At 42.5% G+C, this 57,671-nt stretch carries 56 protein-coding genes and 1 tRNA gene (1 of these 57 running past the window's edge); 28 read left to right on the top strand and 29 right to left on the bottom strand.

All coding sequences use genetic code 11. The annotated features are described in order from the left end of the window. From HYN43_RS00280 to HYN43_RS00260, 4 genes are all read right to left on the bottom strand, one after another. Window positions 1-379: the beginning of a TPR end-of-group domain-containing protein gene (locus tag HYN43_RS00280; protein WP_119407546.1), read on the bottom strand. 872 nt of this gene lie to the left of the window's left edge; the window shows 379 of its 1,251 coding nt (coding positions 1-379); the start codon lies at window positions 377-379; the stop codon falls past the left edge of the window. A 500-nt stretch (window positions 380-879) separates the two neighbouring features. Beyond that, window positions 880-1,725, bottom strand: a complete 846-nt coding sequence (locus HYN43_RS00270; RefSeq protein WP_119407544.1) for a hypothetical protein — start codon at window positions 1,723-1,725, stop codon at window positions 880-882. A 35-nt stretch (window positions 1,726-1,760) separates the two neighbouring features. After that, window positions 1,761-2,357, bottom strand: a complete 597-nt coding sequence (locus HYN43_RS00265) for a hypothetical protein (protein WP_119407543.1) — start codon at window positions 2,355-2,357, stop codon at window positions 1,761-1,763. Window positions 2,358-2,418: 61 nt separating this feature from the next. Beyond that, window positions 2,419-3,351, bottom strand: coding sequence for a hypothetical protein (locus HYN43_RS00260; protein ID WP_162996234.1), 933 nt, complete (start codon window positions 3,349-3,351; stop codon window positions 2,419-2,421). Between the two features lie 549 nt (window positions 3,352-3,900). Here HYN43_RS00260 and HYN43_RS00255 point away from each other — a divergent pair. Both HYN43_RS00255 and HYN43_RS00250 read left to right on the top strand, forming a co-directional pair. Continuing rightward, a complete protein-coding gene (locus HYN43_RS00255) occupies window positions 3,901-6,825 on the top strand; it encodes a sensor histidine kinase (RefSeq protein ID WP_119407541.1) in 2,925 nt (974 codons plus the stop codon). 56 nt (window positions 6,826-6,881) lie between these two features. Further along, the gene (locus HYN43_RS00250; protein ID WP_119407540.1) at window positions 6,882-7,517 is read left to right on the top strand and encodes a response regulator; all 636 of its coding nucleotides are present in this window, start codon (window positions 6,882-6,884) and stop codon (window positions 7,515-7,517) included. 108 nt (window positions 7,518-7,625) lie between these two features. On the opposite strand, the gene HYN43_RS00245 is transcribed toward HYN43_RS00250, so the two are convergent. From HYN43_RS00245 to HYN43_RS00240, 3 genes are all read right to left on the bottom strand, one after another. Continuing rightward, window positions 7,626-8,210 (bottom strand): CAP domain-containing protein, encoded by a 585-nt coding sequence (locus HYN43_RS00245; RefSeq protein ID WP_162996233.1) that lies wholly within the window; start codon window positions 8,208-8,210, stop codon window positions 7,626-7,628. Between the two features lie 254 nt (window positions 8,211-8,464). Next, the gene (locus HYN43_RS30075) at window positions 8,465-8,632 is read right to left on the bottom strand and encodes a hypothetical protein (RefSeq protein WP_162996232.1); all 168 of its coding nucleotides are present in this window, start codon (window positions 8,630-8,632) and stop codon (window positions 8,465-8,467) included. Between the two features lie 268 nt (window positions 8,633-8,900). Further along, window positions 8,901-8,974, bottom strand: a tRNA-Asn gene (locus HYN43_RS00240). Between the two features lie 316 nt (window positions 8,975-9,290). Between HYN43_RS00240 and HYN43_RS00235 the strand changes: the two genes are divergently transcribed. After that, window positions 9,291-10,205, top strand: coding sequence for a PfkB family carbohydrate kinase (locus tag HYN43_RS00235; RefSeq protein ID WP_119407538.1), 915 nt, complete (start codon window positions 9,291-9,293; stop codon window positions 10,203-10,205). Window positions 10,206-10,265: 60 nt separating this feature from the next. Here HYN43_RS00235 and HYN43_RS00230 read toward each other — a convergent pair whose 3' ends face one another. From HYN43_RS00230 to HYN43_RS00215, 4 genes are read right to left on the bottom strand one after another with little or no spacing between them, the layout of a single operon-like run. Further along, window positions 10,266-10,511, bottom strand: coding sequence for a cytochrome b5 domain-containing protein (locus HYN43_RS00230; protein ID WP_119407537.1), 246 nt, complete (start codon window positions 10,509-10,511; stop codon window positions 10,266-10,268). Beyond that, window positions 10,508-11,188, bottom strand: coding sequence for a lycopene cyclase domain-containing protein (locus HYN43_RS00225; protein ID WP_119407536.1), 681 nt, complete (start codon window positions 11,186-11,188; stop codon window positions 10,508-10,510). The genes HYN43_RS00230 and HYN43_RS00225 overlap by 4 nt, the downstream gene beginning before the upstream one ends. Continuing rightward, window positions 11,185-11,730: a hypothetical protein gene (locus HYN43_RS00220; RefSeq protein WP_119407535.1), complete on the bottom strand. Its 546-nt coding sequence runs from the start codon at window positions 11,728-11,730 to the stop codon at window positions 11,185-11,187. The genes HYN43_RS00225 and HYN43_RS00220 overlap by 4 nt, the downstream gene beginning before the upstream one ends. Further along, on the bottom strand, window positions 11,730-12,581 hold the full coding sequence (locus HYN43_RS00215; protein ID WP_245447097.1) for a phytoene/squalene synthase family protein: 852 nt from the start codon (window positions 12,579-12,581) through the stop codon (window positions 11,730-11,732). Before HYN43_RS00215 ends, HYN43_RS00220 begins: the two co-directional genes overlap by 1 nt. 81 nt (window positions 12,582-12,662) lie before the next feature. On the opposite strand from HYN43_RS00215, the gene HYN43_RS00210 reads away from it, so the two are divergent. Together HYN43_RS00210 and HYN43_RS00205 are read left to right on the top strand one after the other, a co-directional pair. Beyond that, the gene (locus HYN43_RS00210; RefSeq protein ID WP_119407533.1) at window positions 12,663-14,150 is read left to right on the top strand and encodes a phytoene desaturase family protein; all 1,488 of its coding nucleotides are present in this window, start codon (window positions 12,663-12,665) and stop codon (window positions 14,148-14,150) included. A 95-nt stretch (window positions 14,151-14,245) separates the two neighbouring features. After that, window positions 14,246-14,854, top strand: a complete 609-nt coding sequence (locus HYN43_RS00205) for a helix-turn-helix domain-containing protein (protein ID WP_119407532.1) — start codon at window positions 14,246-14,248, stop codon at window positions 14,852-14,854. Between the two features lie 78 nt (window positions 14,855-14,932). Here the strand turns inward: HYN43_RS00205 and HYN43_RS00200 are convergent, their stop codons facing one another. Further along, the gene (locus HYN43_RS00200) at window positions 14,933-15,472 is read right to left on the bottom strand and encodes an RNA polymerase sigma factor (RefSeq protein ID WP_022833598.1); all 540 of its coding nucleotides are present in this window, start codon (window positions 15,470-15,472) and stop codon (window positions 14,933-14,935) included. A 252-nt stretch (window positions 15,473-15,724) separates the two neighbouring features. Next, window positions 15,725-16,744, bottom strand: a complete 1,020-nt coding sequence (gene murB, locus HYN43_RS00195) for a UDP-N-acetylmuramate dehydrogenase (protein ID WP_119407531.1) — start codon at window positions 16,742-16,744, stop codon at window positions 15,725-15,727. A gap of 434 nt (window positions 16,745-17,178) precedes the next feature. On the opposite strand from murB, the gene HYN43_RS00190 reads away from it, so the two are divergent. The 5 genes from HYN43_RS00190 to HYN43_RS00170 all read left to right on the top strand — a co-directional run bounded on the left by HYN43_RS00190 (window position 17,179) and on the right by HYN43_RS00170 (window position 22,974). Beyond that, window positions 17,179-17,556: a BlaI/MecI/CopY family transcriptional regulator gene (locus tag HYN43_RS00190; protein WP_119407530.1), complete on the top strand. Its 378-nt coding sequence runs from the start codon at window positions 17,179-17,181 to the stop codon at window positions 17,554-17,556. A 5-nt stretch (window positions 17,557-17,561) separates the two neighbouring features. Further along, window positions 17,562-19,553, top strand: a complete 1,992-nt coding sequence (locus HYN43_RS00185; protein ID WP_119407529.1) for a M56 family metallopeptidase — start codon at window positions 17,562-17,564, stop codon at window positions 19,551-19,553. 87 nt (window positions 19,554-19,640) lie between these two features. Next, a complete protein-coding gene (gene recN / locus HYN43_RS00180; RefSeq protein WP_119407528.1) occupies window positions 19,641-21,329 on the top strand; it encodes a DNA repair protein RecN in 1,689 nt (562 codons plus the stop codon). 31 nt (window positions 21,330-21,360) lie between these two features. Continuing rightward, window positions 21,361-22,125, top strand: a complete 765-nt coding sequence (locus tag HYN43_RS00175) for a TonB family protein (protein ID WP_119407527.1) — start codon at window positions 21,361-21,363, stop codon at window positions 22,123-22,125. Between the two features lie 36 nt (window positions 22,126-22,161). Continuing rightward, window positions 22,162-22,974, top strand: coding sequence for an enoyl-ACP reductase FabI (locus HYN43_RS00170; protein ID WP_119407526.1), 813 nt, complete (start codon window positions 22,162-22,164; stop codon window positions 22,972-22,974). Window positions 22,975-23,049: 75 nt separating this feature from the next. Here HYN43_RS00170 and HYN43_RS00165 read toward each other — a convergent pair whose 3' ends face one another. Beyond that, a complete protein-coding gene (locus HYN43_RS00165) occupies window positions 23,050-23,430 on the bottom strand; it encodes a hypothetical protein (protein ID WP_119407525.1) in 381 nt (126 codons plus the stop codon). Between the two features lie 135 nt (window positions 23,431-23,565). Here HYN43_RS00165 and HYN43_RS00160 point away from each other — a divergent pair, with 135 nt between their 5' ends. Further along, the gene (locus HYN43_RS00160; protein WP_119407524.1) at window positions 23,566-24,669 is read left to right on the top strand and encodes a carboxypeptidase-like regulatory domain-containing protein; all 1,104 of its coding nucleotides are present in this window, start codon (window positions 23,566-23,568) and stop codon (window positions 24,667-24,669) included. 240 nt (window positions 24,670-24,909) lie between these two features. Here the strand turns inward: HYN43_RS00160 and HYN43_RS00155 are convergent, their stop codons facing one another. Further along, the gene (locus HYN43_RS00155) at window positions 24,910-27,444 is read right to left on the bottom strand and encodes an ATP-dependent Clp protease ATP-binding subunit (protein WP_119407523.1); all 2,535 of its coding nucleotides are present in this window, start codon (window positions 27,442-27,444) and stop codon (window positions 24,910-24,912) included. 525 nt (window positions 27,445-27,969) lie between these two features. Here HYN43_RS00155 and ettA point away from each other — a divergent pair. From ettA to HYN43_RS00140, 3 genes are all read left to right on the top strand, one after another. Further along, the gene (gene ettA / locus HYN43_RS00150; protein WP_119407522.1) at window positions 27,970-29,652 is read left to right on the top strand and encodes an energy-dependent translational throttle protein EttA; all 1,683 of its coding nucleotides are present in this window, start codon (window positions 27,970-27,972) and stop codon (window positions 29,650-29,652) included. 85 nt (window positions 29,653-29,737) lie between these two features. Then, on the top strand, window positions 29,738-30,295 hold the full coding sequence (locus HYN43_RS00145; protein WP_119407521.1) for a hypothetical protein: 558 nt from the start codon (window positions 29,738-29,740) through the stop codon (window positions 30,293-30,295). Beyond that, complete coding sequence (locus HYN43_RS00140) at window positions 30,276-30,686, top strand: hypothetical protein (RefSeq protein ID WP_119407520.1); 411 nt, start codon at window positions 30,276-30,278, stop codon at window positions 30,684-30,686. The genes HYN43_RS00145 and HYN43_RS00140 overlap by 20 nt, the downstream gene beginning before the upstream one ends. A gap of 206 nt (window positions 30,687-30,892) precedes the next feature. Here the strand turns inward: HYN43_RS00140 and HYN43_RS00135 are convergent, their stop codons facing one another. The 7 genes from HYN43_RS00135 to HYN43_RS00110 all read right to left on the bottom strand — a co-directional run bounded on the left by HYN43_RS00135 (window position 30,893) and on the right by HYN43_RS00110 (window position 39,403). Then, window positions 30,893-31,702, bottom strand: a complete 810-nt coding sequence (locus HYN43_RS00135) for an SDR family oxidoreductase (RefSeq protein ID WP_119407519.1) — start codon at window positions 31,700-31,702, stop codon at window positions 30,893-30,895. 272 nt (window positions 31,703-31,974) lie between these two features. Next, window positions 31,975-33,294 carry an MFS transporter gene (locus tag HYN43_RS00130; RefSeq protein ID WP_245447095.1) on the bottom strand — a complete coding sequence of 440 codons (1,320 nt, stop codon included), beginning with the start codon at window positions 33,292-33,294 and terminating at the stop codon, window positions 31,975-31,977. Window positions 33,295-33,476: 182 nt separating this feature from the next. Beyond that, entirely contained in the window at window positions 33,477-34,856 is a 1,380-nt protein-coding gene (locus tag HYN43_RS00125; protein ID WP_119407518.1) for a M20/M25/M40 family metallo-hydrolase, read from the bottom strand. Between the two features lie 174 nt (window positions 34,857-35,030). After that, window positions 35,031-37,130, bottom strand: a complete 2,100-nt coding sequence (gene recG, locus HYN43_RS00120) for an ATP-dependent DNA helicase RecG (RefSeq protein WP_119407517.1) — start codon at window positions 37,128-37,130, stop codon at window positions 35,031-35,033. 253 nt (window positions 37,131-37,383) lie between these two features. Continuing rightward, on the bottom strand, window positions 37,384-37,761 hold the full coding sequence (locus tag HYN43_RS00115) for a RidA family protein (protein WP_119407516.1): 378 nt from the start codon (window positions 37,759-37,761) through the stop codon (window positions 37,384-37,386). Then, complete coding sequence (locus HYN43_RS30070) at window positions 37,758-37,901, bottom strand: DUF6728 family protein (protein ID WP_162996230.1); 144 nt, start codon at window positions 37,899-37,901, stop codon at window positions 37,758-37,760. Before HYN43_RS30070 ends, HYN43_RS00115 begins: the two co-directional genes overlap by 4 nt. A gap of 134 nt (window positions 37,902-38,035) precedes the next feature. After that, entirely contained in the window at window positions 38,036-39,403 is a 1,368-nt protein-coding gene (locus HYN43_RS00110; RefSeq protein WP_119407515.1) for an OmpA family protein, read from the bottom strand. Between the two features lie 148 nt (window positions 39,404-39,551). Between HYN43_RS00110 and HYN43_RS00105 the strand changes: the two genes are divergently transcribed. Beyond that, window positions 39,552-40,841: an aminopeptidase P N-terminal domain-containing protein gene (locus HYN43_RS00105; RefSeq protein ID WP_119407514.1), complete on the top strand. Its 1,290-nt coding sequence runs from the start codon at window positions 39,552-39,554 to the stop codon at window positions 40,839-40,841. Window positions 40,842-40,917: 76 nt separating this feature from the next. Here HYN43_RS00105 and meaB read toward each other — a convergent pair whose 3' ends face one another. Beyond that, window positions 40,918-41,811 carry a methylmalonyl Co-A mutase-associated GTPase MeaB gene (meaB, locus tag HYN43_RS00100; RefSeq protein ID WP_119407513.1) on the bottom strand — a complete coding sequence of 298 codons (894 nt, stop codon included), beginning with the start codon at window positions 41,809-41,811 and terminating at the stop codon, window positions 40,918-40,920. 96 nt (window positions 41,812-41,907) lie between these two features. On the opposite strand from meaB, the gene HYN43_RS00095 reads away from it, so the two are divergent. The 5 genes from HYN43_RS00095 to HYN43_RS00075 all read left to right on the top strand — a co-directional run bounded on the left by HYN43_RS00095 (window position 41,908) and on the right by HYN43_RS00075 (window position 47,499). Beyond that, window positions 41,908-42,924: a glycosyltransferase family 9 protein gene (locus HYN43_RS00095; protein WP_119407512.1), complete on the top strand. Its 1,017-nt coding sequence runs from the start codon at window positions 41,908-41,910 to the stop codon at window positions 42,922-42,924. Then, window positions 42,917-43,912 carry a glycosyltransferase family 2 protein gene (locus tag HYN43_RS00090; RefSeq protein ID WP_119407511.1) on the top strand — a complete coding sequence of 332 codons (996 nt, stop codon included), beginning with the start codon at window positions 42,917-42,919 and terminating at the stop codon, window positions 43,910-43,912. Before HYN43_RS00095 ends, HYN43_RS00090 begins: the two co-directional genes overlap by 8 nt. Beyond that, complete coding sequence (locus HYN43_RS00085; protein WP_119407510.1) at window positions 43,909-44,733, top strand: hypothetical protein; 825 nt, start codon at window positions 43,909-43,911, stop codon at window positions 44,731-44,733. Before HYN43_RS00090 ends, HYN43_RS00085 begins: the two co-directional genes overlap by 4 nt. A gap of 18 nt (window positions 44,734-44,751) precedes the next feature. Further along, complete coding sequence (locus tag HYN43_RS00080; RefSeq protein ID WP_119407509.1) at window positions 44,752-45,477, top strand: glycosyltransferase family 2 protein; 726 nt, start codon at window positions 44,752-44,754, stop codon at window positions 45,475-45,477. Between the two features lie 135 nt (window positions 45,478-45,612). Further along, complete coding sequence (locus tag HYN43_RS00075; protein WP_119407508.1) at window positions 45,613-47,499, top strand: ABC transporter ATP-binding protein; 1,887 nt, start codon at window positions 45,613-45,615, stop codon at window positions 47,497-47,499. 60 nt (window positions 47,500-47,559) lie between these two features. On the opposite strand, the gene HYN43_RS00070 is transcribed toward HYN43_RS00075, so the two are convergent. The 3 genes from HYN43_RS00070 to HYN43_RS00060 are packed head-to-tail and all read right to left on the bottom strand — an operon-like array spanning window position 47,560 to window position 49,938. Continuing rightward, complete coding sequence (locus HYN43_RS00070) at window positions 47,560-47,925, bottom strand: CoA-binding protein (RefSeq protein WP_119407507.1); 366 nt, start codon at window positions 47,923-47,925, stop codon at window positions 47,560-47,562. Further along, entirely contained in the window at window positions 47,918-48,391 is a 474-nt protein-coding gene (locus tag HYN43_RS00065) for a DinB family protein (protein WP_119407506.1), read from the bottom strand. The genes HYN43_RS00070 and HYN43_RS00065 overlap by 8 nt, the downstream gene beginning before the upstream one ends. After that, complete coding sequence (locus HYN43_RS00060) at window positions 48,388-49,938, bottom strand: NAD(P)/FAD-dependent oxidoreductase (RefSeq protein WP_119407505.1); 1,551 nt, start codon at window positions 49,936-49,938, stop codon at window positions 48,388-48,390. The genes HYN43_RS00065 and HYN43_RS00060 overlap by 4 nt, the downstream gene beginning before the upstream one ends. Window positions 49,939-50,287: 349 nt before the next feature. Between HYN43_RS00060 and HYN43_RS00055 the strand changes: the two genes are divergently transcribed. The 8 genes from HYN43_RS00055 (at window position 50,288) to HYN43_RS00020 (ending at window position 54,965) form a co-directional block, all read left to right on the top strand. Further along, window positions 50,288-50,863 carry an RNA polymerase sigma factor gene (locus HYN43_RS00055; RefSeq protein WP_119407504.1) on the top strand — a complete coding sequence of 192 codons (576 nt, stop codon included), beginning with the start codon at window positions 50,288-50,290 and terminating at the stop codon, window positions 50,861-50,863. 246 nt (window positions 50,864-51,109) lie between these two features. Next, on the top strand, window positions 51,110-51,691 hold the full coding sequence (locus tag HYN43_RS00050) for a LemA family protein (protein WP_119407503.1): 582 nt from the start codon (window positions 51,110-51,112) through the stop codon (window positions 51,689-51,691). Between the two features lie 118 nt (window positions 51,692-51,809). Then, window positions 51,810-52,244 (top strand): TPM domain-containing protein, encoded by a 435-nt coding sequence (locus HYN43_RS00045; protein ID WP_119407502.1) that lies wholly within the window; start codon window positions 51,810-51,812, stop codon window positions 52,242-52,244. Window positions 52,245-52,256: 12 nt separating this feature from the next. Beyond that, the gene (locus HYN43_RS00040; RefSeq protein WP_119407501.1) at window positions 52,257-53,051 is read left to right on the top strand and encodes a TPM domain-containing protein; all 795 of its coding nucleotides are present in this window, start codon (window positions 52,257-52,259) and stop codon (window positions 53,049-53,051) included. Window positions 53,052-53,232: 181 nt separating this feature from the next. Then, a complete protein-coding gene (locus HYN43_RS00035; protein WP_119407500.1) occupies window positions 53,233-53,775 on the top strand; it encodes an NUDIX hydrolase in 543 nt (180 codons plus the stop codon). A 49-nt stretch (window positions 53,776-53,824) separates the two neighbouring features. Further along, on the top strand, window positions 53,825-54,052 hold the full coding sequence (locus HYN43_RS00030; RefSeq protein ID WP_119407499.1) for a DUF433 domain-containing protein: 228 nt from the start codon (window positions 53,825-53,827) through the stop codon (window positions 54,050-54,052). Next, complete coding sequence (locus HYN43_RS00025) at window positions 54,049-54,384, top strand: DUF5615 family PIN-like protein (RefSeq protein ID WP_119407498.1); 336 nt, start codon at window positions 54,049-54,051, stop codon at window positions 54,382-54,384. The genes HYN43_RS00030 and HYN43_RS00025 overlap by 4 nt, the downstream gene beginning before the upstream one ends. Before the next feature lie 50 nt (window positions 54,385-54,434). Continuing rightward, window positions 54,435-54,965 carry a Uma2 family endonuclease gene (locus HYN43_RS00020; protein WP_119407497.1) on the top strand — a complete coding sequence of 177 codons (531 nt, stop codon included), beginning with the start codon at window positions 54,435-54,437 and terminating at the stop codon, window positions 54,963-54,965. On the opposite strand, the gene HYN43_RS00015 is transcribed toward HYN43_RS00020, so the two are convergent. From HYN43_RS00015 to dnaA, 3 genes are all read right to left on the bottom strand, one after another. Beyond that, window positions 54,966-55,421, bottom strand: coding sequence for a nuclear transport factor 2 family protein (locus HYN43_RS00015; RefSeq protein WP_119409195.1), 456 nt, complete (start codon window positions 55,419-55,421; stop codon window positions 54,966-54,968). It lies immediately after the preceding gene. 111 nt (window positions 55,422-55,532) lie between these two features. Continuing rightward, a complete protein-coding gene (locus HYN43_RS00010) occupies window positions 55,533-55,907 on the bottom strand; it encodes a hypothetical protein (RefSeq protein WP_119407496.1) in 375 nt (124 codons plus the stop codon). A 139-nt stretch (window positions 55,908-56,046) separates the two neighbouring features. Beyond that, window positions 56,047-57,471 carry a chromosomal replication initiator protein DnaA gene (dnaA, locus tag HYN43_RS00005; protein ID WP_109606380.1) on the bottom strand — a complete coding sequence of 475 codons (1,425 nt, stop codon included), beginning with the start codon at window positions 57,469-57,471 and terminating at the stop codon, window positions 56,047-56,049. Window positions 57,472-57,671: the final 200 nt, after the last annotated feature.

The raw sequence follows: 57,671 nt of genomic DNA, 5'->3' as shown, positions 1-57,671 counted from the left end.
GGCTTTCCAGGTCGGTATCGGCAATGGTATTGGTGTAATTATTATAACCCAATTTGGCACATTTTTCAAAAGCTGTAAGGGCATCCTTTTTATTGCCCAGCAATGCATCGTAACAGGCTATATTATAATACATGCCCGATTCCCATCCTCTGAAATCATTTTTAACACTATCGGGCAAGGCGTCATAGGTACGCGTCCATTGTTTTAGCAGGGTATCGGCGCGCAAATAATCTTTTTTATCAGATGCAGCCCGGCGGTTGTCTTCAAGCTTGATGCTATAATCTTTAAAAGCTTGTGATGGTACTGATAATTTTTTTGTTTGGGCAGATAAAAATATCGTCGGCAGGCATAAAAGCATAACAGATAAAAACTTTCTCATGATAGCGTGTTTAGATTATTCATTAAATAAGATGGTTAAAACACCAAAACGTTGCACCGCTGAAACGTTTTTTTAACGCTCACCGGATTTTAAAGGGTAAGAATTGCATCACACTATCCTTTGGCTTATCCAGCGAACGCAATTCTCCGTTATTTATCAATATCTTAGTACCAAAGCGAGCAGGTCTTTTATCGTTGTGATAGGTTAAAAAAAGCGTATCCTGCTTTTTTTCGTATTCACCAACAAACCATTCATTATACCCAAACACACCCGACCATTGAAGCTGAAACTTTTTATTTTCATGAAAGGTGAAGTCAGAGATCTGACCATTGCTTTAATCGTTGTTCAATGTGGTGGTGATCCGGGACTCTTTTTTAAAACATAAAAAATGGCCGGAATTTCTTCCGACCATTCGTGCCTTTTATTGAGGCTTTTGTTTTTAATTTTAACCAACCGTAGTTTTATTAAAATAGCCTTTGCTTAGCTAAAGCATTTTACTTTTATTCGGCAAGGCTACATGTTTCGGTAATTGTTGACCGCCGTGTTGAGATGTACGGTGTACCCTTAAATGATAAATACCCGGTAGTAATATTTTTTATTTCCCTGCCTACTATTACACCTGTAGCATTATCAATGGTATAGGTTCCGGTCGATTGTGTATTCAATCCCCCATCGTTAATTGTTTTGATAAAGGCCAGAACTGTTTGCGGGCCTTCATTTTTTTCGAGCCAGTATTCGCCTATTGCGCGCCCTTTTGCAGTAACAGTAGTATCGCCCCATCGTTTACCTGTCTCCAATGTTGTTAGCGTGGCAATATCGGCAACAAAAGGAAATGTTTTACCTACAAACAACTGTTCCTGTTCAAGGCCGGCAAAACTAAAAACAGAATCGGCCGGTGAAGGGGGATAGTTTTTTATCACCGAAGTTATGGCACCCTTTTTATCAACCGCATACGAGTATACTTTCCCAACCATAGATGCCAGTGCCTGCGATAATTTACTCTGGCTATTGGCAGTTCCGGCCGAGCTAAAATAAAACTTCTGATCGCCCGACGTAATTGAATCGGTTAACCGGGTAATAGTTAATGTGGCTGTAAATGCATTATCGGGCGCGTTGTCGAATTTGCAGGTTTTACTAATCGACGATACGGAATTGATGTTAAGTTTAGCCGCGCCATTTTGCAGCATACTTTCTGAACGCACAATGGTTTGCTTAAGATAGGTTTTACCACCAACCGAAATTGCCGGAGGCGCGGTGGTTTGCTGAGCAGATGCCCGTAAGCAAAAGACAAGCAATAAAGCCGCTGCACACAGGATACTTTTATTTGTAACAATTAGCTTGTTCATGTTATTAAAATTTGTCTGTAACTTGTAATAATGCATTACTTGTTGTTTTTTGTTGTATCGGCCATATCAGGTGTACAGTTACAGCGGTACGGCAGATACCTATACTTTACCACGTAACGTGTTTTTACTTTATGAGCAGCCGCTATTTTAGGTTTTACGGCAGATTTTTTTATCGGTCGTACCAACTTTTTACGATGTGTTAACGAGGCCGATTTTAGTGTCTTTTTTCTTTTTGGTGCCGGCTTATATACCGTAGGAGTACAACAACAGCAGCATGGAGCCATTTTTGCAAGTGCTTTTTTAACAAGATTTGCTACATAATCTTCGTCGGCGTTGCTTACCTGTTTAGTTTTAGGAATCTTTTTGAGCTGATCTGTAAGAGATGGTGAGGGGGCACCTGGCGGCCCACCGTCGGGTATTGATGGCAAGCTCTCCATCATTTCCGGCTGGGATATAGTTGATGAATATGTGCGCCGCAGGCCATAGTCTCCATGCGGCGGTGGCACCCGCCAGTCAGAAAGGCTGGAAGGGACAGGTACCCGCCAGTCGGATAGGCTTTTAACCTGCGAAAAAGCAGGCTTAATGCTGAGGGCGAAAAGTATGACAAGTAGTAGATAGTTAGTTTTTTTCATATTTGTGTGCATTTATTGATCATCAAAATAGGTTGTTCAGATACATGACGTTTAGGGTAGCTTATTTTAACAATAACCTGTTTAACGATAGCGGTAAGCCTACCATAAATACCATGCTTACCCTGTCTCCCGAATAAGAAGGAATTAGATTAGATGCACCAATGCTAAATGAAAGCGGGCTTTTAAACGGACGCACGCCAGCCGAAAGCCCGAGATTAACGCCATACCATTCGGCATTTATGTTAACTTTCTTAAACAGCTCATAAGAAAGGCTGCCAAATACAGATGTACCATAACGACCTTTACCGTTTTGGACATCTGCCCGGCTCTTATCTCTAAAGCGTCCGGTACCAATGCCAATGGTATAAACCAATGCCGAGGCTCCGCCACTTTTTGAGGGTAAACTTTGCACCGCATGGCTAAATGCTGTGTAAAAAGTTGAATGCGGTGAGTCAGACAATTTTTTGTCGGCAAATAACTGTAGCCCTCCAACAGAAACGCTGCTACCGCCGGGTAAAATACGGCTAACGCCGAAGTTTCCTGAATAATTCTGGAACCGATGCACATCGGTCATGTTTAAGCTAAGTGAAATATTTACAAATTTAATGGGATTACCAAAGCTAAGCCCGCCAAAAGCTATCAGGTCAGCCTTGTTATGTCGATATAATTCTGGATAAACGCCGCCCACACCGCCATATAAATAAGTGCCACTGCCTCCAAACCCGGTAGGAATCATTAAACTGCCAGGTGCAGAGTTGTAATATAGTACACCTTTGCTTGCAGATAGTTTTTGGGTGCTAAAAAGGGAATCGAACTTTAGCGCAACCGAGCCTTCAAAATCTGTTTGGGCGTTTGCCTTAGTTACACAAAAGCACATTGTTAAAACTAATGCGGCAATCTTCGCCGTTAGTTTAAGCCGTTGTACTACCAGATGCCGTTGCTTGTTTTGCAAATGAGGGAGGTAATTGCTTTGCCTGCAGTTATTGGAGTGCATATTTATTTGTTTTTGAGTGTGATTGTTGGTTTAGATGCTTCAATAATTCATTTCATGTTTCATGAAGTTATTATTGAATTGTCCGCTCTGCTCTGGCCGGTAACAACCCGCCTCAGGGCGTGTTATCACTTTTAAGCCACCTCTCCAAATGCATCCGGATTACACAAACCGTATCATACGGTATGTTAATCAAAAGTAGTAGTATGTACCCCGGCATGATATAGCATGTTTGGGGTATTTTAGGCGGCTTTTTTTACTGCTCAAACCCTTTATCGGCGGGTACGGTGGCCCAAACCGATTATTAGTATTGCACACCGATGCAATTTTGCGGTGGGATGTTATTTAAGTAAATAAGAGGGCTAAAAACCTCGTAAAAAAGCCAGGAACTCCTTGTTTATTCCTTACAGGAATATTAGATTTGAGGATAGTGTGGTTGATACACACTTTTAAGGCTGAAAATATCTAAACATCACAACAAAAATTACCAGGGCTTGCACTACAAGTAGTGCAATTCAAACCACGCAGCATCAATATTTAAAAATCAGCTTAATGAAAAAACACTTACATAAATTTATTTGCCTGCTGTTTGTGGTATTTTTGAAACAAGTTGCTTACGCACAATTGAACTTCGGCATTCAAAAAATTGATATGCCTAAACCATTTACCAATGCATTCATTCGGAATGTATCGAGAGATAGGTTCGGGTTTATATATTTTACCACTAACCAGGGGATTTGGCGATACGACGGAACCGACGTACAGCCATTCAATATTCCGGGAATAATCTTGCCGTCATCTCCGTTAGTATCTCGTTTGTTTTGTTATGAGCAGTTCATTTTTTTAGGATTTAAAAACGACCCCGACCTTTTGTACTGCTATGATAGCGAGATACATAAGCTGTATAAATACCGAGTTACGGGGGTGTCGAAATTCGCGGTAAACCCGAAATTGCATCGGTTAATGTTGTTTACAAAAGATGGACAGGCATTTAGTTTCGACAAGGAAAACGGATTAGCAAAAAGCTTTAAGCTGGATATCACAAAAGCGCCGCCCACTTATCCCGAACCGGATGAATATTTTTTTGATCCCGACGGTAAATTATTCCTTTTGTTTAGAACAAATATTGCAACTGCAGCAAACGGCGTTACAAAATTTGGAAAAGAAACAAACAACCGGCCCGGCGCACAGCAAAATAGTGGCTTGCATTATGATTTAAATACCACATTTATTACTGATGCCTTCTCTACAAGCAAATATGTAGTGGTACGCTACGCCCGTGGCTTTGCCGTTTATGACAAAAACACCCTTGAAAAGAAAGTTGAGTATTATAACGACGATGAATTTTCTTACACCTTTCCGGTTAAAGATACTATAGTGGCTGTTTTCAGGGGGCATACCAAAGGTTTTAAACTCCCACAGTCTCCATATTTTAAATCCTGCCAAAATATCGAACCTTTTTCAGACATTAAAAGGATATGGCCCTTCAACTCAATGGCCGGGGGGTATATAGCCACAACCAATGATCATCTGTTCCTTATTTCGGGGGCCAATAATACAGTTAAAGACACGAGTTTCCGTAACAAGGCGATGCGTTTCTTTCATAATAAAAGCATCCGCGGTATATATAAAGATACTAACCGGTACTATATAGGCACTTATAGCGGCTTTTATATTTTTGATGATCATGGCCCAACGGTGTTCCCGATAATCAGTTACACAATGGAGCGCTCGGGCAATAACCAATTGCTCATCGGTGTTGAGGGCGGCGATGGATTTGCCACCTTCGATATCAATAAACAGCTTGTTAGTTTTTTGCCTAATCCGGGGCATGGTAATCTTGGAGTAACCAAATTATTGAAATACAAAACCGGTTTTATTGCCGGTATGCGCAGTTCGTTATACATTGTGAGTAAAGATGCCCGTGGGCAATGGCTGCACCACCTGTTGCTAACCGATGAGCGCATCGGTATTATAAAAGATATTGCTTACATAAACAATCATTTTTGGGTGGCTGGCGAGGGAGGCCTGTTTAGGTTAGATGGTAATAAATTTGCTAAAGTGGAGATAGCAGGCTTAACCGAAATTCCGGTATATGCACTTTTAAAGGTAGATGGTGGCGTGTTACTGGCCACATTGGGCCAGGGTGTTGTTAAAATAGATTACACCGGTAAATTTTTATGGAAAACCACCTTTACCGATGGCCTGGCAGGAGATTTTGCTTACTCTCTGCTGGAGGTTGACGGACTGCTTTTTGCCGGAACAAATGGCGGGCTTAGCGTATTGGATTTGAAATCGATGCAGTTTTTGCCCAACCCGGATGATAGTCGTTACGAGGACCTGTATACGCAGGAATTTAACCACTCGGCCATGTACTACGACAATCAAAACCGGAGGGTAATAATGGGAGGGTTACAGGGGCTTGTTTTTCTGGATGTAGATTATTACAGGTCATTACGCGGCAATTCGGCCGAGAAATTAACTTTATCCTATGTAAAAAAAAGCTCAAACATCACATCTGACCCACAAATTGATCTGTTTGCCAACTCAGAACAAATCATAACGCTTCAACCCGAAGAAAACCTGGTGGCGCTTAAATTTGCAGGTTCGTTTAAACAAAAAGATATACTGTTTAGGATAAAAGAGATGTCGGCAACATGGCGAAAGAGCAAATTGTTTAACGAAATAAGTTTTTATGCCCTATCGCCGGGTGTTTATACTTTACAGGCCCGTTTTCCTGCAAATACTGACCCCAAATACTGGCTGGTTAAAACCCTGGTTGTAGAACCGTCTTTTTATGAAACATGGCTGTTTAAAATCATCGTCTCAATAGCTATCGTACTAATTATTTGCCAGTTGTGGTTATCCCGTGTACAAAAACTGAAACGCGAAATGGAATTACGAACCAATATCGCCAGCGATTTACACGACGAAATAGGCAGCACGCTTACCAGAATATCGCTAAGCAGCGAACTTATGTATACCCGACAAACACCGGATCAGGAAATTATTCAAAAAATATCAACAGAAAGTAAAAATGCCATCGCTTCTATATCTGACATCATATGGTCTGTAGATGCACGTAACGATAACAGAGAAGACCTGATTTTCAGAATGCAGGAGCACGTACATTTTATGCTGTCTGACACCGCCGATTTTACATTCGAAACCGTAGGATTGGAAAGAGTAGGCACGCTACCTCAGCTGCTAAGACAAAACATCTACCTTATTTTTAAGGAAGCTGTTAACAACATTGTACGGCATAACCGCCATCCCCGTGTTTGGATATTGCTGAATAACGGGCCTCACGGAATGAAGATCATCATAAAAAATACGCTTGACCAAAAACCTACCGGCGCGTATTCCGGCCAGGGCTTAAAAAACATGAAAATGCGTTCCGAAAGGATAAGAGCGGTCCTTAGCATCGCTAACACCGACGAGTATTTTACAGTTACGATAAAAACACGGCGGTGGTAAATAAATACCCCAAATATGCTATACACACTGTTTTTATTTTTAACAACCTTTGATTGATGATTCGTGTTTCAATAATTGAAGATGATACCTTTATTTTGAAAAGCATTGTAAATTATTTACAAATGCAACCCGAATTGCATGTTGAAAGCGGCTTTAGCACGGTAAATGATTTTTTAAAAAATACAACCAGCCAACCCCACGTTTTACTGCTTGATATTGAATTACCCGCCATGTGTGGCTTAGAAGGAGCATTTTTAATTAAACAAAAATTTCCTGACATAAATATCTTAATGCTTACAGTTTATGAAGATAAAGAGCGGGTGTTTAAAGCTTTGCAAGCCGGAGCAACCGGATATTTATTAAAAAGCACCCCGTTAAATAAAATAAAAGCATCAATTATAGAGGCGGCCCAGGGCGGTGTGCCAATGAGTGCATCGGTAGCAAAAAAGGTTTTGTCTTTTTTCTCGGCCAACCGTTCTACAGTTTATGCAGAAACACACGAAAGTTTAACTAATCGTGAAATTCAGATATCCAACCTTCTGATAAAAGGCGACACCTATAAACAAATAGCACACGGGTTATTTATTTCGCCCGACACTGTGAGACAGCATATTAAAAACATCTATCGAAAACTGCAAATCAATAGCCGTGTACAGTTGATTAATGAATTTAATAAGAGGAAAAGGGCGTAATAAAGGATGCCGTCATCCTTTGTATTTTTAAACAACTGGTATCCTGATTTTAATTGTGATAAGGCTGCCCCTAACGGGGCAGCTTTTTAACTGGCAAATAACCAACGGCTACTTTTCCTCAATCTTAAGCTCGCCATTTTTTATCTGCTCCTGTTCGGTCCTCGAGAAGATTGTTCGGCCGCCAAATTCCATTACCCAATATCCGCCTGCCTGCGCCAACCCCAATTCCAGAAATTTGGGATTCATCAGGTTTTTACAATGTCCTTCGCTTTTAAACCAGTCGGCAATTACCTCCTTCAAACCATCCTGGCCTTCGGCAATGTTCTCTCCCACCGTAAACGTTTTAAAACCTACCTGGGTATAACCGGCCTGCCTTATACGGTCGGCTGCTTTGCGGCCATCCTTACTCGTATGGCTAAAATACCCTTGCTTTAACATATCATTTGCATGAGCAAGGGCTGCATTATATAAAGTATCATTCCATGTGAAAGGGCTTGCAGGCGGCAATTCGAAAACCCCGCAGGAACAGCCATTAGCCCTGACCTTATTTACCAGTTTTAATGTCGACTCGATAAAAGCAGCCTGATCTGTTTGCTTTAAGTGCCGGACGTTATTAACGCCAATTACCAAAACGTGAGGTGTATCGCCTTTTTTTGGTAGGAATGGCCGGTACATATCAGCTGATAAAAGCACTGATAATACAGTTATAATTGACAAAATTCTCACCGTTTGCACAATGTTATTACTATTTTATTTTTAGATGGCTTTACTTCGTGATTCCCTAACCTCGAACCAGTTATAACGCAGATACTACTTTTCAACCACCTCGCTTATTTAAATAGCCAACTGAATATTAGCATATTTTGAATCATCCGCCCCAATTTTCATTCCATTATTTTCCACTGCATTTTGGTATGCCGCTACCCAATCAAAATATAAGTAGCAGATTAATACAAACGGGCCGGAGCACCGGGCGCGCCGCCTGCTATCCCTTTATCAATTGCTGTGAGATTTAAATCGGCGGCCAATAACTCCTTAACCATGGGGATATGCTTATTGATGTAGTAATCCATATCAAAAGTTTTACCCTCTGCGGCCGGGTATAATACCGGCATCTTGATCACGCCCTTTTTTTGCTACATTATCTTGCTGAGCTATAACTTTAGTCGTCTAAAGTACCATCATCACACAGGCAAACATTAAAATCAGATTTTTCTGCATGTGATTTCTTTTAGATAATAATAGTGATAAATATCGAGGTTAAAAAATATTTATTTACCTGAAGATCAAGAAAAAAGGATAATTTAAAGGAGACGAAATTGAGCACATCATACATAATAAAAAAGCCCAACTCGGGGAAGTGGGCTTTTTCATTATTTTTTGCTCCTGAGGCTGGGCTCGAACCAGCGACCCTCTGATTAACAGTCAGATGCTCTAACCGGCTGAGCTACTCAGGAGTGTTATCCGGTTTGGAGTGTGCAAAAGTATAACTTCCACCGATATTTCACAATTTTTATTCAAAAAAAATTCAAATATTTTTAAAGCTCAATTTTACCTGCTGATTATGTGCTATTTGCGTTTTAAAGCCTATCGATATTTCATTTAATACCGATATAAGTGGCTATAATTTGTAGATGATACTTAGTGCCTGGTAAAAATCTGCCCAAAATAAGCTTTGGTAAGGTAAAAATTGGCGGTACAATTGAATAGCGATACCTATTTATCCCTTAATTTTCGCAATATTTGCGCCGGAAAAAATATAAATATCTTTACATGAGTTTGTTAGTTATTGGCACCGTGGCCTTTGATGCCATTGAAACCCCTTTTGGTAAAACCGATAAAATAGTAGGCGGCTCGGCGACTTTTGCAAGTTTGGGCGCTTCTTATTTTTACGATAAAATAAAAATTGTTGCCGTTGTTGGCGACGATTTCCCGCAGCACGAAATTGAAGATCTGCAAAAGCACAACGTTAATACCGAAGGCCTGCAAATAAAACAGGGCGAAAAATCATTTTTCTGGAGCGGTCGTTACCATAACGACATGAACAGCCGCGATACCCTTGTAACCGAGCTAAATGTACTGGAAGCATTTGACCCCATCATTCCTGACAGCTACCAGGATTGCGAATACCTGATGTTGGGCAACCTGTCGCCGCAGGTACAGCAAACCGTTATTGCCAGGCTTAAAAACCGCCCGAAACTTATTGTAATGGATACCATGAACTTTTGGATGGATATAGCTCTTGACGAGTTATTGAAAACCATTCAACTGGTAGATGTTTTGACTATTAACGATGCCGAGGCCCGCCAGTTATCAGGCGAATTTTCGCTGGTTAAAGCGGCCCGCAAGATCTTAACCATGGGCCCTAAATATCTCATCATTAAAAAGGGCGAACACGGCGCTTTATTATTCCACGAAGATAAAATTTTCAGTGCCCCTGCCCTGCCCCTTGCCGAGGTGTTTGACCCAACCGGCGCCGGCGATACTTTTGCAGGCGGCTTTATTGGTTATATGGCTAAAGTTGGCACCGTTAACTTTAACAATATGAAAAATGCTATCATTTTCGGTTCGGCGTTGGCTTCATTCTGTGTGGAGAAATTTGGTTCGGAAAGGTTGAGAAACCTAAGCGAAGAAGAAATTGCAAACCGCATCCAGGAGTTTGTAGGCCTGGCTAAGTTTGAGTTATAGGCCTCACCTAAATCCTCTCTGGAGGAGAGGACTTTAAAAGACAAGCCCCTCGTAATTTATTTACGCGGGGCTTATTAGTTTTCCTACCTTTTCAAATCGTTCAAATACGGTTTCGGTATGCGGGGCATCGGCCAGTTCGGCTGTTAAGTCCTGCCCGGCCCAGTGTTCGTAGTGTTTACCGTTGCGCCACAGGCGGCTTTCGGTAACATCATAAATATCACCTTTGTAAGCCACCCAAATTTGGGGTTTATCCTGCCCATTGCGCAGGGCCAGTTGTGATTTGGTATAAACCGGCAATTCGCTCATTTGGCTATCTCCTTCCGCCTAAAATATTCAAAAAAACCAATATTCATGAGCAATAAAGTCATCAGGTAAAAATGATCCTCGAAAGGGATGGTGCCAACCCTGTGCCCGATATTTTCGGCGTTATTGTATAATACTATAGGTATTGAAGTGAGCATACCATTTACCAAATAAAACGGGACCAGCGCTACAGCGTAAGCTATATAAAACCGGTTCAGCCATTCGGCTTTAAACAAATATTGCAGCAGCAAAACCAGTAATAGCAACAAGCCAAACGTAACGGCAGTATACAACCTGCTGTAAAAAAATATCAGCATCAACAAGCTCAGCAACACCATCATACTGCTAATGATGCCAGTAAGCCTATGAGGCATCAACCACTTTACATAGTAGTTTAAACAGGCATAAATAAAAATACAGGCAAAGGGGACAGTTAAAAAAAACAGGATCTCCTCGAGCGGAAGACCGAAAAAATTAATCCCGATAATATAAGCCGGGTTGAACGACCATACACCTTTCAGCGTAAAAAGCACATCCCAAAACAAAAAGAAAAATCCCGTAATGGCCATGCCTGGCCAGATAAATTTCCAGCTTTTATAAAACTGCACCCGCTTATCAAACGAGAGTACTACCGGGAAAAACACGGTACACAGGTTGATAAGCAGGTAACTGTACTTCACGAAAGTTCGGATAATTGTTTGTTTAAAACATCATTTTGAGCAGAGGTACAGCGTTTGGAATGGATGAGGTATTTGATAATTGCTATGGTCATATCCTTATCGGCGGTACCAAAATTCCTTTTTTCCAACTGCGCTATAATATCTTCACTATCGGCAGTAAGTTCTTTATTGAAACCCAGAAAAGAGGGTGCACTATGTTCGATAGAAAAGCGCATAAATCTAAGCTCGATATTGTGCGGGTCGGCCGCTACGGCCTGCCTGAACAATTTTTCAGAATTTTTGATATACTTTATTTTCGAGTATGGATTCCAGGCATGTTTAGCCTTAAGGGCCAGCAAAGCAGCTATGAAACCATTGGTAATTCCGTTTTTTTCTTTAAGGCTGTTAAGGCTTTTATACAATGAGTCGGTGGTTTTACTTTTCTCAACCGCAATAACCATTTGCTTGCGCAATATTTTTAAATCGGGCTGTTGGGCTTTTGCCTGCGTATAACATAGGGTTAGCGTTGTCAGGCCAACCATGAACAGTAATTTTTTGAACATTAAATAACATTTAATTTTTGCTGCAATACAGCCTTAACATACAAACTCATTTTGCGCGCATCTGATACACGGATGCGTTTTTGCAAGATAACGTTAGCCGGGGTATATCTAATTTTTTTAAACAACTGCAGGTAGTATATATAAGCAATATAAACACCAAGGCGCGTACCTTTAGGCAGGCGTTTTATGCCTTCAAAAGCATCATCAAAATCGGCCTTTATTTCTGCTTCTATGGCCTTTTTATCCTGCTCGGTAAAGTTAACAAAGTTTACTCCCGGAAAATAGGTGCGACCGCGTTCCAGGTAATCGGCTTTGATATCTCTTAAGAAGTTAATTTTTTGAAAAGCCGCCCCCAAACTTCGCGCCTGCGGAAGCAGCGACTGATATAGGGCATCATCGCATGTAAAAACCCTCAGGCACATTAAACCAATCACCTCTGCCGAGCCATAAATATAGGTTTTATATCCCTCATTATCATAGGCCCTGGTATCCAGATCCATCTCCATCGATACTAAAAAGGCACGAATCAGGTCGGGATCTATCTTATACTGGTTAACCACCTGCTGAAAGGAATGAATAACCGGGTTGGTGCTGATCCCTTCATTAATTGCGCGGAAGGTTTCCCGGCCAAAATCGGTAATCAGTTGCTGTTGATTGTAGTTGTGAAAAGTATCTACAATTTCATCGGCATAACGAACAAAACCATAAATGGCGTAAATGGGGTAACGAAAACTTTTATCGAAGGTTTTAATACCGAGGCTGAATGAGGTGCTGTATTTTTGGGTTATCAGTTTACTGCATTCAAAACAGGCTTCATCGTACAGGTTAGTCATTGGCACTGGCGTGGTCATTTCTCAAAAGTACAAATTCAAAGCCAGATTGTTTTTCAATGCGACTAAAACAATTTGCTTACATTGGGCTTCACTTTTATCATGAGTAAAAACAAACAGATCATTATTATCGGTTCGGGCTTCGCGGGGTTATCAGCAGCCTGTGTTTTGGCTAAAGAAGGATACCCTGTTACCATCCTCGAAAAAAACGATCAGCCCGGCGGCCGGGCCAGGGTTTGGGAGCAGGGCGGCTTTAGGTTTGACATGGGACCAAGCTGGTATTGGATGCCCGATGTTTTTGAAAACTTCTTTGCCCTGTTTGGCAAAAAGCCTTCTGATTATTATCAGCTGAAAAGGCTCGATCCGGGCTATCGTATTTATTACGGTAAAGATGAGGTACTTGATGTGCCCGCGGATATGACGGATTTGGAAAACCTGTTTGAGCAGATAGAACCGGGAAGCAGCAAAGCATTAAAAGAGTTTTTAAGCCAGGCCGGATATAAATACAAGGTTGGCATGGGCGAATACGTGTTCCGCCCATCCCACTCCATTACCGAATTTATTGATCTTAACCTCATTAAAAAAAGTTTCAGCATCCAGTTGCTTACCGATATGCGCAAGCATGTAGGTAAGTATTTTAAAAATCCTAAGCTGATTAAACTCCTGGAATTTCCGGTTTTGTTTTTAGGCGCTACCTCACAAAACACGCCGGCCATGTACAGCATGATGAACTATGCCGACCTGGCCCTCGGTACCTGGTACCCCATGGGCGGCATGAACGAAATTGTAAAAGCCATGGTAAACCTTGCTACCGAATTGGGCGTAGAGATTAAATTGGATACCGAAGTAACCAAAATTAAAGTTAATAATGAGCAGGTAAGCAGCATCCAAACCAATAATGGTGTGTTTACCGCCGATGTAGTGATTGCCGGTGCCGATTATGAGCATGTTGACCAGCATCTGCTTGATGAACCACACCGAAACTATACCGCCAAATACTGGGACAGCCGCACTATGTCGCCCTCCAGCCTGTTGTTCTATATCGGCACCAATAGAAAGATTGATGGTATACAACACCATAATTTATTTTTTGATGAAGATTTTGAGCAACATGCCAAAGAGATTTATACCTCGCCGCAATGGCCAAGCAATCCACTGTTTTATGTATGCTGCAGTTCAAAAACAGATACTACGATAGCGCCCGAAGGCGGTGAAAACCTGTTTTTTCTGATGCCGGTAGCGCCTGGATTGAATGATGATAAAAGCATCCGCGAAAAATATTTTGATTTGATGATGAACAGGTTTGCCAAAATAACCGGGCAGGATATCCGTGATGCGATAGTGGTAAAACGAAGTTATGCGCTTAATGATTTTAAGGCCGATTATCACTCGTTTAAAGGAAATGCCTACGGGTTGGCTAACACACTTGCGCAAACCGCCTTTTTTAAACCTGCCATGCGGGCTAAACATGTACGTAATCTGCTTTATACAGGTCAGCTCACTGTACCGGGGCCGGGTGTGCCTCCGGCTATTATTTCGGGGCAGGTGGTGGCCGGGGAGGCTATAAAGTTGCTAAACAATCTGTCGTAGCCATCAAAAGCAGCCAATGTCATAAACATGACGCAAACAAGTCGGCAAGTTTTATCTTTATGGAGCTTTACATTTGTTGAGCAAAATATAAAATTATGAAAACCTATAACCCCGGAAAAAAAATCAAGGAACTGCGCACCCGCAAAGGCTTAAGCCAGGAAGAGTTAGCCGAACAAGCCCAACTAAGTTTACGAACCATACAACGAATAGAAAATGACGAAACCGAAGCCAGGGGCGATACACTTAAACGATTGGCGACCGCGCTTAGCGTAGATACCGAATTTTTAACTGAAACGTCTGATGAACTAATAGAATCGATGCCTGATGATAGCCGTCGCTTTCTCGCAACCATCAACTTATCAGCTTTAAGCTTTATCATATTTCCGCTGCTGGGTATTGCGCTACCTTTAGCTTTATGGCTATCAAACAGAAAAACTCTAAAGGGAATAGACAAGCCTTGCAAACGGATTATTAATTTCCAAATTTCGTGGTGCCTGTCGTTTGTAGTTTTTGTGGTGCTGCTTCTCAATAGTGAAATGTTTCATCTCCCCCATTTTGTTCTAAATTTAGGGATGGCCGAATGGATATTGCTAAGCATTCCGCTTTTTTATGGCGCAAATATCATGTACATCATTTTCAACAGCATATTGGTGTACAATACCCGCAAAATATTCTATCAGCCGGCAGTGCCGTTTTTAAGGTAATCCTAAAAATTAAGCCAACAAAAAACCCGCCTCATAAGGCGGGTTTTTCATTCTATAAAGGTATATGATGGAGTTTAATTATTCGTTCTCTGCGTAAACGGGTTTGGCGATGCCGTTATCGTAGGCTTTAAGGTTTTTCTTAAGCAGCTTACGTGCTACGTGGATGCGGGTTTTTACAGTACCGATCGGGATATCCAGGTGATCGGCAATTTCGTGATATTTATGGCCTTCAAAATACATGGTGAAAGGTACATAATAGTCTTCAGGCAGCCTGTCTAAAGCTTTTTTAATATCATCCATTACAAATTTGGCTTCGCCCTGGTTTTTGGTCGAACTGAATACCAGGTTTGGCGATGAAATTTCATCACTTTTGGTAACGAAGGTGCTCATTTTAACAAAACGGCGATAGTTGTTGATGAACGTGTTTTTCATGATGGTGTATAACCACCCTTTTAAATTGGTGCCTTCCTTAAACTTGTTGTAATAAGTTATGGCCTTCAACATTGTATCCTGGACAAGGTCGTTAGCATCGTCTGCGTCGTGCGTGAAGTGTAAAGCGTATGATCTTAATGAAGTCGCCTGACGTAGTACAAGGGTGTTAAACTCAATCTTTGTCATTTTGTTAAAGTTTTGTGTTAACAATTAGACAAGCATAATGCCACTAACCCAAAGTGTTCAGAAAAAAGTTTAGTTTTTAGTGCAACAATAAAGTTTAATAATCGTGTATATTTTACACTTTAATTACAATAACAATACTGAAAAACAAGCATTTAACACCAACAAACCAAATACACCCTATTCAAATAACAACTGTAATTTTATTTAGAATAATTTTCAATTCAAGCTAAAATTTACTTTTAATGAAAATTTTTAATTAATAATATTCACTTCACGTTGTAGTATAACGCCAAATTTAGTGTACACACTGTCTATGATTTGCGACGAAAAATCAAAAATCTCCTGCCCGGTAGCCCCGCCATGGTTCACCAATACCAGCGCCTGGTTTTTCCAGGTACCCGTATGGCCAATGGTTTTTCCTTTCCAGCCGCATTGTTCAATCAACCAGCCGGCAGCCAGTTTCACGCCGCCATCGGCGGCCGGGTAATTCACCACATCCGGAAATTGGGCCTGTACTGCTGCAAAATCTTCGACACTGATAACCGGGTTTTTGAAAAAGCTACCTGCGTTGCCTATGGTTGACGGATCGGGCAGTTTGGATACCCGGATGTGCGCCACAACCTTCGATACATCTTCTATAGTAGGGTTTGAGATGCCCCTGTTTTGTAATTCCTGTTCGATGGCCCCGTAGCGGGTATTGATATTTGCCGAAAGCGATAATTGAAATTTAACCGATACTATAATATACTGTCCTTTCAGCTCGGCTTTGAAAACACTTTCGCGATAGCCGAATTTGCAATCCTCCTTACTAAACTCCCTGAAAGTACCGGTAGCTATTTCAAAAGCGCGGCAACTATGAAATACATCTTTCAGTTCGATACCATAAGCACCTATATTTTGAATAGGCGACGCCCCTACCGAACCGGGGATCAAACTCAGGTTTTCTACCCCGGCATAGCCACGGGCTACACAATAGTTTACCAGATCATTCCATACCTCGCCCCCGCCTGCTTCAACAAACACATCATCATGGATGATGCGGTGCTCAATCCCCCGGATATTCATCCGCACAACCAGCCCGTCAAAATCATTAACCATTAACATATTGCTGCCTCCGCCTAATATTAACAAAGGCAAAGTTTTCCATTGCGGATCGGCAAACAGTTCTTTCAGTTCTTCTTCGCGGACTATTTCGATAAAGTAGCGGGCGTTTACATCGATACCAAAAGTGTTAAAGTTTTTGAGGGATACGTTTTGTTGGATTTGAAGCATGGGTGTTGATTTCGGATGTTCGGTGCAAAAGTAACTAAAAGTATGAACCGTTGATTGGGGATGATTACGTTGATTCCGCTGATTTTTCTGAACCGTGATTTGGCGGAATTTTTAAGATTTATTGGATTTTGCTTGCATGGTGTTGTCTGAACTCGAATTTGGGGGAATTAAAGAATTTATAGAATTTGCTTATCGCTTTTAAATTCTGGTCATTCCTTCATTCAAAAAATTCCGGTTCAGACAAAAAAACCTGTCATCTCAAAAATCTCCCCATAAATCACGGTTCAGCCCCATCCAACCACTCACCTAATCAACCCAATCAACCACTCACTCCTCTCCCCCGTTAAAAAATGTTAAAAAAATCACCAACCTCTTGCAAATACGAAATCCATCGTAGATATTTGTACGAAGAAATTCGTAATAGAGAGGTACAGATGGAAATTAAACCAACAGAAAGCGAACTTGAAATTTTACAGGTGATTTGGAAAAAGGGCCAATGCACCGTACGTGAAGTTCATGACGAGCTTGCTAAAAACAAGGATGCCGGTTACACCACCACTTTAAAACTGATGCAGATAATGCACGATAAAGGAATGGTTGAGCGCGACACCACTTCAAAAACCCATGTTTACAAGGCATTATTCACTATGGAGCAGGCGCAAAGCAACGCTTTGGATAAAATCTTGTCTACTGTATTTAAAGGCTCCACTTCCGATCTGGTGATCCAGGCGCTTGGCCAGCACCGGGCATCCCGAGACGAGATAGACGCAATTAAAAACTTTTTGAATCAATTTGATCAGGACAAAAAATAAACGTGATGGAAAATTTATTCTATAATATAAGCCAGGTGTTGGGTATCACCGTTCTGCAATCGTTATGGCAGGGTTTGCTGGTATGGTTTGCCTTAAGGTTAGTGTTTATTTGCGCGCCGCGTTTATCGGCCATTAAAAAGCACAACTGGGCCATGGCGGCCATGCTGGTTATCAGCGCCTGGTTTATATACACGTTTATCCATCAGTTTGGGCTGCATGAGTGGGTTAATTATACATCTGCTAATGCGCCATCTTTATTACCACGTTTCTACCTGCCGCTGCGTGAAGTAGCCGCCCGCCCGCAAAACAATTATTACGAATACGTTATTAAAGGCTACCTGCCTTATATAACAGCCCTTTATCTTGCGGGCCTTGTGTTTAACCTGCTTAAAGTAAGCTTAAGCTGGCAGCGTATCAGCCTGATAAAACGTACCATGGTACCTGCCGACAGGCTGCAAACCTTTGCCGATGAGCTTTGCCAAAAGTTAGGTATTACTAAAACTGTGTGGGTAAATTTTAGCCGTATGGTTGATGCCCCTTGCATGATAGGCTTTTTAAGTCCGGTTATTTTATTGCCGATAACCCTTACTACTTATTTATCGGCAACCGAAGTTGAAGCCATTTTACTGCACGAGTTATCGCACATTAAACGCAATGATTACCTGCTCAATTTATTGCAGCAATTTATTTCCATACTGTTATTCTTTAATCCCTTTGCCCAATTAATTAACAGAGTTATTAACCAGGAGCGCGAAAACAGCTGCGACGATCTGGTTGTGCAAACTACGCAACAACCACTTATTTACGCCCACGCGCTGCTTAAGCTTGAGCAAACCAGGCAACAGCACTTACAGCTGGCCCTGGCTGCAAACGGCAAAAAATATCATTTATTAAACAGAATTGAACGCATCATGAAAACAAAGAAACCTATAGGCAATGTACGCCACCTGCTTGTGGCACTTGCTATAACCGCTGCGGGCGTTAGCAGCGTGGCCTGGCTTAACCCAACTATTAAAGATGGCAAGCTAACCGTTAAAAAAATAACAGCACCCGCCGCTATACATAATTTATTTGTTGAAGATACCATTCGCAAAGCCCCTGTTAAAGGCAAAAAAGCAGTGGCAAAAAACAAAGCCAACGTACTTAAAAATAAACAGCATTTTGACCAGTTTGATTACAGCACATTTCACGATGCCGAACTGGATAAACTAACTGCCGAAGTGAGTAAACAAGGCGAATTGATTGGTAAGTTTTACGCCAGCGACGATTTTAAAAAGCAAGCCGCCATGATGGAGGCTAAAGGCAAGGCGCTACAGGCTTATTACAATACCGAGGCGATGGAAAAAATGAAACGCGACATGGAAAAAGCCGGCGAGGATTTCCAGAAAGACTTCGGTGCATCGTCTGATCTGCAAAAAAACAGCGAACAAATGGGAGAACTGGGCACTAAGATCGGTGCGTATTACAACAGTGCCGAGTTTAAAAAGATGAATGAGGAACTGGAGAAAAAATACGGCATTCCGCACAACCGCGGCTACCAGAGCTATAATGACGACAGGGATCCTAACTACAAAAAATACCAGGACGAGCTACAGAGCAAAATCCCGGCTGATGTAAAAGAGCAAACCGAGCAGCTGAAAAAAATGGGCGAAAAAATGCGTACCCGCTACCAATCGGCTGATTTTATTGCCAAACGCGATAAAATGAAAGCTATGGGCGATAGCATGCGCGTGGCTTACAACAACCCGGACATGAAAAAATTGCAGGATGATATGCGGAAACTTGGCGAGCAGATGCGCAGCTACCAAAACAACCCCGAGATGAAAGCCGCGCAGGAACGCCTGAAACAAGCCAGCAAAAAACTGAAAGAATACATGAAAACCCCTGCATTTAAACAAAAAATGAAGGAATACCGGGATAAAATGGACATGCAGTTTGATTATCAGCTTGATACCGATGACAAGACAGATTTAAAAACTGATACAGCTACAAACTAAATATATTAGCAATTAGCATTAAAAATTATTTTTTAAAGAACCTTAATTTGTAATTTAGTGTCCTCAATAAAATGAGGACATTTTTTTATGCTTCAAAAGCTAACCATTAATAATTATGCGCTAATTGATAACCTGGAGATTGGTTTTGATAGCGGCCTGAACATATTAACCGGCGAAACCGGTGCGGGTAAATCGATCATACTGGGTGCCCTCTCGCTCATTTTAGGGCAGCGGGCCGAAAGCAAATATTTTTTTAACCAGCAAAAAAAATGCGTTATCGAAGGCGTTTTCAAGATCAGCGGTTTTCACCTGGCTGATTTTTTTGAAGAGAACGATTTGGATTACGAAAGCGAAACGGTACTTCGCCGGGAGATCTCGGCCGATGGAAAATCGCGCGCTTTTGTAAACGATACCCCGGTTAACCTCACCGCGCTGAAACAACTGGGCGAAAAGCTGATCGATATTCACTCGCAGCACGCTACGCTCGAGATCAACGATCCGGAATTTCAATTATTGATAGTTGATTCGGTGGCGCGCCATGCTGATCTTTTGTTTGATTATCAAACTAAATTCAAAGCCTACAAAAAATCATTAAGTAAGCTAAACCAGCTCATTGCCGAAAGCGATAAAGCCAAAGCCGATCTTGATTATTTCCAGTTTCAGTTTGACGAACTGGAAAAAGGTGCTTTAGTTGCCGATGAGCAGGAGCCATTAGAACTGGAATTAAGCACACTAAACAATGCCGAAGAAATTAAACGCGCCCTGTTAAACGCCAATTACCTTTTACAGGATGGCGAAGCAGCCGCATTGATCCAGCTAAAAGAAGCAGGCCAGGCTTTAGGTTCGATAGAAAAATATAACCCGGCAGTTGCTGAATTGCACCAACGTATTAACAGCGCAATTATTGAACTGAAAGATATTGCCGCCGAAATTGAAGGCATTGAAGAGCATACTTTTATTGATGAAGCCCGTGCCGAAGAAGTGAACAACCGCCTCAGCATGATTTATAACCTGCAAAAAAAGCACCGTGTAAATACCAATGCCGAGTTGTTGCAGATCCAGGAAGAACTTTCTGAAAAGGTTCAGCAGGCCCTGTTTGGCGATGAGGCCATCGAAAAATTGCAAAAACAAATAGCTGCCGATAAAACTGAGTTAGAGAAACTGGCGGCTCAGCTATCAACAAATAGGCTTAAAGCTATTCCGGATATCGAGAAGCAGGTTTTGGAAACGCTGGCCGAAATGGGAATGAGTAATTCAACCCTAAAAATCGAACAAGTGGCCACACCGGCCCCTAAAGGGGGGACTGATAACGCAGCTGTTGTGCTTACCGCTACGGGGATTGATAATATTAAATTTTTGTTTTCGGCTAATAAGGGGCATGCTTTGGCCGAGATGAGCAAGGTGGCTTCGGGCGGTGAGCTTTCACGGTTGATGTTGAGCATTAAATCTATCGTAGCGCAATACACTGCTTTGCCTACCATTATTTTTGATGAGATAGATACGGGTGTGTCTGGCGAGGTGGCCAATAAGGTTGGTATCATTATGGAGCGGTTGGCTAAAAACCTGCAGGTAATTACCATCACCCACCTGCCGCAGATTGCCAGCAAAGGACAAAGCCATTATTTTGTTTATAAGGATGATAGCGAGGCGGCTACTTTTACGCGCATTAAACAATTAAATAAAGATGAGCGCGTTTTAGAAATTGCCAAGATGCTAAGTGGCGATAAGCCGGGTGAAAGCGCTTTACAAAACGCCAGGGAACTGCTGAGCATTTAGGTTTGTTATTTAACATATAACCTAAACCATCATGAAAACATTTTTATGCGCGATGCTGCTTTTAGCATCGTTTAACTTGCTGGCTCAAAAAAGCAAACCGGATACTGTTATTAAACGTGATACCATTAACCTTAGGGGATACGTTTATGACCAGTTGGGCAAACCTGTTAAGAACATCGTTGTACAATCAGCTAATCCATGGATGGAAAACCCTTCATTGCACGTTGGTACCCGAACAGATAGTACCGGCTATTTTGTACTACAAGGCGCTAAGTTTAATGATACGCTAACTTTTGATGAAAGTGTATTGTACAAAATTGTACCCGTTTATAATAAAGGTAGCAGGTATATGATCATTTACCTGGCCTCCTTGCCCCCAATAGATATAACCGCTCAAAATCCTATCGCCATTACCGCCATTCGTAAACGCAAAAAAGTTACACCTATGTTTAACGTAATTTACAATACTGCTAACATCGATAAATTTAGCGTTCAGGTGCCGCCTAAATTTGAAGGGGGAAACGAACATTTTGTTGAGCTGTTAAAACAGCGGCTGCGTTATCCCGCAAAAGCCATCGAAAATAATATTGAGGGCACAGTAACGGTAGGTTTCCAGGTTGAACGGGATGGTGCACTGGTTAATTTTAAAATACTGAAAGGCATAGGCTATGGCTGCGAAGAAGCGCTGATCGCGGCTATAAAATCCCTTCATAAATGGCGACCGGCCATTGAAGGCTTCCGACCGGCTGTTGTAGCTCAAACTGTTTCGGTTGAATATAAACTAACTGATAAATAAAATTATAACTTTGCTGCAATTATAAAAACTTAACAAATGGCTTATAATTTATTAAAAGGTAAAAAAGGCATCATTTTCGGTGCGCTAAATGAGCAATCAATAGCCTGGAAGGTAGCACAACGTGCCGTACAGGAAGGTGCTGAAATTGTATTATCAAACGCCCCTATCGCTTTACGCATGGGCGAACTCAATAAACTGGCCGAAGAATGTAACGCGCCGGTTATTGGTGCCGATGTTACCAATGGCGATGACATTAACAACCTGTTCACCAAAACGCTTGAGCATTTTGGCGGTAAAGTTGATTTCATCCTGCACTCGATAGGTATGAGCGTTAACGTGCGCAAAAACATCCCTTACTACGAAAACAACTACGATTTTACCCACAAAGGTTTCGATATATCTGCATTAAGCCTTCACCGCATTTTACAGGCGGCCATGAAGCATGATGCCATTAACGAATGGGGTTCGGTAGTAGCATTAAGCTATATCGCTGCTCAACGTTATTTCCCTGGCTATAATGATATGGCCGATAACAAAGCTGTATTAGAAAGCATTGCCCGTAACTTTGGTTACGAATACGGTATGGCTAAAAAAGTGCGTGTTAACACCATTTCTCAATCACCAACCCGCACCACTGCAGGATCTGGTGTAAAAGGCTTTGATGGCTTTATTGAGTTCGCCGAGAAAATGAGCCCGCTTGGTAATGCCGATGCAGATCAGTGTGCTGATTACTGCGTAAGCTTGTTCAGCGATCTGACTAAAATGGTTACTATGCAAAACCTGTTTCATGATGGAGGCTTCTCGTTCACTGGCGTAACCCAGGCGGTTATTGACCAGATGGGTAAGTAATCTCAAAAATATCCAATAAACAAAAAAGGAGCTTAATATATCGTAAAGCTCCTTTTTTGTCTAAATTAGATCGGATTACGGCACCAATACTATCTTAATCTTCAATGGATTTGGTTTTGCCGGTAACGAACCATCTGAGCTCTGAGCATCGATGTACAGCTTCCCTGTTTCATATACAAACCTGTAGCTTACTCCTCCATATACATCCGGCAATTGCTCAAAAGTGCCATTATCTTCCAGGTAAACCAAAACAGCGCCATGATTATTGTAATAGTCTGTAATTTCGGGCACCGATAAAGTTGTGGTATACCTGTTTGGATCGTCGGCATCACGTACAAAAGCCGGTGTGGTATCAAAAATGGTGGTAGCGCTTGGAGCGGTGGTAACATACTCCTTTTTACATGATGTTGCAGCAAGTACTATAGTGCAGCAAATTAAAGTCAGGATTTTTTTCATAAATATTGCGTTAGTTATTATAACTGTATGAACAAACTTTTGTTCGAAGGTTTAAACGAAATTTCAATTATTTTATTTCCCGGGGATAATTACGTGCATTTTGATTAACTAATTATTTAGTTTAAATTTATCATCATGCTTAAATACTTCTTTTTGTTATTGCTATTTTTACCCGGCATATGCTTAGCACAGCTTAAAATAACCGGAAAGGTTATTAACATGACCGATACTAAGCCGGTACCTAACGCCAGCGTATTTTTAAACAATGCCCAGGTAGGTAATAAAACTGCCGACGATGGCACCTTTACCCTCAGCAATGTAAAACCCGGTAAGTACGATTTTATCATCTCTATAATAGGCTACGAAACCTATACTTACAGCGTACAGGTAAATAATACCAATGTTGATCTGGGTACTATTACCATCATACCAAAAACTTTCCAGCTAAACGAGGTAAAAATCAGGCCCGATCCTAACAGGGAAAGATACTACGCCATTTTCAGACGGCAGTTTTTAGGCACTTCGGCAAATGCCGAAGAATGCAAAATACTAAACTCGGATGTGCTTGATTTTGATTATGACGAAAGTACCCACGTTTTAAAAGCTACCTCGCACGATTTTATGGAGATTGAGAATAAGGCCCTGGGGTACCGCATTAAATATAAGCTCACCAACTTCAATTTCAATGGCCCGATGCAAATGCTTTATTACGAGGGCATGTCAACCTTCGAAGATATGAAAGGCTCGGCCAGGCAAAAACGCAAATGGGGCAAACGGCGGCAATACGCCTACCTCGGCTCGCCAATGCATTTTTACCGGTCGGCCATTAAAGGCACGCTGGATAGTGAAAACTTTGTAATACGGCGGCTTATCCGCAAACCTAACCCCGATTACCGCGGCGGGCCTAACAATAAATACCTGCAAAGTTTGATAAGTACTCCGTTGCAGCGGCCGGAGTTTTTCATGTTTACTGACAAAGAAGGATTATATGCCATAGGTTGCACAGACTGCCTGTATGTGATGTATACCAAAAAGGGCCAGGATCCGTCAAATAACGTTTACAAACCTATAGATCTGCCTGATAATGCCACTTCTATTATTGCATTTGATGAACCTCATGCGTTTTTTGATAGCAATGGCATTGTAGCAAACCCACATTCGGTAATATATGAGGGTGATTGGGGAGGAAGCCGGGTAGCTGATTTGTTGCCTGTCGATTATGAGCCTGTGAAGAAGTAGCCTGAATCAGAATTAACAGAATGTGAGAATTAAGAATATTGTCTGAACCGGAATTAAACGAATTCAGGAATTTATCGAATTTGATTAGCATTCTGTTAATTCTTTAATTCCCCCAAATTCCAGTTCAGACAAAATCAAAATCCTGCCCATCCCAAAAATCCCCCCAAATCCCGGTTCAGACAAAAACGCCCCGTTTCAATTTTTGAAACGGGGCGTTTATATATTCAATCAAATACTTGATTATTTCTGCTCTTCCTGCTCAGGCTTTTTGTTTTCGCCTTTACGGTCGGTGATTTTGATCTCGTTGGTTTCTTTATCAAAGTCAACTACCATCACGTCGCCGTCAACCAGTTCGCCTTTCAGGATTTCTTCGGCAATTGGGTCTTCCAGGTATTTCTGGATGGCACGTTTTAACGGACGTGCACCAAATTGCGAATCGTAACCTTTTTCGGCAATAAACTCTTTTGCTGCTTCGGTAAGCTCAATTTTAAAGCCCAAACCGTTTACACGGCTAAATAAAGCTGCCAGTTCGATATCGATGATCTTGAAGATCTCTTCTTTACCCAATGAGTTGAACACGATCACATCATCAATACGGTTCAGGAATTCCGGAGCGAAAGCACGTTTCAGAGCATTCTCAATCACGCCGCGTGAGTGGTTCTCGGCCTGTAAAGTTTTAGCACTGGTAGTGAAACCTACACCCTGGCCAAAATCTTTCAACTGGCGTGCACCGATATTCGATGTCATGATAATGATGGTGTTCCTGAAGTCAACCTTACGACCTAATGAGTCAGTCAATTGACCTTCATCCAATACCTGTAACAGGATATTGAATACATCAGGGTGAGCTTTTTCGATCTCATCCAACAACACAACAGCGTATGGTTTACGACGAACTTTTTCAGTAAGCTGACCGCCTTCTTCGTAACCTACGTAGCCCGGAGGCGCACCTACTAAACGGGATACTGCGAATTTCTCCATGTATTCGCTCATGTCAATCTGGATCAGGGCATCCTCGGTATCAAACATAAAACGGGCAAGCTCTTTGGCAAGCTCGGTTTTACCAACACCTGTAGGGCCTAAGAATATGAACGAACCGATTGGCTTTTTAGGATCTTTCAAACCGGCACGGGTACGCTGAATAGCGCGGGTTAGCTTTTTGATAGCATCATCCTGACCAATGATCTTACCGGCAACAGTATCTGTCATGTGTAACAGTTTCTGGCTGTCGGCCTGGCCTACACGTTGTACAGGGATGCCGGTCATCATTGATACTACTTCGGCAACGTTATCTTCGGTTACAGTGTAACGTTTTGATTTTGTTTCGGCTTCCCAAACTGCTTTAGCCTGGTCAAGCTCAACCAAAAGGTTTTTCTCGGTATCACGAAGCTGTGCTGCTTCTTCGTATTTCTGGCTGCGAACAACCTTGTTTTTCTCGATCTTGATCTGTTCTATCTTTTGCTCAATATCCAGAATGTTTTGAGGCACGTGAATATTGGTTAAGTGAACGCGTGAACCAGCTTCGTCAAGCGCGTCGATAGCTTTGTCCGGTAAAAACCTGTCGGTAATGTAACGGGTGGTTAAGTTAACGCAGGCATTGATCGCTTCGGGAGTATAGGTAACACCGTGGTGTTCTTCGTATTTCTCCTTAATGCGGTTCAGGATCTCAACGGTTTCAGACGGGGTAGCCGGCTCAACCATTACTTTTTGGAAACGACGATCTAAAGCGCCATCTTTCTCGATGTACTGACGGTACTCATCTAAAGTAGTAGCGCCAATGCATTGTATCTCTCCCCTCGCCAAAGCCGGTTTAAACATGTTCGAAGCATCAAGCGAACCTGAAGCACCACCAGCACCTACAATAGTATGGATCTCGTCGATAAATAAAATTACATCAGGTGATTTTTCCAATTCGTTCATCACAGCCTTCATACGCTCTTCAAACTGGCCGCGGTATTTGGTACCTGCCACCAACGAGGCTAAATCAAGTGTAACTACACGCTTATTGAACAATACACGTGATACTTTGCGCTGAACAATGCGTAATGCAAGGCCCTCGGCAATGGCCGATTTACCTACACCCGGCTCACCTATAAGGATAGGGTTGTTCTTTTTACGGCGCGATAAAATTTGTGATACCCTTTCGATCTCTTTTTCACGACCTACGATCGGGTCAAGCTTACCATCTTCGGCGGCGCGGGTTAAGTCACGGCCAAAGTTATCAAGCACCGGTGTTTTTGATTTAATGTCGGATACTTTTTTAGGCTGGCTGAATGATTCTTCTTCTTTAAAATCATCGTCGCCGCCTGTAGGTGAACCCGGCATCTCGTCGGTAACATCGTTTTTGTGCGATTCAACCTCGCCTTTAAATACCTCGTAGTTTACATTAAACTGCACCAGTATCTGTGAGGCAATGTTGTCTTCATCGCGAAGGATTGACAGTAGCAGGTGCTCTGTACCAATCACATCGCTTTTAAATATTTTGGCTTCCAGATAAGTTATCTTCAATACCTTCTCGGCCTGTTTTGTTAGCGGGATGCTGCCGATATGTACGTTTGTTCCAATAGTTCCCTTTACTGCATCCTCAACGGCGCGGCGAAGTTTTGCGGTATCAACGTTCAATCCCTTCAGCAATTTAATTGCTACACCATCCCCATCGCGGATAAGCCCAAGCAAGAGATGTTCAGTACCTATATAGTCATGCCCAAGACGTAATGCCTCTTCCCTGCTATATTGAATAACATCTTTTACCCTCGGCGAAAATTTAGCTTCCATATATACCTTTCTTATTATTGAACGCCCTTGTTGTTAAATTAGATTTTAAAAACGCCAACGTCTGTTTAAACTGTCATCAACAATATTGCCAACATTTTAAGCTTTGCAGAAACAGACATTGTTATGATACGCAATGTATCAAAGTTTGGCATCAATCAATAGTTTTTATCTGAAAAGCATGCTAACAAGCTATTTTTTTACAATATACGAACGAAACGTACCTGTTTGATATAAAATTGCTAAAAAAGTTTAAACATTTTTTGGATATTTTATAACATTTCCACCTTTCAGGGCATTTCGTCATAAACTATGACAATTAGGCATTAGCCTGTAATAATCGTCATATAACTTATATACGTCAAAATACCCGCTTTAGTTGTACGCGTTCCTAAACTTCGGTTAAAATAAATTTAACACTATAAACTCATTTCGGCGCAAAAAATTACTAACCTTTAAACATTGAGTTACTATGGCTGTTCCAGCTATTTTATCCATATTTGAATTTCTATTTATTGATCAATTATAATGGCAGACGAAAAGATAATTTTTTCAATGGCCGGGGTTAGTAAGATTTATCCCCCGCAAAAAACAGTATTAAAAAACATCTACCTCTCGTTTTTTTACGGCGCTAAAATCGGGGTTATCGGTCTTAACGGTTCCGGTAAATCATCGCTGTTAAAGATCATTGCGGGTATCGATAAAACTAATATAGGCGAGGTTGTTTTTTCGCCTGGCTATACCGTAGGTTACCTGAGCCAGGAGCCGGAGCTTGATCCCGAAAAAACAGTACGCGAAATAGTTGAAGAAGGCGTTGCCGAAACAACCGCTTTATTAAAAGAGTACGAAGAGATCAACGAGAAATTCGGTCTTCCTGAATATTATGAGGATGCCGACGCCATGGATAAACTCATGAACCGCCAGGGCGAATTGCAGGATAAAATTGACGCCGTAAACGCATGGGAACTTGATACCAAGCTTGAACGTGCTATGGATGCCCTGCGTTGCCCTGAGCCTGATACCAAAATTTCGGTACTATCGGGCGGTGAGCGCCGTCGCGTGGCTTTGTGTCGTTTGTTGTTGAAAGAACCGGATGTATTGTTGCTGGATGAGCCTACCAACCACTTAGATGCCGAATCTATCGATTGGCTGGAGCAACACTTACAGCAATATAAAGGTACCGTTATAGCTGTAACGCACGACAGGTATTTCCTTGACAATGTTGCAGGCTGGATCCTGGAACTTGACCGTGGAGAAGGCATCCCGTGGAAAGGCAACTATTCATCATGGTTAGATCAGAAAGCGAAACGTTTAGCCCAGGAAGAGAAAAGCGAAAGCAAACGCCAGAAAACCCTGGAGCGCGAGTTGGAATGGGTACGCATGGGACCAAAAGGCCGCCACGCCAAATCAAAAGCCCGTTTAGGCAACTACGAAAAACTGGCATCCGAAGAAACCAAAGAACGCGAAGAAAAACTGGAGTTGTTTATCCCACCAGGCCCGCGTTTGGGCAATGTGGTGATCGAGGCTAATAACGTAAGCAAATCATACGGTGATAAATTACTATTTGATAACCTGAGCTTTTCTTTACCTCCGGCGGGCATCGTCGGTATCATCGGCCCCAACGGTGCGGGTAAAACTACCCTGTTCCGTTTAATTACCGGGCAGGATCAACCTGATGCCGGAACTTTCCGTGTTGGTGAAACCGTTGCTTTGGGTTATGTAGATCAAATGCATGATGACCTTGACCCTAATAAATCTGTTTGGGAAAACGTAACCGGTGGTTTGGAAACCATTATGGTAGGTAACCGTCCGCTTAACTCAAGGGCTTATGTATCGCGCTTTAACTTTAACGGTGCCGATCAGCAGAAAAAAGTAGGTGTACTGTCAGGCGGTGAGCGTAACCGTGTGCACTTATCCATAACGCTAAAAAAAGGATCGAACGTATTGCTGCTGGATGAGCCTACCAACGATATCGACGTAAACACCTTACGTGCGCTGGAAGAAGCTTTGGAAAACTTTGGCGGCTGCGCCGTAGTGATCAGCCACGACCGCTGGTTCCTCGACCGTATCTGTACCCACATCCTGGCCTTTGAAGGCAACTCGCAGGTTTACTTTTTTGAAGGAAACTATTCGGATTACGAAGAAAACAGAAAGAAACGCCTGGGCGATGTTGGGCCGAAAAGGATTAAGTATAAGAAGTTGACGGCGTAAAAAGCCTCATTTAAGTCTCCCCTAACGGGGAGGCTTTTAAAAATTATGCTGCCCAATATATGTAAATTGCTAATATTCTGTTTAAATGATCAGAAACTATTACGGGCCTCCAATTGAACCTAAACTATCACGAAGAACACGATTTTTTATATTTCTTGCCTTCTTTGCCGGAGTGTTTGCGTTATTTCCTGAAATTGGATTATTTGATCTTACTTTTATACCTCTGTCTGCTGCCATGCAGATATGGACAGCCTTCGCTATAGTCAGCTCAGTAATACATATACGCTTATTTTGGACACGTTATTCGGCGTTTAACGCTTTATGGCTTTCTGCATTTTACGGCTACGCTTCTGCCGCAATCCCTCTCTATATTTTTATGGCAACAAATTACTATTGCGCCAATAAGAAAACAACACAACAGACTTTTACAGTGATATCCACCGATAATGGCAGTACAGGTCCCGGTAAATGCCTTCCACCATCCATTGTAGTAACAAACCATGGACTGGATAAGCAGCTATCATATGCTTGTGGCACGTTGGTGGCCGGGCATAAAACTGTCACTTTACCAATAAGAAAGGGCCTCTGGGGTTTCGACATAGTATATCAGGACGATACTATAGGTGGATTTATTAATCCTTAAACTGTATTTATTATTCATTGAACTCAATTACCTAAACGTTGACAAATTCAAATCGGTTTTACGCAAAGGCTTGTTCAGCGTTGATATTATTGAGCGTAAAACCTTATCTAATGATAAAATGGAACAACTTGAACTGCTATTAAATAAATACAGATTTGAACGAAGGTCTCAATCTTTGGAACAGTGTATATTAGAAGCTATCCCCTTTCAACTCCCCGGCGATTACAAATTCTACCTAAAAAACTATGAACCATTTGAAGGCCCGATGGGTAGCCAGTATGTACAATTTTGGAAGACCGACGAACTTTTAGAAAACAACCAGGGATATGGCATACTGAATATCTCCCTGATGTTTTCGGCATTGGGAGTAACGGTGCGAGCGAGTTTATAGGGATCGATTTTTTAAGCGATGGTACTCATCGCATAATTCTTTCAGACCTTATTAGTATGGAACGGGAGTATTTTATTGAGATAGGAACTTCCTTTTTGGATATGGTGATTCGACTCGATAACGGCAGAGAATGGTTTGAATAAAATATTTAAACAATAAAGCCACTTCATGTCGAGTGGCTTTATTGTTATATGGATACCCAAATTTTACTTTATCCCGTAATGATCATTCATCAATTTCTCAAACAATCCACCCGGTAAAATAGCTTTCAACGTAGGCACAATAGTCTGCCCAACCTGCCCAACCAAATAACGGTGTTTAGGGCTTGACGAACCTACTATCGAAACCAGCTTTTTAGCTAACGATTCCGGGCTTGGGGCGATGCTTTCGTCTTTTTCCATGGCGGCAACGGCGGCGTTGTATTCGGTTTCCAGTTTATCGTTTTTGATTGGGAATTTAACTTTAGCGCGGTTTTGGCTAAAGTCTGATTTAAAGTCGCCCGGGTTTAGGAGGGTTACTTTAACGCCGGTGTTGCGTAGCTCCATCCTTAAACTTTGTGAGTAGCCTTCAATAGCATATTTAGATGCGCTGTACATACCCTGGTATGGCAAGCCGAATAAACCGGCCAACGAGCTGATGTTTACTATAAGGCCCTGCCCTTTTTCGATCATACCCGGCAATACTGCAGAGCTAACACGGATCACACCAAAAAAGTTAACTTCAAACTGTTGTTTAGCGCTCTCAACAGGCATGGCATAAGCCGGACCGGTTACGCCGTTACCGGCATTGTTAACCAGCACATCAATTTTACCTTCGGCTTTAACAATGGTATCAATGGCGGCTTTTACCGAAGCATCGTCGGTAACATCAAGCTGAACAGGTTTAAATGCTACTGATGTCATGCGGCTCAGATCGCGCGATGAGCCGTAAACCGTGTGTCCGGCGGCGTGCAGGGCGTTGGCGCAGGCTAAGCCGATACCAGAAGATGCTCCTGTTACTAATATTACCTTTTTCATTGTTTGTAAGGGTGAGTTTTGTTTAAAGTATTGTATTGGTTTGATTATGCCGTTTTAGGCAGCGTAAAGATGTGAATTTATAAGGCAGCAAAACAAGGGGATAGGGTAAAAATAATATTGGCTACATGAAAACTTCATGATAATAAACATGCAGTTAAAAATAGAGTACAGACTTGTCAAGCTGAGGAATCAAGCATCTTCTTCGCCCTGTAAAGCGGGTTTGCTTATTGAAGAAGATCCTTCGTTCCTCAGGTGACAAAATAATAATCTTACTATTCTTTTATTCCGTCCTCACCCGGTGCGTGAATTTGCTGCAACGACAACGGGATCAGTTTTTTAGTTTTAAGATAAGTAATCCCCACAATCAGCATCGTCATACTCCCACCAAAAATCACTGATGGTACAGTACCAAGCAACTGCGCCGCCGTGCCTGATTCAAAAGCACCGATCTCGTTTGATGAACCGATAAACATCTGGTTAACTGCTGATACCCGGCCACGCATATGATCGGGCGTTAACAATTGCATCAATGTACCGCGGATAATTACGCTGATACTATCAAAAGCACCTTCGGTAAAGATGAACAACAGCGAGAGGTAAAAATTGGTTGATAAACCGAAACAGATAATTGATAAACCGAAACCTGTTACAGCGACAAGCAGATTTCGCCACGGCTTACCCATGGGCGAAAAGCGGGTCATTACCAGCATGGTTAACACTGCTCCTAATGATGACATAGCCCTCATGATACCCAAACCCTCGGCACCAACTTTCAATATCTCATTCGCAAAAACAGGAAGCAATGCAACGGCACCACCAAAAAACACCGAGAATAAGTCAAGGCTCATAGCACCTATCATCATCTTATTACTAAATACAAAAGTGATCCCTTCCGAAAGGCTTTTCCAGATACTTTCTTTAGGAACGTATTGCGCTGGATATTTACGAAGCATGAAAACCAGCACTAACGATATTACCAGTAAAAACAAGATACAGCCAAACACCGCGGTTATACCTATTAATCCAGGAATAATCTTATTAGTATAACCGTAAATTAAACCACCTGCTGCCGGACCTAAAATAGCTGCTACCTGCCAGCTGCTACTGCTCCAGGTACTGCCATTAGGGTATAATTCTTTAGGAATACTATTGGCATAAATAGTAAAAGTGGCAGGGCCGTAAAAGGCACGTGCTATACCATTGCAAAATATCATGGAATACATAATGGGCACTATCCACCCTGCATGTATCACATTACTCATACTTTTAAGCGTAACGGTAAACATCACTAATGAAGTAAGTAACACGCCACTAAAAATGAGTAAAAGCATTTTCCGCTTTTCAGATTTATCGGCAATATAGCCGCCATACAACGCTATACCGATGGCCGGAATAGCCTCGCACAAACCAATATAACCAAGGGCTATTTTACTGTGGGTAATGCTGTAAATGTAAAAGCCGAGCACTACGGCCTGCATGGAATATGCAAGGGTGAAACAAAAACGCATGCCTATATAAGCTCTGAAATCTTTATAACGCAATGCTGCAAACGAATCTACTTTTTGGGGTTTACTATCGCCTTCTTCGGTCACGGTAGGTGGTTTTTATGATGTGCCGCAAAGGTAGTAAAAGAACCTTGATTGGTAGGCTTAGAGCATGAACATGAGATTGTCTGAATCAGAATTTACAGAATTCGAGAATTAACAGAATAGCCATTCTATCAATTCTGAAAATTTTAAAATTCTGTAAATTCTGATTCAGACAACATCAAAGTTTACAACCCGTGCTGATCTATCAGATAAATAAACGCTGCCATACCCGCTGCACCTAATTCCAACTCGCGTTTATTTACATTTTCAAAAACATCTTTGGCAGTATGATGTAAATCAAAATACCGTTGCGAATCCGGACGGAAGCCTATTAAAACAACGCCCGGTAAAGTTTCCTTCATTGGTTCGATATCAGTACCGGCACCGCCAATGGTTAATTTATCCACCTCGTAGGGCTCTAAAATAGCTTTGTATTTATCGTTTATGTTTTTAATAAATTCTTTTGATACATCGGCAAAGCTGAAACCGCGCGGGGTAAAGCCGCCTTCGTCGGTTTCGATAGCGGCAATGTGTTGCTCTTTGTTTTGCGCGGCCAGTTCGGCATATTTTAAACCACCTTTATGGCCGTTCTCTTCGTTCATAAAAAACACTGCGCGTACCGAGTTTTTAGGTTTATAACCTACCGCTTTAAAAATACGCAGCACCTCGGCCGATTGCATTACGCCTGTACCATCATCATGCGCGCCTTCGGCCAAATCCCACGAATCGAGGTGACCGCCAACAGTGATGAATTTATTAGGATTTTCGGTACCGGTGAGCTCGCCTATTACGTTGTACGATTTTACATCGGGCAGTAACTGGCAGTTTTGCTTAAAATAAAACTTAGCCGCCGGGAACTTGCGCATTTTTAACATGGCGCTTAGTTTATTAGCCGCTTTGGTCGAGATCGCCGCGGCCGGGATCATTTTACTGCCGGGAGCAGCCAGGGTAGCACCGGTATGCGGATAATCGTCTATAATTTCGGTAAGCGAACGTACAATAACGCCAGCAGCGCCCAATTTGGCAGCAACAGCAGGCCCCATAAAACGCTGATCGCCGGCGGTACCGTAAGCCATTCCCGTTTCAATAAAACGCGGGTCGAACGCACGGTTAAAGAAAACTATTTTACCTTTTATAACGCTTTCACCAAGCCCTTCCAGTTCTTTAATACTTTTAACTTCGATAACATTGGCGGTGATGCCAGCTTTAGGTGTAGCTATACTCATACCTAAAGCAACAATTGGCACGGGGATACGGGTCTTACCATCAATAATGGCGGCTTCTTCTTTTGCTCCGCGTACCCAATGTGGCACCATTACTTCCTGCAGGTACACCTTATTAAAGCCATAGCCCTCCATCAACTTTTTGCTCCAATCAACAGATTTTTGCGCACCTTCCGATCCGCTTATCCGCTGACCGATATTTTTGCACAGGTAACGCAGGTTTTCATAACACTGACCGTTCACCAGGGCTTCGTCGTATATTTTTCGGATAGTTAATGAATCCTGTGCTTTAACTTGCGTGCACAGTAACGCCGCAGAAAATAAGAGGGTAAATTTCTTCATGTGGATAACAAGATCAGTTTACCAAATATAGTATTTGAGGGGGAAAATACACTATAAATAACGTCATTGCGAGGCACGAAGCAATCCCAAACTATACAGGGCGGATTTTCATGGTCGATTTGCTAATCGGGGATTGCTTCGTACCTCGCAATGACGTGTTGGTAAATGAATTACTTACGATATCTTATCCCAACTCAACCCCATACCCTTGGTTTCAAAAGCATGGTGCAGTACCTGGTTTTCAGGGTGTGCCAATTGAGGATCTTTTTCAAAAATAGTTTCAACAAATTTGCGCACTTTAAATAGCAGTTCCTGATCGGTAGCCAGATTGGCAACTTTCAGGTCAACCACACCACTTTGCTGGGTACCTTCAATATTTCCGGGGCCACGCAATTGCAGGTCAATCTCCGAGATTTCGAAACCGTTATTGGTTTTCACCATCGTCTCCAACCTGATCTTACCATCGTGGCTCAGCTTATGGCTACTCATCAAAATACAGTATGATTGTTCGGCACCACGCCCTACCCTGCCCCTTAACTGGTGCAATTGTGAGAGGCCAAAACGCTCGGCATTTTCAATAATCATTACCGATGCATTAGGCACGTTCACCCCAACCTCAATAACCGTAGTGGCTACCATAATTTGTGTTTGCCCTTTAATAAAACGCTGCATCTCAAAATCCTTTTCGGCAGGTTTCATTTTGCCGTGTACAATACTCAAATTATACTGAGGCGGCGGAAATTCGCGCGACATCGCTTCTATACCATCCTGCAAATTTTTCAGATCGAGTTTTTCACTCTCCTGTATCAGCGGGTAAACCACATAAACCTGCCTGCCCAAAGCTATCTCCCGTTTCATAAAACCAAACATGCGCAGGCGCTGGCTTTCATAAAAATGCCGGGTTTCAATAGGTTTACGTCCGGCGGGCAGCTGGTCGATCACCGATACATCCAGATCGCCGTATAAAGTCATAGCCAATGTTCGCGGAATAGGGGTGGCCGTCATCACCAGTATGTGCGGGGGAATAATGTTTTTTCGCCAGAGCTTGGCGCGCTGCTCCACACCAAAGCGGTGCTGCTCGTCAATCACCACAAAACCCAGATTTTTAAACTGCACCTTATCTTCAATAAGTGCATGGGTACCTACCAGTATTTTTAAATCACCATCTTCCAGTTTTTGATGTAGCACTCGGCGGGCCTTTGCCGTGGTCGATCCGGTTAGCAGGGCCACTTCAATAAAATCATCGCCCACTAAACTTTTAATGGTTTGGTAATGCTGATTGGCCAAAATCTCGGTAGGTGCCATAATACAGGTTTGAAAGCCATTATCAATAGCTATCAGCATACTCATCAGCGCCACAACGGTTTTGCCGCTGCCTACGTCGCCCTGCAACAACCGGTTCATTTGTACACCACGCTGGGTATCCTGCCTTATCTCTTTCAATACCCTTTTTTGCGGATCGGTTAATGTAAAAGGCAGCTTATGGTGATAAAAATCATTAAAGTAATTACCTACCTTATCAAATACATTACCCTTAAACTTTTGGGTATGCAGCAATTTGTTTTTAAGCAGCTTCAATTGCAAAAAAAACAATTCCTCAAACTTTAACCTGTAAAGGGCTTCATTAAGTAAAGTAGCATCGCCCGGAAAATGAATATTACGGTAAGCATCCGCCCGGTTAAGCAGCTTAAACTGGTTAATGATGTACAAGGGCAGGTTTTCGCGGATATCTTTAGCGTGCAAACCCAGTAAAGCAGCGGTAAGTTTTTGAATGCCCTTGCTATCCAGTTGAAATTGCTTAAGCTTTTCTGTCGAATTATAAACAGGCTGCAAAGCCAGGTTTCCCTGCTTTTGGGCACCGGGTACATAGGGCTCCATTTCGGGATGCGCCATCTGGGGCATCATGTTAAAATAACCTGGCTTGCCAAATAATATATAAACATTGCCGGGGATAATGGTTTTCTCAATCCAGTTAATGCCCTTAAACCATACCAGCTCAATAATTCCGGTATCATCTTTAGCTTTAGCCACCAGGCGACGGCTTTGCTTTTCGCCAACGATCTCTTTGCTTACTACGCGGGCCAGCACCTGTACATAAGGCAATTCCTCCTTTATCTCACGCACCTTATAAAACCGCGTACGGTCTATATACCTGAACGGAAAATGGCGCAGCAAATCCTCAAAAGTATGCAGTTCAAGATCCTTCTTCAACACTTCGGCCCTTGACTGGCCTACACCTTTTAAATAAACAAGCGGCGTTTGAAAAGGATCCATTGATTGTCTGAATCAGAATTTGTCTGAACCGGAATTAAACGAATTTGGTGAATTTTTGGAATTTGCTTTTCGATTTGTCTGAATCAGAATTTACAGAATTTGAGGATTAGCAGAATAATGTCTGAACCGGAATTAAATGAATTAAGAAATTGTCAGAATGCTTATCAAATTCAATAAATTCTAATAATTCGATTAATTCCGGTTCAGACAAAAATAAATCCGAAATCGAAAATCCGAAATCCGAAATCAATAATTACTTAACCGCAATAACCGAAATCTCCACATTTACCCCTTTAGGCAAACCTGCAACCTGTACGGTTTCGCGGGCCGGGAAATCGGCAGTAAAATAGGTTCCGTACACTTCGTTAACCTGTGCAAAGTTTTGCATATCGGTTAAAAAAATGCTGGTTTTTACAATGTTGTCAAAGCTTAAACCAGCTTCGGTTAAAATGGCTTTGATGTTTTCCATCACCTGGGTTGCTTCGGCTTTAATATCACTGCTGATAATTTCGCCGCTCAACGGATCCATCGGGATCTGGCCCGATACAAATAAAAATCCGCCGGCAAAAGTAGCCTGGTTGTATGGCCCTATAGGGGCAGGTGCATTGTTGGTATTGATAATTGTTTTCATTTTTTTAGTATAAATGCCTGTACCAGTTTCCAGATAATGCCTGCCAGAAACATGATAATGGCCAATGCATTAATAAAATGCATCACCCGTAAATTAAAACTATCGGGCCTGTTGGGGTCTTTCTTTCTGAAAAAATACATTACACAAACTTACATATTTTTTTTCGCCCTAAAACCGTACCCGTATATAACGTGTAGGTTTTAAAGCAAAAACCCATAAAACAAAGAAGGCTCCGGGTTATCCGGAGCCTTCGCAAATAATATTTAATCAGATATTATTTCTTTTTGAATTGTACACGACGGTTAAGTACGCGACCTTCTTCAGTTGAGTTGTCAGCAATTGGGTTAGTTTCACCGTAACCTTTTACTTTCACTTTCTTAGCATCAACACCAGAGTTAACCAAGTAAGTTTTTACTGAGTTGGCACGGTCTTTAGATAATGATAAGTTGTGAGCAGCAGTACCTTCAGATGAAGCGTAACCGTCAACTTCTACAGCAGCACCAGATGAACGTAAATCAGCTGAAGTAGCATCTAACACTGGGTAAGATGAAGTGCGTAATACTGAACTGTCAAATTCAAACTGGATGTTTGAGTAAGCAGTACCTGTTGGAACGCTATCGGCTGCAGCTTTAGGGAATACGATAACGCAACCAGAACCATCAACTACACTACCTGCAGCAGTACCTGGGCATTTGTCAAACTGATCAGCAACACCGTCACCGTCAGAATCTTTTTTCAGGTCGTTAACAGCAGTTTCAACGTTAGCAACACGGCCTTTTAAAGCTTCAACTTCCTGACGTAAAGCTGCATCATACAGTTCGTCATACATCATAGCAACCGGGTTCACCCACTCCAATACCGGTTTTGATTTTGAACCCAAAGTGAATTCTAAACCAGCGTAACCGTATGAGTAGTGGTCTTTAGTTGGATATGCTCTTTTGAAGCCGTCAAGGTTGTCACCGTCAACATAGTTTTGAGTGTAACCCAGGTCTAAAGCAACCGCGTCGCTTAAACGGAATTTAACACCTGCACCTACAGGGATAACCAATTCTTTTACGTAGTGGGTACCGCTGGTGTTGTTGTTTTTGAAGTGACCGGTAAAAGTGTTACCTGCACCATCGTTACGAGAAATTGTTGGATCATAAAACGCGATACCACCACCTGCTTTGAAGTAGAAGTTAACAGCATTTTTACGACGGATAAAGTCGATAGTAGCAACGTTAACAACCGCGCTTAAGCTTGCCTGCCAAAATTTGGTGTCGTAGCTAACGTAAGTGTCACGGTAAGTACCATTGGCACGTACAGGGTTTTCACCTTTAATTTTACCGCCGTTCAGGTCTAACTGTAAGGCAAATGAATGAGCTAATTGCTCTTTCAATGAAATACCGTAGCCAAGGCTAAGTTTTTTCTTTTGGAAATCAGATGAGCCACCTGTAGCTAACGATTGTGATGTAATACCACCGTTAACACCAATGCTAAATTTCCTGTACTGACCTAAACCGCCAAATACTTTGGCCGTAGAGGTTTCAGATGACGTTGTAGTTGCCATTTTGGTTGAGTCCGACTGAGCCTGAGCTAAACCGGCAACCATCAAAGAAGCAAAAGACAATGCGACTGTTTTCTTTAATGTAGAATAATTCATAGTTTTTAAGATTAAACGATTTTAATTGTGATTTTTTTCAAATTTAGTAATTATGTTTGAAACCATGACCAAACATTGTTCCAAAAATTGTAATAGTTACACAAATAACTAAAAAAAATTGACTTACGAAAATAATCGACTATAAAATATGAAATATCTGCCGATAAAAAATAGCTTATTTACAAATAATAGAAAAAATTTCGTTTCGCGAACAAAACCCAACTCAATCGCTATTTTTCACGCTGCGGATGAGTTCCCGCGCAGTGGTGATCAGGCTTTTATGTTTAAGCAAAACCCCGATTTTTTTTATTTAACAGGCATCGATCAGGAGCAAAGCATCCTGATTTTGTACCCTGATTGTCCTAATAAGGCGTACAGGGAAGTACTTTTTTTAAGACAAACCAACGAACATATAGCTATTTGGGAGGGGCACAAGTATACTAAAGAGGAAGCCCGCGAGGCCTCGGGCATTGAAAACATTTTTTGGCTGAGCGAGTACGATACCATATTGCACAGTATTATTAACTACGCCGAAAACATTTACATTAACGCCAACGAAAATGATCGCTATGTACACACGGTTCCTTACCGGGATTACCGTATGTACGAAGCGCTTAAACTAAAATATCCGCTTCATAATTATACCCGTTCGGCCCCCATTATGCGCGACCTCCGTGTTGTAAAATCCGACATTGAAATCGAGCTCACGCAAAAGGCTTGCGATATTACCAACGATGCCTTCAGACGTGTTTTAAAGTTCACAAAACCAGGGGTAACCGAGTACGAAATTGAGGCCGAAATTATTCACGAATTTATACGCCAACGTGCTACAGGCCATGGTTATAACCCCATTATAGCCTCTGGCGCAAACGCTATCGTGTTACACTACAACGACAACAACCAGGTATGTAAAGACGGCGACGTGATACTGCTTGATTTTGGTGCCGAATATGGTAACTACAATGCCGATATGACCCGCTCAATACCCGTAAACGGCCGCTTCACCACCCGCCAGCGCCAGGTTTATAACGCTGTTTTAACCGTAATGCGCGAAGCTACAAAACTATTGATTGATGGTACTGTTTGGAACGACTACCACGAAGAGGTTGGCAAAATAATGACAGGCCAACTCATTGATATCGGGCTGCTTGACAGGCACGACGTTGAAAAACAGGATAAAAACGCCCCGTTATATAAAAAATACTTTATGCACGGCACCTCGCACCATCTTGGCCTGGACGTGCATGATTATGCCAGCCGGTACAAACCATTCGAACCTGGAAACATACTAACCTGCGAACCAGGCATCTACATACCTGAAGAAGGCTTAGGCGTCCGCCTTGAAAACAATATCCTGATAACCAAAGATGGCAATATCGATTTGATGGGTAACATCCCGGTTGAAGCCGATCATATTGAAGAGATTATGAATAGTTAAACAGCATGCTACATTAAGCTTATATGAACAAAATGGTTAAGTTTTTCCATTTATTTACATTAAGCTAATCAATTAACTATACATAAGTATCTACAAAACTATACAGGTTAAAATTTCTACTATACAAAGCTTCGGCAATATCCTGCTGAAGCTTTTTTTTGTCGATACTTTTCATCATTTTTTGCTGGATAAGTCTGTATGCTTTTTCGGTCATAAGCAAATTGCGCCGGTTATTTTCTGTTAACACCGGCTCGTTTATTGAGGTTACAAGCTCATGTACTCCCTTATTTTGTTCGGCTATGGTTTTTAAAACCGGCGGCTGCCCGTTGCCTTTATCCCCCATCATTTTTTGCAGATTGTTGGCAAAGGCATCGGCTCCGGGACGGTCGGCTTTATTGATGACAAAAATATCGGCAATCTCCATCAACCCCGATTTGATATGCTGAATCTCGTCGCCTGCCTCCGGCACCAAAACCACTATCGTAATATCTGCAAGGCCGGCTATTTCAACCTCACTTTGCCCAACGCCCACGGTTTCAATCAGCACATAATCAAACCCGGCAGCCCGCAGCACGTCCGCCATTTCGATAGTTTTTGACGAAATACCGCCTAATGACCCGCGTGTAGCTACAGAGCGGATAAAAACATCCGGGTGGTTAAAATGCTGCGACATCCTGATCCTGTCGCCCAGTAACGAGCCGAAATTAAACGGAGAGGTAGGGTCGATAGCCAGTACGGCTACCTTTTTTCCATCGGCTAAAAACTCGTTGATAAGCGCATTAACCAGTGTACTTTTACCCGCACCGGGAGGGCCGGTAATACCAATAACCGGGCAATTTTGGTTAAATTCAAGGCTTTTGAGCAATTCTTCACTGCCGGCAAGTCCATTTTCAACAAGGGTTAATGCACGGGCAAGCAACCGGGGGTTACCGCTATTAATAGCCGCGTAATTGTTTAAATGTGTTGCCACCTCGAATGCTTTTAATGCAAATCAATAAAAATTATCAATACATCAATTAATATATCTTTATTTTGCAGTTTTATACAAATGTAACGGCAAGGCATAATGCGGCAAATTGATCATACTACTATAAAGCATGTACTGATAAGCAGGGTTGATGCCATTGGCGATGTTGTGCTTACGCTGCCCATGGCGGCTTACTTAAAACAGCTGCTCCCGGGCGTAAGCGTTTCCTTTTTAGGCCGCACCTATACCAAACCGGTAATTGAAACCTGTACGGCGGTTGATGAATTCATTAATTACGACGAACTGAAAAACCTGCCCGCCGATGAGCAGGCGGCCTTTTTAAAACGCAAAAATATCGATGCGGTTATTCATGTTTTCCCCAATAAACATGTGGCTGCTATTATGCGCCAGGCCGGTATAAAGCTGCGCATCGGCACTACTAACCGGTTATTTCACTGGCACACCTGCAACAGGCTGGTAAAACTGAGCCGCAAAAAATCAGATCTGCATGAGGCTCAGCTCAACCTCATCCTGCTGCGCCCGTTTGGATTAACGGAGGCTCAAAGCCTGCCCGAGGTAATTGATCACTATCATTTTGAATGTAAAACCCCACTGCCCGAATCCCTCGCAAACAACCTTTTGGCAGATAAATTTAATCTGATCATCCATCCAAAATCACACGGCAGCGGTATGGAGTGGGGCTTGGATAATTTTGCAAAGCTTATCAATGAATTACCTTCCGAAAAATATAATGTCATCATCACCGGATCGGATAAGGAAAAAGCCCTGCTGGCCGGATGGATCAAAACACTACCACCAACCGTAGTTGATATGACCGGCAAAATGCAGTTGCATGAGTTTATCGCTTTTATTTTTCATGCCGATGGATTATTGGCTTCGGGTACCGGTCCGCTTCATGTGGCCGCCGCAGCAGGCATTAATACCCTGGGATTATTCCCGTCGGTAAGGCCAATTCATCCGGGGCGTTGGGCTCCGCTGGGTAAAAAGGCGGGATATCTTGAAAGCGACGGCGGCAATCTTGATGGTATTACAACGCGAATGGTGATGCAAAAAATTGATATGTGGTATAATAATAAATTTGTTATTAATGCATAATATCAACAGTAATAAGTCGATATCTGTAGTAATACCTAATTATAATGGCGCTGTGCTATTAGCTAAAAACCTGCCATCGGTTTATGCTGCGTTAAAACATAGCCGGCTTACCTATGAGGTTATTATAAGCGATGATGCCTCTACCGATGATAGCGTGGCCTTTATCAAAGCAAACTATCCTGATGTTGTACTAATCAGTAACAGCACCAATGGTGGGTTTTCTGTCAATATAAATAAAGGCATAGCGGCAGCAAAGCATGATCTGGTACTGCTCCTTAACAGCGATATCAAACTGAATGACGATTACTTCGAATCGCAAATAAAATATTTTGAGCAGCCCGATACTTTTGGTGTAATGGGTAAAATTATCGATGAGGCTACCGGTAAGGTTGCCGAATCGTGCAAATATCCTCTGCCGTCGGCTTTTAAAATTAACCATTTTAAAAACATAGCTATTAACCCGGGCATTGAGGCCTATTCCTATTATTTAAGCGGAGCAAATGCATTAGTAAGCAGGGAGAAACTGAACGAACTGGGAGGCTTTAACGAAATCTTTTCACCTTTCTACCACGAAGATCTCGACCTATCGTTAAGGGCCTGGGAAAACGGATGGAGATGTTACTATGAACCGGGAGCTGTTTGTACACACGCGGTATCATCCACCATCAAATCGCACAGCTCAAAAAAAAGGATCAAAACCATCAGTACCCGCAACCGGCTGCTGCTGCATTATTTCCACCTCGATAGTAGCACTTTGTATCTTTGGCGCGTAATTACGTTTTTATCGCTGCCTTTTAAATTGCTTGCAGGCAAGGCTTACTATGTAACCGCTTACAGGCTTTACCTGCAAAAGTTAAAAGTTATGCGCACATACAAAGCCACTTTTAAACAGGATGCGATAAAAAAAGGGCGTTACGTTCCATTCGTCACCGTAAAAAACAATATCAAAACCAAGCTCGACGAGGTTTTAAACATACAGACAAAATGACCCAACTTCCTGCGTTTATAAAACAGGTTGAAAAAACCAAATACCCTTACCGGTACTCGATATGTACGCTGGTAACCCGCAAGCAGGAATACCTGGAAATGCTTGATACTTTTATTAAAGGGGGCTTTACCCCCGATATTTGCGAGTATTTAATAGTTGATAACAGTGCAGTTAACCAAATGGATGCGTACCAGGGCATCAACTCGTTGCTGCAAAAGGCCCAGGGCGAATACATTATTTTATGCCACCAGGATATCTTGCTGATTGAAGGGCAAAGCAATATCCAGGCCCTTGATAAACAGCTTGCCGAAATGGATGCCCGCGACCCAAACTGGGGAGTACTTGGCAATGCCGGCGGAGCTACCCGCCTGTACAAGCGTATGGCCATAAAAATTGCCTACCCAAACGGTGTTATCGATATACAGGGAACCGTGCCGCAAAAAGTTGGTTGTATTGACGAAAACTTTATGCTGGTAAAAAACGGTGCAAACCTGGCCCTCTCCGGCGATTTAAGCGGTTATCATTTATATGGTTTCGACCTGTGCATGGTGGCCGAATTATTGGGATACAGCGCCTGGGTGATAGACTTTTTGCTGGTGCATAAAAGCGAAGGCAATGTAAATCAATCATATTTTGAGATACTGGCGCAGGCAAAAACCAGATACACCCATTTTATGCGCGGCAGATATGTTAACACTACTATAAAGCGGTTTTATATATCAGGTTCTAAGCTCAGAAACTGGCTTTTTGATACACGGGTATTCAGGCGGGTTATTAAAACATCCGAAGAGATCAGGTTTAAACTGAAAAACAATAATTAATAAGAGGCAGAACGAAGCATGAGCAATGCTAAAGAAAACGACAAATCAATATCGGTAATCATCGTAACCTATAATGCAGCAGATACCCTGCAGGCCTGCCTCGACAGTATTTACCGGCAAACCTATCCGAAGCTGCAGATCATAGTAATGGATGGTGCCAGTGTTGATGGAACAATTGATATATTGAAGGCAAACAGCAACCGCATTACATTTTGGAAAACTGAGCCGGATAAAGGTATTTACCATGCCATGAACAAGGCGCTTAACCATGTTAAAACCGATTGGATATACTTTATTGGTGCCGATGATGAGCTGCTGCCCGAGTTTTCGGCCATGGCAGCGCAACTTGATAACACCAATTGTATTTACTACGGTAACGTGTTGGTACAAAACGAAAAAAATGGCGGCCCTACCAACGCACTTACCCATACCATGCACAATATTTGCCAGCAGGCCATGATTTACCCGGCATGGGTATTCAAAAAATACCGGTATGACACTACCTACCCAATAGCCGCAGATTATGCATTGAACATTAGATGCTGGGCAGATAAAAGCCTTGAGTTTTGTTATCAAGATCTGACTATCGCCAATTATAACCATACCGGCATATCATCAGTAATTAAAGATGAACGCTTTGAAAAAGACAGGCTAAAACTGGTTTTCAGGTATCACGGTTTTAAAATGTGGCGCAAGCTGATAACCAGGCGATGGAAAGAAATACGGCAAAGCCGCAAAATATAAAAAGCCCAACCACCGTTAATACCTGTTGTGTATTAGCCGGTTTTATTATAAAACACAGCCTGTAGGGAGCTGTAATTTATTAACCCTGCACAATTGGCTAATTACCATTAGCTTTGCACCTTTTAAAATTAATTAATGAAGATCTATTTCAGGCTACTTTCATTTGCACGCCCGCTGGGCAAATTTGCAGTTCCGTACGCCATTTGCACCATATTTACCGTAATATTCAGTACGCTTAACCTCGCCTTGCTTGCCCCGCTGCTTTCAACTTTATTTGATGAAAAGCAAGCTGCCGTTAAACTGGTGAAGCCCGAGCATTGGTTAGATTTAAAAGCCAATTTTGATTATTATGCCATGTTGGCCAACCACAATTACGGGCAAAACGGGGCATTAAAGTTTGTGTGCCTTATTATAGTAACCTCGGTATTGCTTAGCAATATCTTCAGGTACCTGGCACAACGGATAATGGAAAACCTGCGGATCCATACCCTGCTAAACTTACGCAAAACGGTATTCAATAATGTAATGGACCTGCACACAGGCTACTTTAGCAACGAGCGCAAAGGCGATATCATTGCCAAAATCTCTGCCGATGTACAGGTGGTGCAATTTTCGGTTACCGGAACATTACAAGTTGTGTTTAAAGAGCCGCTGCAATTGATAGCCTACCTGGCAACGCTGTTTTGGATCTCCTATAAACTTACCTTGTTTTCGATGTTGGTAATACCGGTTTCGGCCTTTATTATATCCAGGATAGTGAAGAAACTGAAGGAACAGGCCATCGCTTCGCAAAAATCATACAGCAACATGATCAGTTACCTGGATGAAGCCTTATCGGGCGTTAAAATAGTTAAAGCTTTCAACGCAACCGGCTTTATCAAAAAACGGTTTGATGATGAAAACGTAAACTATTCAAACATCACCAAAAGCATGGCTCGCCGCCAGCAACTGGCATCCCCCGTATCCGAGTTTATGGGGGTACTGATGGTAGCCTGTATTGTACTATATGGCGGTTCGCTCATTTTAAGTCATCAAAGTTCATTAACCGCTGCGGCCTTTGTGGGTTATATCGCCCTGTTCTCGCAGGTAATGCGCCCGGCCAAGGCCATTTCTGATTCGTTCAGTAACATTCACTCGGGTATTGCCGCCGGCGAAAGGGTGTTGAGCCTTATTGACGAGAAACCGCAAATTGTTGATAAACCCAATGCTACCCAACTTAAAGGATTTGAGGATAAGATCAAATTTGAACACGTATCGTTTGCTTATGTTATCAAACCCGATGCTAAGGACGATACAGATCCTGATAAACCTTTGCCTTTAATAGAAAAGTACGTATTGCATGATCTTAACCTGGAGATCCCTAAGGGTAAAACCGTAGCCCTGGTTGGCCCCTCGGGCGGGGGCAAATCAACCTTTATGGATCTGTTGCCAAGGTTTATCGAACCGCAGCAGGGCGTGATTTCGATAGATGGGCATGATATTAAAGATGTTACCTCCGATTCGCTGCGATCATTAATGGGCATAGTAAACCAGGAATCGATCCTGTTTAACGATACCATTTTTAACAACATAGCCTTTGGTAAAACAGGCGTAAGCCAGGCCGAAGTTGAAGCCGCGGCACGCATAGCCAACGCCCATAATTTTATTATGGAAACGCCTAACGGCTACCAAACCAATACCGGCGATCGCGGTACCAAACTATCTGGCGGCCAGCGCCAGCGCATCTGTATTGCCCGCGCGGTGCTGAACAACCCACCAATTATGCTGCTGGATGAAGCAACATCGGCGCTTGACACCGAATCGGAAAAACTGGTGCAGGATGCGTTGAATAACCTGATGAAAAACCGCACTTCGCTGATTATAGCTCACCGCCTGAGCACTATTCAAAATGCCGATATTATTATTGTGCTTGAAAACGGAAGGGTTGTTGAGCGCGGATCGCACGTAGAACTACTGCAAAATAACGGGCTTTATAAAAAGCTGATTGATATGCAGGCGTTTAATAGCGGAGAGGATGAATAAATTTTAGGTCTTAAGTCGGAAGTCCAAAGAGTTTAAAACTAAAGACTTTCGACTTCAATTTCAATATTCCCCTACTGATAGCATCACCAACGTACAAGCGTACTCTGTTTCAATTCCCTGCTCATTGGCTTTACGCTTCAATTCGGTATTTTCAGTACCCGGATTAAAAATGATCCGTTTGGGATGCGTGTTCAAAATATAATCATAAAGCGGCGGTTGATTTTGAGGGCCAACATACAGCGTTATGGTATCAATATCATGATGAATAGTTTCAGGTTTTTCGATAGGTACACCCGCAACCTCGCCGGTTTTAATACCCACGTTTACAATGGTGTGCCCCTGCCCTACCAGTTTATGTGCAGCAAAGTTTGCGTACCGGCTGGTATCGGGTGTAGCACCTAATATCAGTGTTTTTTTATCAGCCATTAATCATCCTGTTTAATAAAGCAATCTGAGCCGAATGATAAATATGGTGTTGTATCAAGCCGCTCACCTCACGTTCATAAGTTTCGCCCTGGCCAGATTTACCGGCTACCGCTTCATCCCATCTTTCTTCCGGGAAATTCTGGATAAAGCCGGCCAGGTTTACGTTAACCAGTTTTAAATCTTCAACAATCCATTTCCATTTTTGTTCGTCGGGCAAGCCGGGTTCGGGCCAGTCGCCGCGTACAGGTAGCTGGGCGTTCATGCCATTCATGCGGTCCATTACCTCTTCGGTCCAGCCAGTCATGTGCAGGATAATGCCGGCGATGTTGTGAATCGAGCCAGCCGGTTTTTCGTAAGCCGCTTCAAAACTTATGCCATCCACAATACTATAAACCGAATCTCCGTACCATGGTTCGCCGCTCAAAACATCCTGCAATTGCGTGTATAATTTTTCGGATCTGGTCATGATAATATTTTTTTTGCTGCTAATACACAATTAATGCCATCAATGGCGGCCGATATAATCCCCCCTGCATAGCCCGCCCCCTCACCGCAAGGAAACAAACCGGCAACCTGCGGATGCTGCAAAGTCTCCCTGTCGCGCGGAATTTTTACGGGCGATGAAGTGCGCGATTCTACTCCAACTAAAATAGCCTCGTTGGTATAATATCCTTTCATCTTTTTACCAAATACCGGCAAGGCCTTGCGCAGGCGCTCATTAACTCGTTGCGGCAACACGTTTTTTAGTTCGATGCTTTTGGTGCCGGGCAGGTACGAGTTTGCCGGTAAATCATTTGATAACCTGTTCTGTACAAAATCAACCATTCGCTGCGCCGGGGCTACTAAATTGCCGCCGCCTGCTACAAATGCAGCTCTTTCTATTTCCTTTTGAAAATTAAGCATTTTAAAGGGATCGGTATCGCTGCCGGGGATATCTTCAAGGTTAATCTGCACTACGGTACCCGAATTGGCATAAGGGTTATTTCGTTTTGATGGGCTCCAGCCGTTTACCACAATCTCGTCGGGCTCGGTAGCACAGGGGGCTATAATACCGCCAGGGCACATACAGAAAGAGAAAACTCCGCGGTCATCAACCTGTTCAACCAAACTATAGTACGATGGAGGCAGGTACGGCCCGCGTACATCGCAATGGTACTGCGCCCTGTCGATAATTTCCTGCGGATGCTCAATCCGTACGCCTAAGGCAAATGGCTTGGCTTCTATCAGGATATTTTGCCGGTGCAGCATTTCAAACACATCGCGTGCCGAGTGGCCTGTAGCAAGGATCACCGCATCGGCAGTCATCTTTTCGCCCGATGCAGTTTTTACACCTTTTATTTTTCCAAACTCAACCAGCAGTTCGGTTACTTTGGTATCAAACAGTATCTCTCCGCCGGCGTTCAGCACGGTTTCGCGCATGGCGGTAATAATTTGCGGCAGTTTATTGGTGCCTATGTGGGGGCGTGCATCAACCAGTATATCCTCGTCGGCGCCGTGAGCCACAAACATTTTAAGTACCTGGTTAACATCGCCGCGCTTGGTTGACCGGGTGTACAGCTTACCATCAGAGTAAGTACCGGCCCCACCCTCGCCAAAACAATAGTTTGATTCGGGGTTAACCAAACCTTGCTTGTTTATATTTGCCAGATCGCGGCGACGTTGCTTTACATCTTTTCCGCGCTCAATAACAACCGGCTTTAAACCAAGTTCAACACATTGCAAGGCGGCGAATAATCCGGCCGGGCCCGCGCCTACTATAATTACAGGGCGGCCAAATTGTACATTAGGATAATTAACCGTAAATACTTCGGGCTTTAACTCCTCCTGCACAAAAACGCGTACCTGCATGCGGTACAGTACTTTGCGGCCGCGGGCATCTATCGAACGCTTTAATATTTTAAGCGCGTTTATATTTTTAAGGGGGATATTTAAAGCCGATGCTGCCAGTTGCTTTAAAGTGGCTTCATCATTGTGCTGTTCGGGAGGGCAAACTATTTCTGTTTCCTTTGTCATAACGATGGCCGGGTTTTTATCCCGGATGGTACAAAGTTATAAATCCCCCTCTAAATCTCCCCCTGAAGGGGAAGACTTTTAAAAAACAAGTCTTTACAACATGGTACATTTCCCCTTACGCTCAATTACAATAAGTGCTTAACATGGCTTCGTGTTTGCCGCGGGAAACGTCTCCAAAATCAATAAATGATATGACCGCTTGATAGCCAAAAACCGTCCGGCATTGCACAATCACCGTACGGTATCGAACAGTTTTAAAAGCGCGTAAAAAATATCTACCTAAAAATCAAGACCTTACAAAATGGCACTGAGATTGGCATGCCCTTCATGTATTTAAATAATTAAAAACATGAATACCGCCGACGAACGCTTACACACAATATGGGATGGATGCCTGCAAAACGACAGGAAGAGCCAGGAACAATTATATAGGTTATTAGCCCCACGCATGCTGGCTGTTTGCATGCGCTACGCCACCGATAAAGACGAAGCACAGGATATATTACAGGAAGGTTTTATTAAAATGTTCCGCAATATGAACAATTACCGCGGCGAAGGCAGCCTGGAAGGCTGGATCCGCCGCATTATGGTACATTGCGCCATATCGCGCTACCGCAAATTAAAACCGATGGTTTTGGTTGATGATTTTGCAGGCGAAGAAGCCGCTGCCATGCCTGTAAGCAAAGCCTACAACGATAACGGCCTTGAAGCTAAAGATTTGATGAAACTGGTACAAAAACTACCAAAAACCTATCGGTCGGTATTTAATATGTACGCTATTGAAGGCTATTCACACCAGGAAATCGGCTCATCATTAGGTATGAGCGAGCTACTATCACGCACCACCCTGCACCGTGCCCGCACCTTGTTAAAAGATATGGTAGCCAAACTCACCATCCGCGAAGAGCATTGCCTGGCAGGATAAACCAGTCTTACCCATCCGGGATTTTTCTGATCATTTACAAGCTATAGCCCCGCATGGGGCTTTCTGCTTTTATAGCGGGTTGTGTTAAACCCGCCAACAAACTAATCTCTAATCTCCAACCTCTAATCTCTAAATGTTCCCAAAATTCCGTACCTTGACACGTTGTCATCTAAACCGTCCGTTTGTAACAACGGTATGTAATTTGCACTCTAATCCCGAAAACATCACAAAAACAAAGAAAAACAAATGAAAAAGCTATTTTCAGCAATATTAGTAATAGTAGCAGCCATGTCATTAAGTTCGTGCAGCTACAATAGCATGGTAAAGCTTGATGAAACTGTAAAAGCCAAATGGGGTGCGGTACAAAGCGATTATCAGCGTCGCAGCGATTTGATTCCCAACCTGGTAAATACTGTAAAAGGTGCCGCCAATTTTGAAAAAAGCACCTTGACCGCTGTGGTTGAAGCCCGCGCAAAAGCAACATCAGTACAGGTTGACCCGGCCAAACTTACCCCCGAATCAATTAAAGCATTCCAGGCCTCACAAGGCGAGCTTTCGGCAGCCCTGGGAAAACTGATTTCCATAACCGAAAATTATCCCGATCTGAAATCAAACTCTAATTTCCGTGATCTACAGGTTCAGCTGGAAGGTACCGAAAACAGGATCAACGTTTCGCGTAAAGATTTTAACGATGCCGTTCAGGAATATAACAGCAAAATCCGTTCGTTCCCTGCCAATTTAACAGCCAAAATGTTCGGTTTCTCGGCAAAAGGCTACTTTACCGCCGAACCGGGTTCGGACAAAGCGCCTAAGGTAGAATTTAATTAGTGAATTAGTGAGGGAGTGAGTTAGTGAATTGTAAAGTTGTGTAATAAGTTAATTCATTCCCCCAATTAAAGTATTTGATTCACTAAATCACTAATTCAACAATTCACTAATTAATCACATGGCTGTATTTAACGAAGAGGAACAACAACGCATCCGCCAGGGCATTGAACAGGCCGAAAACCGCTCATCGGGCGAGATCAGGGTTTGCATCGAAAAGCGGTGCAGCGAAAACGTGCTTGACCGTGCCGCAAAATATTTCCAGCAGCTTAATATGCATAAAACCCGGCTAAGGCATGGTGTATTGATATACGTGGCTACCGTTGATCGCAAGTTTGCTATTATAGGCGATGCCGGTATTAACGCCGTTGTACCCGATAACTTTTGGGACAGTACGCGCGACGAAATGCTGAAACATTTTAAATACGGCGATATTGTGGAAGGAATTATTACCGGCCTAAATATAGCCGGCGCACAGCTGCAAAAGTATTTTCCGCACCAGGATGGCGATCAGAACGAACTGCCTGATGACATCGCCTTTATGGACGGCGATTAAAAATTAAAAAACATGTTTAAAAAGATCATATTTTCTGTTTGGCTGCTGCTATACGCAATGCTGGCGTTTGCCCAGGATTTCCCCGAACGATCAAATACCCTGGTTACCGATTATACCAATACGCTTAGCCCGGCCAATAAACAACAATTGGAAAGCAAACTGGTGGCTTATAATGATTCTACCTCTACACAGATAGCGGTAGTGATCCTGAAATCGGTAGGGAGTTATGATATTAATGATTATGCCCAGCAATTACTGCGCAAATGGGGTATTGGCCAAAAAGATAAAAACAACGGCATCCTGGTTCTGGTTGCCATTAACGACAGAAAGGTATCTATCCAAACCGGCTATGGTGCCGAAGGTGCAGTGCCGGATATTTTGACCCAACAAATAATTCAAAACGATTTTAAGCCACACTTTAAGCAGGGCGACTACTACGGCGGCCTCGACGCCGGTACGACCAACCTCATGAAAGCCATGAAGGGGGAATACAAGGCCGAAAAGAAAGCGCATAAGCAAGGCAATGGCGGCGGCGCATCGGGCTTTATTTTCCTGGTAGTTATTGTAATTGTACTGATGGTGATATTTCGCAGGCGCGGCGGTGGCGGCGGCGGGCAAATTATTGGTCGCCGTGGCGGTGCAAGCCCCTTCTGGTGGTTTATGGCCGGTAATATGCTGGGCAACAGCGGTCGCGGAGGAGGTGACTGGGGCGGCTTCTCAGGCGGAGGCGACAGTGGAGGTGGCGGTGGTTTCGGCGGCTTTGGCGGAGGTAGCGGCGGCGGCGGCGGCTCAAGCGGCAGTTGGTAACCGTTGATTTTTTCCGACTGGAAATGATTTCGTTGATTACGCTGATGCAATCGAAAATTAGTTTTCCCGCGCGGTCAAAATCATAGTCGCTCAGCAATAAAAATTCAACAAATTAGCGCAATCAAAAAAATTCACGATCAAAAATCAACGCAATCGGCGTAATCAAACAAATCAACGGTTTATGCTCATCTGGAAACTACTTTCATCATCATACATACACAAAGGCCCATGGGCTACCCTGCGCATCGATAAATGCGAAATGCCCAACGGTAAAATAGTTGAAGATTATTACGTGCTCGAATATCCTAACTGGGTAAACGCCGTAGCCATAACCGAGGATAACAAGGTACTTATGGTAAAGCAATACCGCCATGCGGCAGGCATTATCTCGCTCGAAATTCCGGGTGGTGTTATTGATGCCGGCGAAGATCCGGTACATGCCGTCCGCCGCGAGTTACTGGAAGAAACCGGGTACCAGTTTGATGAGTTTGAGCTGATCTGTACCGTATACGGTAATCCATCAACGGCCAATAATCAAACATTTACCTACTTTACCAAAGGCGGCAAAAAAGTACAGGGCCAGCACCTGGATGAGCTTGAAGAGCTGGTTGTTGAAGAATATACCATCGACGAAGTGAAGCAGCTATTGTTTGATAACGAGATAAAACAAGCGATGCACTGTGCGGGGTTATTTTATGGAATGATGAAGCTGGGCGTATTGTAATACTTTCTGCATCTGTATTATATATTAAACTATTTGGGTAAATTTGAATATGTCGCAAGTTGATTTTAAGAAATTTATCGAGGTTGATCCTGAGGTGAGGTTTGGTAAACCGGTAATTAAAGGTACGCGTATCAGCGTGTATGATGTATTGCAATTGCTTGCTTCCGGCTTAACGCATAAAGAGATCATTGCAGATTTCCCCCAGTTAAAAGACAAACACATATTGGCTTGCCTGGCTTATGCAGCTAATAAAGAACGAATAATAAAGGTTGCATGATACGCCTCATTGCCGACGAAAACATTTCATGGCGTTTAAAAGAACTGCTTCCGGCATGGAAAATTTTGCCAGTAAATGAAGTTAAACAACGCGAGCGTTTAATAGATTTCAAGATCTGGCAATATGCAAGGGTAAATCAATACCTGATTTTAACGCTCGACGAGGAATTTTGGGACCTACAGAATTTAAATTCTTTTCCGCCCAAAATAATATGGCTGCGGACAGGTAACAGCAATACTGCGGCCATTGCCAGTTTGTTATTAAAATCAGAAGATTTGATTAAGCAATTTGTTGGGGATGGGGAATCGGGGATACTTGAGTTGTATCTGTAACTCTTCGCATTGAAGGGACAACTTTGCAAAAATATCAAAGTCACGATACAATGAAAAACATTCCGTATATACCCAAAACAACTATGGAAGTATTCAAGCTGCTTCCAGAAGGCACTTTATGTGAGGTGATAAACAATGCGCTTTATGTGTCGCCCTCGCCTACTACCGATCATCAACGTATCTTATTCGACCTTGCGTACCAACTCAGATCCGCAATAACAAATACAGGTTTAGGAGAGGTTTTTATCGCACCCTGCGATGTTTATCTTGACGCGGAACAAAGCGTGGTGCAACCAGATATTATTTTTATCAGACACGATCATAAAAACCTTATTCAAAGAAAAGGGATTTTTGGTTCGCCTGATTTGGTGATCGAGATCCTTTCCTCAAACAAGAATTACGATAAGGAGAAAAAGTTTGAGCTTTATGAGCGCAATGGTGTGGCAGAATATATTGTAGTCGATGCCGATAACAAAGAAGTGCTGCACTATTTGCTGGTTAATGGCAAATATGAAACACAATCTGATTCGGCAAGTGGAAAGATGGTTATCAGCCAAACAGCGTTAACTATTGCTTTTTAACTATTCCGGGCAATTATCTTTCCGCCGGGTATCTACAATGTAAATTATCTTCCAGCCATCCTTAGTTTTCATCAATTGAAAAACATCTACACCGCAATGGCTGTATTTATCATCTAAATAAAACTTATACGGTGCCCAAACACTGGCCAGCGGACCATCAATTTTGATATCACCAAAAGTTATCCGCTCGTCATAAACGCCTTTGTGCGGGGTACCCACCATTTTTACAAAATCATCCGGGTTTTCAATCTCTAATTCTGTCGAGCCATCTTTTTTGTTGGCTACGCTATGAAAAGCTATCCCTTTGGCAAAGGTTGAGCGTAGCATGGTGCTATCGCCTTTACGCATGGCGGTAAACATGGTATTGATGGTTTGTTTGATGGCATCCTGCTCGGTTTGTTGAGCGAAAGATTTTAAGGAGATCAGGATGAGGGCGGCAGCGATAAGTTTTTTCATATCTAAATATAAATCAAATACATGAATACCAATAGGTGCCAATCACAAATTGTTAATGTGCACGAAGCGTAAAACCAAAATGTACCTGTTACAGTACCCGATATTCATCAACTAAAATATTAACCTCCCTTTCGAAAAACCATAATTTCCATCCACTTTCAAAATCACCTCTTTGCCGTAGGCATATTCATAGCAATATTTGGTTTGAATGTAAATCTCTTTACCATCTATCTTTTTCCCGTCTATCCGGTACAGATCCTTAGCTACTTTGGTAACTTTAACTACATATTTCCCCTCGGGCAGTTGTTGTTTTACAAGCAGCAACTTAGTTTCGGATAGTTCATCATCGGTATTTAGCGAAAATGCATCCCGCGGCGTTTCTATTGCCTTAAAATAGGCAGTGATTTCGTAGTCGGAGAATTTAAGAGAAGTTAAAAATGGCAGCGTTGCTACAAGGAGTAACAGGATCAGGATTTTAGGTTTCATGGGATTTTAAATAATGTAAGATAAAATTATCTTACGACAAAATCATCATCCAATCAAATCTAATCAAAAAGCCCAAGAGACAAAAAAGGCCGATTGTTATAAACAACCGGCCTTTACATATTTTAGCACAGAGCAGCAATTAGCTCATCTTCAGTTTTTTCTGAATATCGGCCACATAGCCTTTAAACTTCTTATCAGTATCAATTAAATCCTCAACAGTTTGGCAGGCATAAATCACCGTAGAGTGATCGCGGCCGCCAAAGAAGTGACCGATTGATTTAAGTGAACTTTTGGTGTGCGCCTTAGCCAGATACATCGAAATTTGACGGGCCTGCACAATTTCGCGTTTGCGGGTTTGTGATTTTACCATTTCGATAGGCACTTCAAAATACTCGCATACCAGGCTTTGGATATACTCCATCGAAATCTCTTTAGATGAGTTCTTCACAAAGTTTTTCAACATTTGTTTAGCCAGGTTCAGGTCGATCTCCTTACGGTTAAGGGTTGATTGTGCCAGCAATGAAACCATGGCACCTTCCAGTTCACGTACGTTGTTATCAATGTTGTGAGCTACATATTCAACCACATCGTTTGATAACTCGATACCGTCCTGGTAAATTTTGTTTTTCAGGATAGCCATACGGGTTTCCAGATCAGGGATCTGCAAATCGGCAGAGAGGCCCCATTTAAACCTCGAAAGCAAGCGTTCTTCCAAACCGGCCAGATCTTTAGGTGCTTTATCTGATGTAATGATCAGCTGTTTGCCTGATTGATGCAGGTGGTTAAAGATATGGAAGAAGAAATCCTGGGTTTTTTCTTTACCGGCAAAGTTGTGCACATCATCCATAATCAGCACATCAATGGCCTGGTAAAAGTTAACAAAATCATTAATGTTATTATGCTTCAGGGCATCAACAAACTGCTGTGTAAATTTTTCGCACGATACGTACAGCACCAGTTTATCGGGCAGGGTGCGTTTAATTTCGTTACCGATAGCCTGTGCCAGGTGGGTTTTGCCCAAACCTACGCCGCCATAAATCATCAGCGGGTTAAATGAAGTACCACCCGGTTTGGCAGCAACAGCGTATCCGGCTGAACGGGCCAAACGGTTACAATCGCCTTCAACAAAATTTTCGAAGGTGTAGTTACGGTTAAGCTGAGGATCGACGTTCAACTTTTTAAGACCCGGTATAACAAATGGATTTTTAATATCCTTGTTAATAGAAATAGGTATCGGCATACTCTGATTTTTTGAATCAGCGCCATTTCCGTTTGAAGGCATATTAGTTGTGTAGGGTTTAGTTGATGATTGCTCAACAACTATATTATACTCCAAACGTCCTTCATCGCCCAATTGTTTCTTAATTGTTTTGCGCAGCAACCCTACATAGTGCTCTTCAAGCCACTCGTAAAAGAATAAACTTGGCACCTGTATGGTTAATACGCTTCCTTCCATTCTCAAAGCCTTAATCGGCTCAAACCAGGTTTTAAAACTCTGGGCCGGGATGTTGTCTTTGATGATTTGAAGGCAGCTATTCCAAACGTTCGTACAAGTTTTTTCCATATAGATAAAAGTAAAATATTGATTTCCAACCCCCAGCGAAACAAACTTTGGCCCTGCTACGGAACATCGAATATTGCCAAAAAAACCTTATAAAAAAATTAAATTTTCACTTTTTTAACATTTGGTTTTTTATCAACAATTTGCATTTTTCGATGAAAAATCCGTATACGCACATGCGTGAGTATTAAAAAAATGCAATA

Origin of the sequence: Mucilaginibacter celer, assembly GCF_003576455.2 — a bacterium.
Classification (GTDB): domain Bacteria; phylum Bacteroidota; class Bacteroidia; order Sphingobacteriales; family Sphingobacteriaceae; genus Mucilaginibacter; species Mucilaginibacter celer.
This window is presented reverse-complemented; position numbering and strand designations above follow the sequence as displayed.

Coding starts and splice junctions, on each gene's coding strand:
- HYN43_RS00270 (WP_119407544.1), bottom strand. CDS start 1,725: ATGAACAAGCTAATTGTTACAAATAAAAGTATCCTGTGTGCAGCGGCT.
- HYN43_RS00265 (WP_119407543.1), bottom strand. CDS start 2,357: ATGAAAAAAACTAACTATCTACTACTTGTCATACTTTTCGCCCTCAGC.
- HYN43_RS00260 (WP_162996234.1), bottom strand. CDS start 3,351: ATGCACTCCAATAACTGCAGGCAAAGCAATTACCTCCCTCATTTGCAA.
- HYN43_RS00255 (WP_119407541.1), top strand. CDS start 3,901: ATGAAAAAACACTTACATAAATTTATTTGCCTGCTGTTTGTGGTATTT.
- HYN43_RS00250 (WP_119407540.1), top strand. CDS start 6,882: ATGATTCGTGTTTCAATAATTGAAGATGATACCTTTATTTTGAAAAGC.
- HYN43_RS30075 (WP_162996232.1), bottom strand. CDS start 8,632: ATGCCGGTATTATACCCGGCCGCAGAGGGTAAAACTTTTGATATGGAT.
- HYN43_RS00235 (WP_119407538.1), top strand. CDS start 9,291: ATGAGTTTGTTAGTTATTGGCACCGTGGCCTTTGATGCCATTGAAACC.
- HYN43_RS00230 (WP_119407537.1), bottom strand. CDS start 10,511: ATGAGCGAATTGCCGGTTTATACCAAATCACAACTGGCCCTGCGCAAT.
- HYN43_RS00220 (WP_119407535.1), bottom strand. CDS start 11,730: ATGTTCAAAAAATTACTGTTCATGGTTGGCCTGACAACGCTAACCCTA.
- HYN43_RS00215 (WP_245447097.1), bottom strand. CDS start 12,581: ATGACCACGCCAGTGCCAATGACTAACCTGTACGATGAAGCCTGTTTT.
- HYN43_RS00210 (WP_119407533.1), top strand. CDS start 12,663: ATGAGTAAAAACAAACAGATCATTATTATCGGTTCGGGCTTCGCGGGG.
- HYN43_RS00205 (WP_119407532.1), top strand. CDS start 14,246: ATGAAAACCTATAACCCCGGAAAAAAAATCAAGGAACTGCGCACCCGC.
- HYN43_RS00200 (WP_022833598.1), bottom strand. CDS start 15,472: ATGACAAAGATTGAGTTTAACACCCTTGTACTACGTCAGGCGACTTCA.
- murB (WP_119407531.1), bottom strand. CDS start 16,744: ATGCTTCAAATCCAACAAAACGTATCCCTCAAAAACTTTAACACTTTT.
- HYN43_RS00190 (WP_119407530.1), top strand. CDS start 17,179: ATGGAAATTAAACCAACAGAAAGCGAACTTGAAATTTTACAGGTGATT.
- HYN43_RS00185 (WP_119407529.1), top strand. CDS start 17,562: ATGGAAAATTTATTCTATAATATAAGCCAGGTGTTGGGTATCACCGTT.
- recN (WP_119407528.1), top strand. CDS start 19,641: ATGCTTCAAAAGCTAACCATTAATAATTATGCGCTAATTGATAACCTG.
- HYN43_RS00175 (WP_119407527.1), top strand. CDS start 21,361: ATGAAAACATTTTTATGCGCGATGCTGCTTTTAGCATCGTTTAACTTG.
- HYN43_RS00170 (WP_119407526.1), top strand. CDS start 22,162: ATGGCTTATAATTTATTAAAAGGTAAAAAAGGCATCATTTTCGGTGCG.
- HYN43_RS00165 (WP_119407525.1), bottom strand. CDS start 23,430: ATGAAAAAAATCCTGACTTTAATTTGCTGCACTATAGTACTTGCTGCA.
- HYN43_RS00160 (WP_119407524.1), top strand. CDS start 23,566: ATGCTTAAATACTTCTTTTTGTTATTGCTATTTTTACCCGGCATATGC.
- HYN43_RS00155 (WP_119407523.1), bottom strand. CDS start 27,444: ATGGAAGCTAAATTTTCGCCGAGGGTAAAAGATGTTATTCAATATAGC.
- ettA (WP_119407522.1), top strand. CDS start 27,970: ATGGCAGACGAAAAGATAATTTTTTCAATGGCCGGGGTTAGTAAGATT.
- HYN43_RS00145 (WP_119407521.1), top strand. CDS start 29,738: ATGATCAGAAACTATTACGGGCCTCCAATTGAACCTAAACTATCACGA.
- HYN43_RS00135 (WP_119407519.1), bottom strand. CDS start 31,702: ATGAAAAAGGTAATATTAGTAACAGGAGCATCTTCTGGTATCGGCTTA.
- HYN43_RS00125 (WP_119407518.1), bottom strand. CDS start 34,856: ATGAAGAAATTTACCCTCTTATTTTCTGCGGCGTTACTGTGCACGCAA.
- recG (WP_119407517.1), bottom strand. CDS start 37,130: ATGGATCCTTTTCAAACGCCGCTTGTTTATTTAAAAGGTGTAGGCCAG.
- HYN43_RS00115 (WP_119407516.1), bottom strand. CDS start 37,761: ATGAAAACAATTATCAATACCAACAATGCACCTGCCCCTATAGGGCCA.
- HYN43_RS30070 (WP_162996230.1), bottom strand. CDS start 37,901: ATGTATTTTTTCAGAAAGAAAGACCCCAACAGGCCCGATAGTTTTAAT.
- HYN43_RS00110 (WP_119407515.1), bottom strand. CDS start 39,403: ATGAATTATTCTACATTAAAGAAAACAGTCGCATTGTCTTTTGCTTCT.
- HYN43_RS00105 (WP_119407514.1), top strand. CDS start 39,552: ATGAAATATCTGCCGATAAAAAATAGCTTATTTACAAATAATAGAAAA.
- HYN43_RS00095 (WP_119407512.1), top strand. CDS start 41,908: ATGCGGCAAATTGATCATACTACTATAAAGCATGTACTGATAAGCAGG.
- HYN43_RS00090 (WP_119407511.1), top strand. CDS start 42,917: ATGCATAATATCAACAGTAATAAGTCGATATCTGTAGTAATACCTAAT.
- HYN43_RS00085 (WP_119407510.1), top strand. CDS start 43,909: ATGACCCAACTTCCTGCGTTTATAAAACAGGTTGAAAAAACCAAATAC.
- HYN43_RS00080 (WP_119407509.1), top strand. CDS start 44,752: ATGAGCAATGCTAAAGAAAACGACAAATCAATATCGGTAATCATCGTA.
- HYN43_RS00075 (WP_119407508.1), top strand. CDS start 45,613: ATGAAGATCTATTTCAGGCTACTTTCATTTGCACGCCCGCTGGGCAAA.
- HYN43_RS00070 (WP_119407507.1), bottom strand. CDS start 47,925: ATGGCTGATAAAAAAACACTGATATTAGGTGCTACACCCGATACCAGC.
- HYN43_RS00065 (WP_119407506.1), bottom strand. CDS start 48,391: ATGACCAGATCCGAAAAATTATACACGCAATTGCAGGATGTTTTGAGC.
- HYN43_RS00060 (WP_119407505.1), bottom strand. CDS start 49,938: ATGACAAAGGAAACAGAAATAGTTTGCCCTCCCGAACAGCACAATGAT.
- HYN43_RS00055 (WP_119407504.1), top strand. CDS start 50,288: ATGAATACCGCCGACGAACGCTTACACACAATATGGGATGGATGCCTG.
- HYN43_RS00050 (WP_119407503.1), top strand. CDS start 51,110: ATGAAAAAGCTATTTTCAGCAATATTAGTAATAGTAGCAGCCATGTCA.
- HYN43_RS00045 (WP_119407502.1), top strand. CDS start 51,810: ATGGCTGTATTTAACGAAGAGGAACAACAACGCATCCGCCAGGGCATT.
- HYN43_RS00040 (WP_119407501.1), top strand. CDS start 52,257: ATGTTTAAAAAGATCATATTTTCTGTTTGGCTGCTGCTATACGCAATG.
- HYN43_RS00035 (WP_119407500.1), top strand. CDS start 53,233: ATGCTCATCTGGAAACTACTTTCATCATCATACATACACAAAGGCCCA.
- HYN43_RS00030 (WP_119407499.1), top strand. CDS start 53,825: ATGTCGCAAGTTGATTTTAAGAAATTTATCGAGGTTGATCCTGAGGTG.
- HYN43_RS00025 (WP_119407498.1), top strand. CDS start 54,049: ATGATACGCCTCATTGCCGACGAAAACATTTCATGGCGTTTAAAAGAA.
- HYN43_RS00020 (WP_119407497.1), top strand. CDS start 54,435: ATGAAAAACATTCCGTATATACCCAAAACAACTATGGAAGTATTCAAG.
- HYN43_RS00015 (WP_119409195.1), bottom strand. CDS start 55,421: ATGAAAAAACTTATCGCTGCCGCCCTCATCCTGATCTCCTTAAAATCT.
- HYN43_RS00010 (WP_119407496.1), bottom strand. CDS start 55,907: ATGAAACCTAAAATCCTGATCCTGTTACTCCTTGTAGCAACGCTGCCA.
- dnaA (WP_109606380.1), bottom strand. CDS start 57,471: ATGGAAAAAACTTGTACGAACGTTTGGAATAGCTGCCTTCAAATCATC.